This is a genomic window from bacterium, assembly GCA_041648665.1.
GTDB lineage: Bacteria > UBA10199 > UBA10199 > 2-02-FULL-44-16 > JAAZCA01 > JAFGMW01.
In genome coordinates this window covers 49230-102677 of record JBAZOP010000002.1, presented here as the reverse complement: position 1 = coordinate 102677, position 53448 = coordinate 49230, and the positions used below count along the sequence as shown (strand labels likewise).

66 protein-coding genes and 1 tRNA gene (2 of these 67 running past the window's edge) are annotated in these 53448 nt (G+C 66.0%); 64 read left to right on the top strand and 3 right to left on the bottom strand.

The window, feature by feature from the left end; translation table 11 throughout:
• The 7 genes from WC683_01625 to WC683_01595 all read left to right on the top strand — a co-directional run.
• Positions 1-665, top strand: partial view of a hypothetical protein gene (locus WC683_01625; protein ID MFA4971281.1) — the 3' portion only. 193 nt of this gene lie to the left of the window's left edge; 665 of the gene's 858 nt are visible here — the last part of the coding sequence; the start codon falls outside the window, past its left edge; its stop codon occupies positions 663-665.
• Positions 666-682: 17 nt separating this feature from the next.
• On the top strand, positions 683-853 hold the full coding sequence (locus WC683_01620) for a hypothetical protein (protein ID MFA4971280.1): 171 nt from the start codon (positions 683-685) through the stop codon (positions 851-853).
• A gap of 33 nt (positions 854-886) precedes the next feature.
• Positions 887-4849: a hypothetical protein gene (locus WC683_01615; GenBank protein ID MFA4971279.1), complete on the top strand. Its 3963-nt coding sequence runs from the start codon at positions 887-889 to the stop codon at positions 4847-4849.
• Between the two features lie 3 nt (positions 4850-4852).
• On the top strand, positions 4853-5218 hold the full coding sequence (locus WC683_01610; protein ID MFA4971278.1) for a hypothetical protein: 366 nt from the start codon (positions 4853-4855) through the stop codon (positions 5216-5218).
• A 3-nt stretch (positions 5219-5221) separates the two neighbouring features.
• Entirely contained in the window at positions 5222-6598 is a 1377-nt protein-coding gene (locus tag WC683_01605) for a hypothetical protein (protein MFA4971277.1), read from the top strand.
• Positions 6599-6601: 3 nt separating this feature from the next.
• Positions 6602-7582 carry a phage baseplate assembly protein V gene (locus WC683_01600; GenBank protein ID MFA4971276.1) on the top strand — a complete coding sequence of 327 codons (981 nt, stop codon included), beginning with the start codon at positions 6602-6604 and terminating at the stop codon, positions 7580-7582.
• Positions 7583-8005: 423 nt separating this feature from the next.
• Positions 8006-8434 carry a GPW/gp25 family protein gene (locus WC683_01595; GenBank protein ID MFA4971275.1) on the top strand — a complete coding sequence of 143 codons (429 nt, stop codon included), beginning with the start codon at positions 8006-8008 and terminating at the stop codon, positions 8432-8434.
• Positions 8435-8459: 25 nt separating this feature from the next.
• Here WC683_01595 and WC683_01590 read toward each other — a convergent pair whose 3' ends face one another.
• Together WC683_01590 and WC683_01585 are read right to left on the bottom strand one after the other, a co-directional pair.
• Positions 8460-9656, bottom strand: coding sequence for an RNA-guided endonuclease TnpB family protein (locus WC683_01590; protein MFA4971274.1), 1197 nt, complete (start codon positions 9654-9656; stop codon positions 8460-8462).
• A complete protein-coding gene (locus WC683_01585; protein MFA4971273.1) occupies positions 9653-9787 on the bottom strand; it encodes a hypothetical protein in 135 nt (44 codons plus the stop codon). Before WC683_01585 ends, WC683_01590 begins: the two co-directional genes overlap by 4 nt.
• Before the next feature lie 74 nt (positions 9788-9861).
• Here WC683_01585 and WC683_01580 point away from each other — a divergent pair, with 74 nt between their 5' ends.
• The 36 genes from WC683_01580 (at position 9862) to WC683_01405 (ending at position 42344) form a co-directional block, all read left to right on the top strand.
• A complete protein-coding gene (locus tag WC683_01580) occupies positions 9862-12081 on the top strand; it encodes a hypothetical protein (GenBank protein MFA4971272.1) in 2220 nt (739 codons plus the stop codon).
• Positions 12082-12091: 10 nt separating this feature from the next.
• Positions 12092-12712 carry a hypothetical protein gene (locus WC683_01575; protein MFA4971271.1) on the top strand — a complete coding sequence of 207 codons (621 nt, stop codon included), beginning with the start codon at positions 12092-12094 and terminating at the stop codon, positions 12710-12712.
• Positions 12713-12729: 17 nt separating this feature from the next.
• Positions 12730-15855: a hypothetical protein gene (locus WC683_01570; protein ID MFA4971270.1), complete on the top strand. Its 3126-nt coding sequence runs from the start codon at positions 12730-12732 to the stop codon at positions 15853-15855.
• Positions 15855-16187: a hypothetical protein gene (locus tag WC683_01565; GenBank protein MFA4971269.1), complete on the top strand. Its 333-nt coding sequence runs from the start codon at positions 15855-15857 to the stop codon at positions 16185-16187. The genes WC683_01570 and WC683_01565 overlap by 1 nt, the downstream gene beginning before the upstream one ends.
• A gap of 12 nt (positions 16188-16199) precedes the next feature.
• Positions 16200-16727 carry a hypothetical protein gene (locus WC683_01560; GenBank protein MFA4971268.1) on the top strand — a complete coding sequence of 176 codons (528 nt, stop codon included), beginning with the start codon at positions 16200-16202 and terminating at the stop codon, positions 16725-16727.
• Between the two features lie 33 nt (positions 16728-16760).
• Positions 16761-19208 carry a hypothetical protein gene (locus WC683_01555; GenBank protein MFA4971267.1) on the top strand — a complete coding sequence of 816 codons (2448 nt, stop codon included), beginning with the start codon at positions 16761-16763 and terminating at the stop codon, positions 19206-19208.
• Positions 19209-19218: 10 nt separating this feature from the next.
• Positions 19219-21456 carry a hypothetical protein gene (locus WC683_01550; GenBank protein MFA4971266.1) on the top strand — a complete coding sequence of 746 codons (2238 nt, stop codon included), beginning with the start codon at positions 19219-19221 and terminating at the stop codon, positions 21454-21456.
• A 353-nt stretch (positions 21457-21809) separates the two neighbouring features.
• A complete protein-coding gene (locus WC683_01545) occupies positions 21810-22643 on the top strand; it encodes a hypothetical protein (protein ID MFA4971265.1) in 834 nt (277 codons plus the stop codon).
• A complete protein-coding gene (locus tag WC683_01540; GenBank protein ID MFA4971264.1) occupies positions 22643-22888 on the top strand; it encodes a hypothetical protein in 246 nt (81 codons plus the stop codon). Before WC683_01545 ends, WC683_01540 begins: the two co-directional genes overlap by 1 nt.
• Positions 22878-23471, top strand: a complete 594-nt coding sequence (locus tag WC683_01535) for a hypothetical protein (GenBank protein ID MFA4971263.1) — start codon at positions 22878-22880, stop codon at positions 23469-23471. The genes WC683_01540 and WC683_01535 overlap by 11 nt, the downstream gene beginning before the upstream one ends.
• Positions 23468-23617: a hypothetical protein gene (locus WC683_01530; GenBank protein ID MFA4971262.1), complete on the top strand. Its 150-nt coding sequence runs from the start codon at positions 23468-23470 to the stop codon at positions 23615-23617. The genes WC683_01535 and WC683_01530 overlap by 4 nt, the downstream gene beginning before the upstream one ends.
• Positions 23614-26478: a hypothetical protein gene (locus WC683_01525; GenBank protein ID MFA4971261.1), complete on the top strand. Its 2865-nt coding sequence runs from the start codon at positions 23614-23616 to the stop codon at positions 26476-26478. Before WC683_01530 ends, WC683_01525 begins: the two co-directional genes overlap by 4 nt.
• A gap of 9 nt (positions 26479-26487) precedes the next feature.
• A complete protein-coding gene (locus tag WC683_01520) occupies positions 26488-27426 on the top strand; it encodes a glycosyltransferase (protein MFA4971260.1) in 939 nt (312 codons plus the stop codon).
• Positions 27427-27494: 68 nt separating this feature from the next.
• On the top strand, positions 27495-28652 hold the full coding sequence (locus WC683_01515) for a hypothetical protein (GenBank protein MFA4971259.1): 1158 nt from the start codon (positions 27495-27497) through the stop codon (positions 28650-28652).
• Positions 28653-28741: 89 nt separating this feature from the next.
• Positions 28742-29182, top strand: a complete 441-nt coding sequence (locus tag WC683_01510) for a hypothetical protein (GenBank protein ID MFA4971258.1) — start codon at positions 28742-28744, stop codon at positions 29180-29182.
• A gap of 138 nt (positions 29183-29320) precedes the next feature.
• Positions 29321-29752 (top strand): hypothetical protein, encoded by a 432-nt coding sequence (locus WC683_01505; GenBank protein ID MFA4971257.1) that lies wholly within the window; start codon positions 29321-29323, stop codon positions 29750-29752.
• A 21-nt stretch (positions 29753-29773) separates the two neighbouring features.
• Positions 29774-30370, top strand: coding sequence for a hypothetical protein (locus WC683_01500; GenBank protein MFA4971256.1), 597 nt, complete (start codon positions 29774-29776; stop codon positions 30368-30370).
• 2 nt (positions 30371-30372) lie between these two features.
• On the top strand, positions 30373-30657 hold the full coding sequence (locus WC683_01495; protein ID MFA4971255.1) for a hypothetical protein: 285 nt from the start codon (positions 30373-30375) through the stop codon (positions 30655-30657).
• 13 nt (positions 30658-30670) lie between these two features.
• Positions 30671-31159 carry a hypothetical protein gene (locus WC683_01490; GenBank protein MFA4971254.1) on the top strand — a complete coding sequence of 163 codons (489 nt, stop codon included), beginning with the start codon at positions 30671-30673 and terminating at the stop codon, positions 31157-31159.
• Between the two features lie 37 nt (positions 31160-31196).
• The gene (locus tag WC683_01485; GenBank protein ID MFA4971253.1) at positions 31197-31838 is read left to right on the top strand and encodes a hypothetical protein; all 642 of its coding nucleotides are present in this window, start codon (positions 31197-31199) and stop codon (positions 31836-31838) included.
• Between the two features lie 2 nt (positions 31839-31840).
• A complete protein-coding gene (locus WC683_01480; GenBank protein ID MFA4971252.1) occupies positions 31841-32476 on the top strand; it encodes a hypothetical protein in 636 nt (211 codons plus the stop codon).
• Positions 32477-32522: 46 nt separating this feature from the next.
• A complete protein-coding gene (locus tag WC683_01475; protein ID MFA4971251.1) occupies positions 32523-32888 on the top strand; it encodes a hypothetical protein in 366 nt (121 codons plus the stop codon).
• Positions 32885-33217: a hypothetical protein gene (locus tag WC683_01470; GenBank protein ID MFA4971250.1), complete on the top strand. Its 333-nt coding sequence runs from the start codon at positions 32885-32887 to the stop codon at positions 33215-33217. Before WC683_01475 ends, WC683_01470 begins: the two co-directional genes overlap by 4 nt.
• Positions 33218-33226: 9 nt before the next feature.
• A complete protein-coding gene (locus tag WC683_01465) occupies positions 33227-33535 on the top strand; it encodes a hypothetical protein (protein ID MFA4971249.1) in 309 nt (102 codons plus the stop codon).
• Between the two features lie 116 nt (positions 33536-33651).
• Entirely contained in the window at positions 33652-33876 is a 225-nt protein-coding gene (locus tag WC683_01460; protein ID MFA4971248.1) for a hypothetical protein, read from the top strand.
• Positions 33873-34136 carry a hypothetical protein gene (locus WC683_01455; GenBank protein MFA4971247.1) on the top strand — a complete coding sequence of 88 codons (264 nt, stop codon included), beginning with the start codon at positions 33873-33875 and terminating at the stop codon, positions 34134-34136. The genes WC683_01460 and WC683_01455 overlap by 4 nt, the downstream gene beginning before the upstream one ends.
• A gap of 96 nt (positions 34137-34232) precedes the next feature.
• Positions 34233-34421 (top strand): hypothetical protein, encoded by a 189-nt coding sequence (locus WC683_01450; GenBank protein ID MFA4971246.1) that lies wholly within the window; start codon positions 34233-34235, stop codon positions 34419-34421.
• Positions 34418-34888, top strand: a complete 471-nt coding sequence (locus WC683_01445; GenBank protein ID MFA4971245.1) for a hypothetical protein — start codon at positions 34418-34420, stop codon at positions 34886-34888. Before WC683_01450 ends, WC683_01445 begins: the two co-directional genes overlap by 4 nt.
• 25 nt (positions 34889-34913) lie before the next feature.
• Entirely contained in the window at positions 34914-35459 is a 546-nt protein-coding gene (locus WC683_01440) for a ribosomal protein L7/L12 (protein ID MFA4971244.1), read from the top strand.
• A gap of 41 nt (positions 35460-35500) precedes the next feature.
• Entirely contained in the window at positions 35501-36661 is a 1161-nt protein-coding gene (pncB, locus tag WC683_01435) for a nicotinate phosphoribosyltransferase (GenBank protein ID MFA4971243.1), read from the top strand.
• Entirely contained in the window at positions 36628-37413 is a 786-nt protein-coding gene (gene nadE, locus WC683_01430) for an NAD(+) synthase (protein MFA4971242.1), read from the top strand. Before pncB ends, nadE begins: the two co-directional genes overlap by 34 nt.
• 12 nt (positions 37414-37425) lie before the next feature.
• On the top strand, positions 37426-38229 hold the full coding sequence (locus WC683_01425) for a hypothetical protein (GenBank protein ID MFA4971241.1): 804 nt from the start codon (positions 37426-37428) through the stop codon (positions 38227-38229).
• A gap of 32 nt (positions 38230-38261) precedes the next feature.
• Entirely contained in the window at positions 38262-39014 is a 753-nt protein-coding gene (locus WC683_01420; protein ID MFA4971240.1) for a vWA domain-containing protein, read from the top strand.
• Positions 39014-39826, top strand: coding sequence for a protein phosphatase 2C domain-containing protein (locus tag WC683_01415; GenBank protein ID MFA4971239.1), 813 nt, complete (start codon positions 39014-39016; stop codon positions 39824-39826). The genes WC683_01420 and WC683_01415 overlap by 1 nt, the downstream gene beginning before the upstream one ends.
• The gene (locus tag WC683_01410; GenBank protein ID MFA4971238.1) at positions 39823-41520 is read left to right on the top strand and encodes a hypothetical protein; all 1698 of its coding nucleotides are present in this window, start codon (positions 39823-39825) and stop codon (positions 41518-41520) included. The genes WC683_01415 and WC683_01410 overlap by 4 nt, the downstream gene beginning before the upstream one ends.
• A gap of 86 nt (positions 41521-41606) precedes the next feature.
• Positions 41607-42344: a hypothetical protein gene (locus WC683_01405; GenBank protein ID MFA4971237.1), complete on the top strand. Its 738-nt coding sequence runs from the start codon at positions 41607-41609 to the stop codon at positions 42342-42344.
• On the opposite strand, the gene WC683_01400 is transcribed toward WC683_01405, so the two are convergent.
• Positions 42307-43497 carry a transposase gene (locus tag WC683_01400; GenBank protein ID MFA4971236.1) on the bottom strand — a complete coding sequence of 397 codons (1191 nt, stop codon included), beginning with the start codon at positions 43495-43497 and terminating at the stop codon, positions 42307-42309. The genes WC683_01405 and WC683_01400 overlap by 38 nt on opposite strands.
• A gap of 232 nt (positions 43498-43729) precedes the next feature.
• Between WC683_01400 and WC683_01395 the strand changes: the two genes are divergently transcribed.
• The 21 genes from WC683_01395 to WC683_01295 all read left to right on the top strand — a co-directional run.
• A complete protein-coding gene (locus WC683_01395) occupies positions 43730-43942 on the top strand; it encodes a hypothetical protein (protein MFA4971235.1) in 213 nt (70 codons plus the stop codon).
• Positions 43939-45018 carry a hypothetical protein gene (locus tag WC683_01390; GenBank protein MFA4971234.1) on the top strand — a complete coding sequence of 360 codons (1080 nt, stop codon included), beginning with the start codon at positions 43939-43941 and terminating at the stop codon, positions 45016-45018. Before WC683_01395 ends, WC683_01390 begins: the two co-directional genes overlap by 4 nt.
• A gap of 35 nt (positions 45019-45053) precedes the next feature.
• The gene (locus WC683_01385; protein ID MFA4971233.1) at positions 45054-45485 is read left to right on the top strand and encodes a hypothetical protein; all 432 of its coding nucleotides are present in this window, start codon (positions 45054-45056) and stop codon (positions 45483-45485) included.
• Positions 45486-45498: 13 nt separating this feature from the next.
• Complete coding sequence (locus tag WC683_01380; GenBank protein MFA4971232.1) at positions 45499-45750, top strand: hypothetical protein; 252 nt, start codon at positions 45499-45501, stop codon at positions 45748-45750.
• A gap of 133 nt (positions 45751-45883) precedes the next feature.
• Complete coding sequence (locus WC683_01375; protein ID MFA4971231.1) at positions 45884-46363, top strand: hypothetical protein; 480 nt, start codon at positions 45884-45886, stop codon at positions 46361-46363.
• Between the two features lie 3 nt (positions 46364-46366).
• Positions 46367-46440 (top strand) — tRNA-Pro (locus WC683_01370).
• Between the two features lie 36 nt (positions 46441-46476).
• Positions 46477-47025, top strand: coding sequence for a zinc ribbon domain-containing protein (locus WC683_01365; GenBank protein MFA4971230.1), 549 nt, complete (start codon positions 46477-46479; stop codon positions 47023-47025).
• Between the two features lie 8 nt (positions 47026-47033).
• Positions 47034-47312 carry a hypothetical protein gene (locus tag WC683_01360; protein MFA4971229.1) on the top strand — a complete coding sequence of 93 codons (279 nt, stop codon included), beginning with the start codon at positions 47034-47036 and terminating at the stop codon, positions 47310-47312.
• A 6-nt stretch (positions 47313-47318) separates the two neighbouring features.
• Positions 47319-47495 carry a hypothetical protein gene (locus WC683_01355; protein ID MFA4971228.1) on the top strand — a complete coding sequence of 59 codons (177 nt, stop codon included), beginning with the start codon at positions 47319-47321 and terminating at the stop codon, positions 47493-47495.
• Complete coding sequence (locus tag WC683_01350; protein MFA4971227.1) at positions 47495-47902, top strand: hypothetical protein; 408 nt, start codon at positions 47495-47497, stop codon at positions 47900-47902. The genes WC683_01355 and WC683_01350 overlap by 1 nt, the downstream gene beginning before the upstream one ends.
• A 482-nt stretch (positions 47903-48384) precedes the next feature.
• Positions 48385-48606, top strand: coding sequence for a hypothetical protein (locus WC683_01345; protein MFA4971226.1), 222 nt, complete (start codon positions 48385-48387; stop codon positions 48604-48606).
• Between the two features lie 32 nt (positions 48607-48638).
• A complete protein-coding gene (locus WC683_01340) occupies positions 48639-49382 on the top strand; it encodes a radical SAM protein (protein ID MFA4971225.1) in 744 nt (247 codons plus the stop codon).
• Between the two features lie 10 nt (positions 49383-49392).
• Positions 49393-49674: a hypothetical protein gene (locus WC683_01335; GenBank protein MFA4971224.1), complete on the top strand. Its 282-nt coding sequence runs from the start codon at positions 49393-49395 to the stop codon at positions 49672-49674.
• 56 nt (positions 49675-49730) lie between these two features.
• Positions 49731-50252 (top strand): DNA N-6-adenine-methyltransferase, encoded by a 522-nt coding sequence (locus WC683_01330; GenBank protein MFA4971223.1) that lies wholly within the window; start codon positions 49731-49733, stop codon positions 50250-50252.
• 1 nt (position 50253) lies between these two features.
• Entirely contained in the window at positions 50254-50994 is a 741-nt protein-coding gene (locus WC683_01325) for a metallophosphoesterase (protein ID MFA4971222.1), read from the top strand.
• On the top strand, positions 50991-51473 hold the full coding sequence (locus WC683_01320) for a hypothetical protein (protein MFA4971221.1): 483 nt from the start codon (positions 50991-50993) through the stop codon (positions 51471-51473). The genes WC683_01325 and WC683_01320 overlap by 4 nt, the downstream gene beginning before the upstream one ends.
• A gap of 86 nt (positions 51474-51559) precedes the next feature.
• Positions 51560-51988, top strand: a complete 429-nt coding sequence (locus tag WC683_01315) for a hypothetical protein (GenBank protein MFA4971220.1) — start codon at positions 51560-51562, stop codon at positions 51986-51988.
• Positions 51985-52311, top strand: coding sequence for a hypothetical protein (locus WC683_01310; GenBank protein ID MFA4971219.1), 327 nt, complete (start codon positions 51985-51987; stop codon positions 52309-52311). Before WC683_01315 ends, WC683_01310 begins: the two co-directional genes overlap by 4 nt.
• 11 nt (positions 52312-52322) lie before the next feature.
• Positions 52323-52760, top strand: coding sequence for a hypothetical protein (locus tag WC683_01305; protein ID MFA4971218.1), 438 nt, complete (start codon positions 52323-52325; stop codon positions 52758-52760).
• Between the two features lies 1 nt (position 52761).
• Entirely contained in the window at positions 52762-53079 is a 318-nt protein-coding gene (locus WC683_01300; GenBank protein MFA4971217.1) for a hypothetical protein, read from the top strand.
• 9 nt (positions 53080-53088) lie between these two features.
• Positions 53089-53448: the 5' portion of an HD domain-containing protein gene (locus tag WC683_01295; GenBank protein ID MFA4971216.1), read on the top strand. It continues 84 nt past the right edge of the window; only the first 360 of its 444 coding nucleotides appear in the window; it begins with the start codon at positions 53089-53091; its stop codon lies off the right edge, out of view.

Below are 53448 nucleotides of genomic sequence, written 5' to 3'. Positions count from 1 at the left end.
TGACGGGGTACGAGGAGGACCTGCTGACGGCGAAGGGCCCGGTGCTTCAGCGGCTCAACCAGATCATCCTGAACTGCACGCACCGGCTTGGCAACATCGATGATCGGGCGGCGCTCAACGCAGCGGTGGCGGCGCTGACGGCCAGCGATCGCATGGTGGCCCTCCTGGCCATCCGGCGCGTGTCACTGGGCGACCAGTACGAGGTCAAGGTGCAGTGCCCCAGCCCGGAATGCCGCGACGAGGTGCGCTACACGCTGGACCTCGCGCAGGTCGAGATCCGGCCGATGCAGGATCGGACGCAGCGGGTGTGGGAGCACACGCTGTCCTCCGGGCGCGTGGTGCGCTGGCACGTCATGACCGCGGCGGACGAGGAGTGGCTGAGCGCGAAGGGCAAGCGCAAGGAGGACACGCTGACGCTGGGGCTGCTGACGCGCGTGGAGGCCATCGACGGCGTGCCCGTCGAGCGCGATCGGAAGCACAAGGAGGCCATGGCGTGCCTGAAGGGGCTCCCCACGCGGGACCGCAACGAGATCCGGGCCCTCTTCGAGCAGTACGAAGGCCACGTGGACACGGTAGTAGACTTTGCGTGTCCGTCGTGTCAGCATGAGTGGCGGGACGACTTGAACCTGGGGCAGCCCAGTTTTTTCTTCCCCTCGGCGCCCTAGCGGCGCAGGAGAGCGAGGTGTTCTTCCTCATGGAGCTGCAAGGTGGCACCTACGACAGCATCATGGGCATGCCATACAGCCGCCGCAAGCGGTTCGTGGAGCAGAAGGGGCGCCTCGAAGAGTCGCGGCGCTCCCAGGCGGAGCAGCAGGCGGCATCCGCGCGGCGGCATGCGCGCAGGCGAAGGTAGGAGCGCACACGTGTTCGCTGGTAGGAGGCATCGGTGAACCTGCTGGGCATCTCATGGGGCATGGGGGCGCGGGACGTGGGGATGAAGGCCGCCATGTCGTCGGCGCAGTCCAGCATGGACAAGCTCAACGACACGATGGAGACCCAGTCCAAGATCGCCAAGAAGTCGGACGTCCCGGGGTTCTTCGAGAGCATCAAGCAGTTCAACATCGCCTCCATCGCGTCGGATGTGCGCTCCCTGACGGGCGACACGGGCAACCTGACCAACAGCCTGGAGGCGATGGCCGTGGCCAACGCCAAGGCGGCCAAGCCGTTTGTGGCATCCCTGAACCTGACGGGCAAGGAAGCCCGGCGGATGACGGGCCAGATCTCGTCGATGGCGATCTCGCTGAACGTCGGCGCGGAGACGGTGGCGAAGGTGTTCAAGGGGATGAACCAGGCGACGGGGCCTGCCAAGGAGGCGCTGGACGCGCTGGGGTACTCGGCCAAGGACTGGGTGAAGATCACGGAGACGACCGGGATCGAGATGGACCAGCTGACCGACGCCATGGGCGGCCTGGGGGCGTGGTGGCAGGCCAGCGCGGCGGACGAGGTCAAGTACATCAATCGCTTGACCGACTTGGGACGCAAGGCGGGCGTGGGCGTGGAACCGCTCAAGAAGCTCAAGGGCAACCTGGAGGGCCTGGCCAAGACGTTCGAGAAGGTGCCCCCGGAGATGCGGCGTAGCGGCGACGAGATGATGGCGCTCACCGAGTCCACCGTGCGCCTCTCGGGCGCGTTCCGGTCCATGGGCAGCAGCGAGGAGGAGGCGGTCCAGTTGGGCCAGCAGACGGCCCAGATGTTCGCGGATCAGGCGGTTGCGATTGAGCGGGCGATGAAGTACGGCATCGGGTCCCTTGATGACTCTCCGCTGTTCCAATGGATGACCAAGCTGGGCGTGGGGATGGACGAGGCGGTGAACATCATCGAGGTGGGGTCGCGCGACGCGGTGAAGGGCACGCAGTTGCTCCAGGGGGTGTTCGATCGCTTCGGCACGGGTGGTGCGCAGCAGCAGGCCATGCTGTCTGAACTCAGCGGGGCGCTGGGCGAGGCGGCGAACGGGCTGGGGTACCTCGCGCAGCGCGGGGATTCTGGCGCCAAGGCGCTGGAGCGGGTCAGCAAGATCACGTCGGATGGCAAGTTCTCGCTGAAGGACTACGCCAACCAGGCGTTCAGCACGGGCCGCACGCTCCAGGAGTCGATGGACCTCATGAAGTCCAGCTTCGAGACCAAGTTCCGGGCTATCGCCCGCAAGGACGTGGTGCGGTTCGTGGGAGACATGGGGCGGGCCTACAACGAGGTGGCAGCGCAGACCAAGCAGCTGGCGTCGGACGAGACATGGGGGCCGCTGATCAAGCGGCTGTCGGCGGCGAACCAGCTGGGGTTCAGAGGGTTGATCATGGACTTGGAGGGGTCCAACAAGGAGATGGCCAAGTTCTCGGCCATCGTTGAGCTGGCAGGATCGGCGTTGGGGTCGGTGGCAACGTCGGCGGGGCCAGTCATGTCGTTGTTCGGCCAGTTGTCCATCCTGACTGGGCCGGGTGGATTGCTCACACGGGGACTGGGTGGATTCATTGGAAAGCTAGGACTCATCGGGTTAGTGATTGGCGGCGTCGTGGTCGGCATAAAGATGCTTTCCAAGAGGGGGATGGACCTGGGTAAGGTCTTTTCCAAAGCACTCGATTGGGTGGGAGGACTTGCGGGAAAGATCCGCGATTTTCTGGCCAAGATCGATTGGGCGCAGGTGGGAAAGAGCATCGGTAGCTTCGTGTGGAATGCACTCACGTTCATCCCCAAGGCCATCTGGGGGTGGATCACTGGCAAGGAAGCAGAAGGGGAGCTTGGGAAGGCTGGGACCAAGTTCATCGAGAACCTGGGGGGCGCCATCTGGGAGGCGGCCAAGGGCCTGGGCAAGATGCTGTGGGGGCTGGGCAAGGAGGTCGTGGACAGCGTTTCGGAGTGGTGGGACTCATGGACGTGGGAGGACGTGAAGGACAGCTTCTCCGGGATGGGCGACAGCATCAAGGGGTGGTGGGATGGGTTGCAGAAGGACCCCGAGTTCAGCGAGTTCAAACTCAACGTGAAGGAGGGGTTGCAGGACGCAGGATGGGCCATCGAAGACTGGTGGTACAACTTCAAGAATAACTTCGATGATGGGATGGAGCATGCGGTAAAAAAGTCGAAGTCTTTGGTAAAAGACATAAACCTGGAGGGTGCCGGGGAGGACGCTGGATCATCGCTGGTGAGTGGCATCGCCAACGGTATCCGCGCGTCTACGGCGGTGTCGCAGCAGATCGCGCTTCAGAGCGTAGAGTACCGCAAAGCGGCTTTGAATGAACTGGCGACGTTCGATTCGGCTGAATTGGATACATCGTGGGCAACGACCACGGCCAAATGGATTGGACGTGCTCGTGATAGCATCATGACCGCTGGAGAGGGAGCAATCCGGATCGCCGGAGTGAGCACAGTAGGGTTGACACAGACCATTGCTGGTATGTTTGGAAGCGGAATGGATCAGGCATCCCAGGAAGGCGATGTCTCGATCTCGCGGTACTTCTCCAACATGCTGGAGTCGATGCGCAACTACATCCACGGGTTCGCGCTGAAGGTGCAGAAGTTCATCCAGGAAGTGTCTGTTGGGTTGCAGGATATTGTATTGCAGTTGGCATATCCAGAGTACGCAGAGAAGAAGGGAAAAGAATTAGAAGCGAAACTTGCATCAGAGCGGGCCAAGGATATGCAAGACCGTCTTGCGCAGGTGAAGGAAGGGTTTGAAAAGCACAAGAAGAATTGGACAGCGATGGTGGAAGGGCAGGGGGTGGCTGCAACGGGCGCGCTGGAGGCGTTTGGCATCGGCACTGGCGCGGACATCGCGGGCGAGAAGAAGGGTAAGAAACAGGTCGAGCGTGAACAGAAGTGGATGGCTGGGTGGCAGGCGCAGGCGGACAAGTTGTCAGTGGCTGCTCACCAGGAAGCGGAAGCCAAGAAGGCCCTGTCGGGGTTGCAGGGGAAGGACATTACTACACCAGAAGGGCTATCGGCGCTGACGCAAGCCGAGACGGAGGCAGCGAAGGCGTCTGCCGTCTTGAAGGGGGTACAGGCGCAGATCACGAAGTCAGCCGGTGCTGCTGGCATCAAGGACGATGCGCTGACGGTCGGTGTGAAGAAGGCCATGGACTTGATCATCCGCCAGGAAGAGGTCCGGGCCGAGGCGAAGATCCAGATGGAGGAGGCCCAGCAGCGGTTGACCAACGTGGAATCGCAGGCGCAGCTTGCAGCGCAGGCTGCCGCGCAGAAGGTGAGCGAGGCGTTCGGGCAGGCAGCGGTGGGCGCGATGAATGCCGGTGCAGAAGTCAGCCTGGGGTTCGCCGGTGGCATGACTGAACAGCCGAGCATTGATGCGATGGTAAAGGGAGCGGATATCGCTGCGCAGACGGTGGCGGATCGCCTGACGTCACATTCTCCGATTCTGGACGGACCATTGGCAAACGTTGGAGCTGGAGGACCGGCTGATCCGGCGTTCAACGCTGGCATGGCGCTGATGGAGTCTTTCGCTAGCGGGATCACGACGAGCGTGGATCTGGTGACCCAGGCGGTGAACGACACCCTGGACGCCTCGGTGTACGCGACGTTCGACGCCTACAAGGCCAAGATGGAGGAGTTGGCGCGGAAGAAGAGCTTGCTGGCAGACGTGGCGAACATGATGATGCGCGACTTCGGCGGGTCGCTCCAGAGCACGGTGACGGTGGAGGGAAAAACCGAGGACGTGAAGGCCCAGATGCGCGCCATGCTGAACATCCCCGGGATGGCCGGGGTGACCATGGCCATCATCAACGAGAGCGCGAAGCAGCGCGCGATCCTGGACAAGATCCGCGCGAACACGGAAACCATCGCGAAGAGCGACCTCATCACCCGCGGCAAGGTTGGGTCGGGTGGAGAGGTTGTACTGGGAGGCTGATCAATGCCTGCGCCGACCCCGACCATCCCCGCGCGCGTGCTCACGGCGGACGCTGGATCGCCGATGCGCTTCATGGCGGAGGCGGTGGTGTGGGACCTGGAGGTGGGATCCCCCGTGCGGTTCCGCGAGCCGTTCGTCATGCCTTCCTGGGAGGGGGTGACCGAGAACGAGGACGACTACGTCGTGGACAGCCCCAGCATGCGGCTGGACATCCTGTCGCTGCGCTACTACAGCCGCAGCGATCGCGGGTGGGTCATCGCGGCACGCAACGGCATGGACCTGCCGGACGTGCAGTTGTACGTGGGGCGCCTCCTGAAGATCCCTCGGCGGGAGTGGGTGGAGCGCAAGCTCCTCCCGCAGGGAAGCTGACGCATGTTCACCGATCCCGTGGCGCAGGTTCGGTTCAAGAGCCCAAAATCGGGCAGGGAGTGGATCTTTGCGCCCCCGAGCGCGCCGTTCCTGACGGGCGTCGCGATGCTGTACGAGTTTGGCCGGACGGCCACCTTGCAGCTCACGTTCGATGCGCCGTACGACGAGGCGATCGCGATGCTGGGGAGCGACACGCCGTTTGCCATTGGCATGCACGCGCAGGCGCGCATCGGGTACGCATCGCGGCCCGACTGGTGGACGCCGTGGTTCGGGGGATTCCTGAAGGCTGGGGGCGATGGCCTCACGTTGGACGCGAACGGCCTGTCGGGCCAGATCACCGTGCAGGTGACAGCGGAGGGGGCGCACTACACAATCTCGAAGGAGCTGGTCGTGCTGGACCAGTCGCCGAAGAGCATGCTGGAGAAGTGCATCGCGGCGATGGGTCTGCTGCCCGCGCTTTCTCCTGGGGCGCTGGATGCGTGTCAGATTGCTGCGTCATATGACCCGGACTCCTTCGCATCGTTCAAAACGATGTGGCACCCGCTGGCGTATGCGAGGCTGACGGCTTGGGAAGCGATCAAGCGGATCTGCGCTCTCATGAACCTGACCTACTGGATCGGGCCGGACGTAACAGATCCTAGCTCGCGGATCAACACGGTCTACGTTGCTACTGAGCTGGAGGTGTCGCTCGGGTTCATCAAGCAGGCTGCGACCGGATCTAAGGCGGATCCGTCTACGTTGCCGCGGCCGACATTTCGCTTGCGCGGGGTCGTGGACTTGTCTACGTCCACCTTCCCGTGCCTGAGTTGGGCCCCGGAAGGGGGAGGGGCGAGCGCGACGTGGCTGGTTGGTGGGGATGATCAAGCAGGCAAGGGTGTGCTGATCGCCTACATCGATCAGGACACGGGAAAGGTTGTGGAGAAGGTTGCGCTGCCAGAGGAGCAGCAGGTGGCGACGGCTGGGTCGTTGCCGGCGATCCAGCAGGATTTGTCCCTCGCAGATGAGGGAGGTGGAGAACTGATCGGAGACGGCGTCAAGCAGGATGGCACGCCAGCTGTTTACGCGAGTGAGCCCATGCCTCCTGGAGCAGCAGGAGCGAGCCGCGCTCAGAACGTTGCGGATTGGCGGCAAACGGCTGGGAACCCAGCGCAGCAGGGCGTCATCACGTCGCTGGGCTTGCCCTGGGTGATCCCGGGCATGTACGTCAACCTCGCGGGGGCCGGCGAGATCTACAACGGCCCCTACCTTGTGCAGAAGGCGACCCACACGTGGGGGCCGGGCAGCTACGAGATGAGCCTGACCGTCATGCGCCAGGGGGCTGGCGGCGTAGATCCAGAGGGCGAAAAGAAGACGACGCCCGCGGGACAGGTGCCGGAGTAGATCATGTTAGGGAACCGCCCAGATGCGAACAGGCGCCGGTTGGACCCGATCGGGTGGCTGTGTGATACGCTGGCGCGCATTGGAATCGAGGGGTTCGCCAAGCGCTACTACGGCATCTACCCCGGCACGGTGGTGAACAACGCCGACCCGGACAACCGGGGCCGCATTCAAGCGCTGTGCCCCGCCGTTGGCGTGCGGCGCCCCGATCAGGTGGGGAAGGGGTGGTGGGCCTGGCCATGCATGCCGGGGCTGGCGGTGGACCCGGAAACCAAGCAGGTGAGCGGACTGTTCCACCCGCCGGATGTCGGCGCGGCGGTATGGATGCAGTTCCAGCACGGCGACCCGGAATTTCCCGTCTACATGGGGGGCTACCTCATCGCGGAGAAAGCCAGCGACACCTTTGATGCGGAGGGTGCGTTGCGGAAGGGCATCCGCACGCGCGCGGGTCACTTCCTGCGCATGTCGGACGACCCCGAGGATCTCCACATCATGCTGTGCAAGGGCGACGGGGCGGGGGCGCCCAGCCCGGTCTTCCTGGCGATGGACAAGGACGGCGCGGTGCAGATCGAAAACCAGAACGGTAGCACGATCTTCATGAGCGCTACGAAGGCGGAGACCAGCATCATGACCGCCAACGACCAGCAGGAGGTCACGTCGCTGCTGATGCTGGGCGACGACAAGATCACGCTGGCCACGAAGAGCGGCGGGGCCATCGGCATCGACGGCAAGAACATCACGATCACGGGGGACAACGTGGTCGCCGACTGCTCGCAGCAGTTCGCGGCTAACGCGGGCACGGTCATGTTGGGCAAGGGGGCGAGCGAGCCCGCTGTGCTGGGGACTAAGCTCATGATCTGGGCCATCACCCATGGCGCAGCGGGCCACCTCATCGGGACGCCAACGCCGGGGAGCCCGGTGGCCCCCGGGGCGCAGCCACCGCCTACGATGGGCAAGGAGCTGTCGACCAAGGTGTACGTCGCATGACGAAGGAGCGCATCCATGTCGAACTGCCGGATCCCGACGCCGCCCACGCTGGCGCTGGCGATCCCCGTGCCCGGGCTACCGATCCCGGCGATCCCGGGGCTGCCAGGGCTGCCCAGCCTCCCGTCCTTTGGCGTGTCGCTGGGGCTGCCCTCCCTGACGCTGGCGATCCCGGTGCCGGGGCTGCCGTTCGCGCTCCCGTCCCCCCCGGGGCTGCCAGGGCTGCCAGGGCTCCCAAGTGTGGGGCTGTCGCTGGGGTTGCCGACGCTGAAGCTGGCGATTCCCATCCCCGGGTTGCCGATCCCGGCGATCCCGGGGCTGCCGGGCCTACCGGAGATGCCAGGATGCCCCCTCGACTGATCGGCGCACACGTGTTCGCTGGTCCAGCAGCGTGCCTTTCGCGCGCTGGCGTGATAGGGTAGGAAGATGCCGACGGTCAACGCGCCACCGCCCGTCTCCGATGCGCAGGTCGTCAAGACCTTCGCGTTCCCCTTCCAGTTGGGGAAGGAGGGGTTCCCGGCGCTGGCGGACCCGGATGCGGCGCTGTTCTGCTCGATCGTGGCGCTGATGCTGACGGGGACGAACGAGCGGCTGATGCATGCGGACATGGGGGTGAACATCCACCGGCTGATCTTCAACAACATGACTCCGCTGTTGCAAGCGCGCGTCGCCAGCGAGGTGACGCAGGCGATCGAGACCTTCGTGCCGCAGGCGGAGGTGCTGGCCGTGGACTCGCGCCTGAGCGAGAAGGCGGACGGGGTAGAGACAGCGATCATCGTGGACGTGCTGTACCGCAGGGTGGGACAGCCGCAGACCCAGCAGACGCAGGTGACGCTGCCGCTGGCAGGTGGATGACATCCCATTCGGGACTAAAACGATGCTAACCGAAGCTAACAGCGTGGCCCGATTCCTGCCCAAGCGAGAGTTGCGCGTCCCGAAGGGCGCCAGCGCTCTCGTGGCGGCAGGCTGTCACCGCCTGGGCGGCGGCCAATTGGTACAGGTTCTCGGCGGCGTTCTCGTCGCGGTCGTGCTCGGCCCCGCAGCTTTCGCAGGTCCACCGGCGCTCGTTCAGGGCGAGGTCGGCGTAGATGACGCCGCAGGTGGCGCACGTCTTGCTGCTCGGGTAGAAGCGGTCGGCGACGACCACGGTGCTCCCGGCGAGGGGCGCCTTGTAAGCGAGTTGACGGCGAACCTCGGCCATCGCGGCATCCTGGAGGGAGGTGGCGAGCCTTCCTCGCATCATCGCGGCGACGTGCAGGTCCTCGATGCCGATCCAGCGGAAGTGGTGGACGAGGGAGGCGGTCAGCGCGTGGGTGGCGGCGTGCCGCACGTGGGCAATGTGCTCGTGCAGGAGCCCGAGCTTCGCCTTCGTTTTCTGCCAGTTCTGGCCGCCGCGGGTGCGGCGGGACAGTTCCTTGTTCAACCTCCGGAGTTGGGCGGCGTGGTGCCGCAGGCTGCGGGGGGCCGGGACGTGTTCGCCGGTGGAGAGCACGGCGAGGTCGACCACGCCGAGGTCCACGCCGACCGCTGCTTGGGTTTCGCAGCGGTGGGGGTAGGTCCAGCGGGTTTCGTCGATCTCGACTTGGATAGCGAGGTCCCAGTGGCCGGCGTGTTTCGAGAAGCGTGCGCTCAGCACGCGGCCGGGGAAGCGGGGGGGCTGGCGGGTACGCACCCAGCCGAGCTTGGGGAGGTGCACGCGGCGGCCGTCGAAGTGGATCGCGCGGCCCTCGATGGCGAAGGCGGGGGTGCAGCGTTTCTTGGCCTTGAAGCGCGGGTAGCCGGGGCGCTGGCCGGCCTTCACCCGCCGGAAGAAGTGGCCGAAGGCGCGCCCGAGGTCGGCGAGGGCGGTGTTGGGGACGGCCCATGGAAGATCGCGGAGCCACCCCAGGTCGCGGTCCTTCCGGGCGTTGATCTCGGCGTTGAGGGTGCGCCAGGAGGGCGTGCCGCCGACGGCGTGGATTTCCTGCCAGCGGGCCAGGCCCCAGTTGTAGGTGAAGCGGGCCGCACCGGCGCAGCGCTCCAGGAAGCTCGCCTGGACGTTGTTGGGGGCGAGCCGGATGCGCTGGGCCAGGATCATTTTTGGGCCATGGCGGCGGCGATGAGTTCCCGCACGACCTGCGAGAAGGAGCAGCGGCGGCGGGCGGCCTCGGCGCGGAGCCAGGCGGCCAAGTCGGGATCCAGGTTGACCTTGAAGTTTTCGCGTCTCATAGGAGACAATATGGGTCACGTTGGGGCGAATGTCAAGCGGCATCTCGTCCTGTTTGTGAAATGGTAAGATCGCCATGGCAACCGATCCATACGAGCCGCTGGTAGCTGACCGGGCGCCGCTCAACACGGTGAAGTACGCGGCCCGCGACTACGCGTCGATCTTCGACGACTTGCTGCGGCGGCTGAAGGCGGTCTATACCACGGTGTACAACGACTACGCCACTACGACGCAGGGCATCATGCTCATCGAGATGATGGCCTACGCCACGGCGCAGCTCCAGTGGTACCTGGACCGGACGGCGTCGGACTGCTTCCTGGAGACAGCCCGCACGCCGAGCGCCGCGAACAGGATCGTGCGGCAGCTGGGCTACAAGATGCGTCCGGCCGCGGCGGCCAGCGTGGAACTCTCGCTGACCTTCCCCGATGGCACCACGGGGCCCTTCACGATGCCCGCGCGGTGGCGGTACCAGGGGCCGGCGGGGCTCGTCTACGAGTCCTACGCGGCGCTCGTTGAGCCCCTGGCGTTGGCTCCAGGAACCCAGCGGACAGTGAGCGTGCGCCAGGGCGACACGTTCCTGCTGACGTTCACGGCGAACGGGGCGGCCAACCAGACCTACCCGCTGTCGAGCGTGCCCGAGGATCGCTACCTGGCTGATCTGAGCGTGGAAGCCTGGGTGGACGGCTTGGAGTGGGAGGAGCGCACCTTCCTCACCTACGCCAACGACGAGCAGTTCGAGGTGGACTACACGGCGCAGCCGCCCCTCGTGCGGTTCGGCGATGGCATCGCGGGCGCCATCCCGCCTACGGGTGCGGAGGTCAAGCTCCGCTTCGTCGTGATCGACGGGATCAAGGGCAACGAGCCCAAGGCGCACAGCATCAGCAGCAGCATCGACGTGCTCTCCATTGGCGGGGCCGAGGTCACGTTCGAGGTGGACCACGAGGTGGCCCCTACGGGCGGCACGGACCCCGAGGAGACCGACCACGCCCGGCGCCTGGCCCCGCTGTCGTTCGCTGCGCGCGGCGCGGCCATCACGGCCCTGGACTACGACGCCCTGTCCAATAGCTTCGTGGACCCATTGTACGGGTCGGTGGCCAAGGCGTACGCGTTCAACCCCCGCGGCACCTACGCGGACCTGACCTTCAACAACCTGGTCGAGGATGTGGAGGCGTACTTGGTAGCGTACGTCGCGGCTGTGGCTGCCCTGGAGGCGGATCTGGCCACCGGGGCCACCACCATGAGCACGTACGTGGCCACGATCCAGGCGCAGATGGCTGCCCTGGAGAATCTGCGGGCTTTGGGGGCGGACAGCCTCGTGGGATGGGTTACGAGCGCCAAGGTCAACGTGCAGGCTGCCCGGGCGCAGGGAACGACGGCCGAGACAGCCATCGCCGTCGTCAACGATACGTCAGCGAACCAGAAGACGGCGTTGGAGGTTTTGTACGCGTACGTCAGTGATGATGCGAATTTCGCGCCGAGCGCGGCGCGCACGCACGTACTTGATGAGCTGACGTCGGCCATCGGCCAGGCGACTGGCATTACGGGGCAGGGGGCGACGGCCCTGGCCGCGGTCCAGGCGGCGGGGGGCATGCTGGACTTGACGGTCAGCACCCTGCTCAACCCCACGCTGGACGCCCTCACGAACGACGCGCCAGTGGCGCCGGACACCTCGATCCCGGCGATCAAGGTGGCCGTGGATGCGGCAGCCACGAGCTTGCAGACGCTGGTGATCACGCTGGGCGCTGAGGCAGCGGATATCGACGGCAAAGCGGAGGATCTGCAGGCCAACATCGTGGTCAAGACCGATGCGATGCGCGTCCGCATCGCCCAGATGTTCAGCGACGACTGCCTGAGCAACTACGTGCAGGTGCCCATCCTGTCGCTGGACGCCGATGGCAACTACGTGGCGCCATCGGTTGGGCTCATCATGGGACTCCAGGCGTACCTGGACGGCATCAAGGAGGTCACGCAGCAGGTGCAGGTGGTAAACGGTGCCGCTGCGCTGGTGCCGGCCCAGATCGAGGTCGAGCTGCTCGTTGGGCCAGCCTACGTGTACGAGGAGGAGGCGGCCAAGGCGCGGGCGGCCATCGTGGAGCTGCTGAAGGGCCGCGACTTCAACGAGCCGCTGTACCTGTCGGACCTGCACCGAGTGGTGGAGGAGGCCGCGGTCGGCATGGTCTACACGAACATCGCCATCACGGGGCCCTCGGATATCGATCCGGAGGGCAACCTCGTGCCGGCCGCCAACCGGATCATCACGCTGGGGTCGCTGGCGATCAGCAACCTGGCGGCGTAGGAGGACGAGGATGGCCAACGAGTACACAGGACGCTTCCAGTGGCCGATCCCGCCGTGGAACGCGGACTGGCAGAAGTGGCAGCAGCTGTTCGGCACCTTCGCCCAGGGGGCGGATGCGACGGCGTTTGCGCTGCTGGAGCACCTCACACTGATCCATCGGCAGCTTCCGACCGTCGAGGTCACGAACGCGCCGGGAGCTTGGACGTTCACCCAGGTGGACTCTGCCATCTTCATCTCGCGCACGCTGCAGGTCGAGATCTCAGTTGGGCCCAACGACCTCACGCTGGTGCGGGGTGGTCTCATCTGCGCCGACCTGCAGCCCGGTGCCGTGGGTCCCCAGGCCGTCCAGTGGGAGCTGGACGTGAGCCAGACGGAAATCTCTTCCTCGCGCATGGTCTTCGGCGTGGTCAACGACGACTACACCATCCAGTGGTTCAACGGTGCGCGGCTGGACTTGCTGACGCCTACAACCCTGTTCGCCTTCCCGGCGACGGGTGGATCAGGCTGGATGACGGGCGCGGGGAACCCGAACGGGGTGGTGACGGCCCTGGCGGGCACGCCCTACCGTGATACATTGACCGGGGTCATCTACATGAACATCGACGGCGCGATGACCTGGAGCGTGATCTGATTTAGGAGGACGACGCTATGGCGTTTCAAGATCCCTACGGCAACAAGAACTTCCTCGGCAACCTCGTGGATGACGCTGCGGCGACGGCGTTCGTGTTGGCCAACCGCTGGGACTCGACGCAGGACGGCCTCGGCGTGCCCGTCGATGGGACATGGTACTACAGCACCACGACGAACGAGTTCGTGGGGCGGATGAACGGTGCGTGGGTGCCGATCACAGGCAGCGTGGCCATCACCGGCAACGGCGAGATCTACGTGGACGCTGTGGACGGGAATGATGTGACGGGGGACGGGTCCATCGGGAAGCCGTACCAGACGTTCAAAGCGGCGTGTGATGCGCAACCGATTCCTGGGCCGTTGGATGTTGCAGTGTTCTTGCAGCCCCTCACGTTCCACCTTGCTCCCGGAGTGTACGCCGAGGGGATGGCAACGTATCTTCCGCAGAGGATGCACATCACGATAACGGGGGACAACTGTCGGCTGTCCACGCCAAATGCCATCATGTGGACGATTGATCCTCAGCTGTGGAATACCTACGGGCTGGCTACGGACAAGGATGCGCCAACGGTCAGATTTGTGCGCAAGCCATCTGTGGGATGGGAACCGGGGTTGAAGATTCATGATGACAATTACCCGCAAGGGTTCAGGCTGGTTGATGGCAGTATACAGGTTCAGAACGCGAACGCAGGCTGCGGTTTCCCGATGCCGGATTTTCATGTCGTGGAGATCAATGGCGCTGTCCGTGAGAGCTTCTATGTTTTCAACGACGCCAGCGGAACTGCCGATGAGTTGGACGCCACCAGGGTCATGAAACTCTATTTGAAGGACAGCCCAGCGCAAGATGACGGTGGGAACCATTCGTGGATCTGTGCGCACGTTGACACCAGTGACGTTCCTGGTGGGTGGTTTCAGGATAACCGTATCGATATCTATGCCGCGAGGTCGTCAGTGTTCATGTGTGGGGTGTGCAGGATCAACTGGATGGAGGACTGCGAGTACTTCGCAAACTTTGACAGGGACATCTTTGGGAATCCGTACGCTTACGGTAGGGTTGATGGCGGGTACGGAAACGTCAGGGGCGCGGTGATCCATCGGTCGAAGGCTCTGATCGACAGTTACTTTGGGATGGGTCCGGATCCTAGTGTCAATGCACAGTACCACACGACTTGCAACGCGATCGTCTTCGATGAGTCGTCACTCGTAACCATGGCGATGGCGTGTCCCGATCTCGGTGGGCTGTCTTTCGTCGGTTTCACGTTGGATAATCTTGGAGCCTACGGTCGCGGCTGGTGGAATGGGGAAAGCGAATACCGTTCAGCGCACGATTGCGTCAGGATTCCTGCGTCGTTGGATTTGTCCTCCGATCCGACAGCAGGGTGGAGGCTGTTCGAGCACACGTATGATTGTGCTCCAAACTGGGTTTCGTTAGGCGTCGCACTTAGCGCGTCGAACATGCTCACCATTGAGTTGCAGAGCGGAACCTATGTTATGGGTGCCAGCAAGGATCTGGATCAGGAGTATGTGTCGGTTGTCGGCGCGGGGAGTTCTCCTGTGCTGGAGGCGTCCGGGGATGCTCGCACACCTTCGACCAGGATCTTGGTGCCTGATGGGATAGATCTGGGGTGGGATGCTGATAGCGGTCGCATGGAGCGGATCGGCATTTTGAAAATAGCTACTACTCCTGGACAGGCTTGTTTGTTGATGCGGAAGGATAGTCCTAGTAGTGTGTTCAAGGAGTTGTTCTTCCGTGGGACCGGTGTATCGCCGCCTTATGCGGTGATGCTTATGGGGGTGTCGTGTTCATCTGCATGGTACGATTGCCACACGGACTTGAACGGGTTCATTTATGGTGGTTCTGCTACTGGGCTTTACAAGAATTGTACAGCGGGTTCATTGAGCTTTGGCGCGTCTTCAGGTCCAGATGTGGGGGCAACGTTTGATGGTACAGCAATGGACTGTGTTGCTGGCACATGTAGTTTTGGTGTTGCGAGCAATGGTGGAAATGTGTTGTGTGCTGGGACGCTGACTCGATGTGTTGTTCCAGGCAACTATGCGTTTGGTGTTTCTGTGTTGACCGGCGCTCCTCCTGGAACTGGTGGAAACGCGGAGTGCTCCGCGACAATGGTAGATTGTGAGGCCCGTGGCTACAGTTACGGATATGCGGAACATGGGCATAGCACTTTCAGCGGAGAGGCGTCTGACTGCATCGGAACGGAGCGTTGCTTTGGGTGCGGTGCTGATGATTCTACGATGTATGATATGCTTTGTAGCGGCGATTTGGATCATTGTGTTGCTGGGATTTATTCCTTTGGTGCTGCTACTGTGCAACCCGCATCAGCGTCGTTTACTGGAACTGCCAAGCATTGCGAGTCTGGGGATTATTCCTTTGGATATGGTGCAAGTAGCCCTGGAACTTGCAGCGGGACGATAGAGGACACCATTGGAGGGGACGGATGTTTCGGTACGTCGGTTGATAACAACGCGCTATGTGACGCTATTCTGAATAGGGTTACAGGGGGTGACGGGTGCTTTGGTGTGACTAATAACCCCCCTGCTGGTGTTACGGCTGCGTTCCAGGGGGTCGCCACTGATTGTCACGCCGGGGTTAGGTCGTTTGGATCGTGCATCGTTACCGCTGATTCTGTTGCGTGTTGTACGGTCAAAGGCAGCGTTACTCGGTGTACTGCGGGTGAACGTTCCTTCGGTTCTGGCGGTGCGGCTGTCCCAGGTTCATGCAACGGGGTGTACACTGATTGTGTTGGCGGGGAGGATTGCTGGGGTTCGCGGGTTGGAGGGGTTGGTGGCGCTGAAAAGTGTACCTTTATCAGATGTTACCGTTCAACTCGTACTGGTACAGATGTCTGGCACCTTGGTAGTTCCAATAAGCTATCTGGGTGTACACTTATCATGCTGGGTGATTTTCCAGTGATTGATTTGTACGACGACACCGCACCCGCCGTGCTATACGATTGCACGATTCGGAAAACTACCCCTGGTGCTAACCCATCTATAACCGATTCCGGTGGTGGTGGGATGGACATCAAGATGGCGCATTGCCGGTTGGGCATCGACATTGGTGCTACGGTGACGAATCTGATTGTGGACGGATATAACGTGATTGACCCAGAAGTGGAGGCGTTCTAATGGAGCGAGGTGGACAGCGATATATCCGCAACGAGCACTACGATGTTGCAGCGGTTTCCTATGACGTGTTGGCGGATGACCGCATGGCCACGCTGTTGGTTAGCCATACGGCAACGGCTCCGGTGACGATCAACCTGAAGTCCGCGTGGATTGCTAAGGGCGGGAACACGATCACCGTTAAGGACAGCGGGATGAATGCGTCGTTGAACAACATTACAGTAGCGACCGAGGCTGGGGAATTGATAGAGGGGTCCGCCTTGGATTTGGTCATCAACGTGGACGGAGCGTCGGTGACATTGCAGACCGACGGGTCAGATGTATTCATCATCTAGCGAGGTAGAGCCATGACGTACTATCCAGAAGCGGATCCTGTCTACAAGTCAACGAAAACGGTTGCGGTAGGGGATGCTATCGGCGGGGCGCTCATTTATGAGTGCTTTGATATAGTCGGGTCTGTGGAAATCGTTGGGTTGTGGGGAGTGTTTACGAATACTTCGCAGGTTGTTACCGTTTCTGGGTGTGGATGGGATATCGGTGGTCTTGGCGGTACGGCGGATCTGACAGATACGGCAGTTGGCACGGATTGTAGCGGCGTGCTGGCGGGGTCTATTCTTGCCAAGACGGACCTGACCGGCGTAGCAGCATCGTTGGCGGACAAGGCTGGGTATGACGTGATAGACGTGACGGTTCCTGCGTCTGTCCTTTGTCCTGTTTTGGCTTCTCCGAAGAAGGAGGCGAGTGCGACCATTGGGTTCCACGTGACAGTGGACGCGGATACGGATTGCGAGATCGAGTTTTTCTGTCTGTGGAAGAAGAGATCATCGGATGCCAGTGTGACGCCTGGGTCAGGGAACACCCGTGGCGGAGTGTAGCAGCGAACACGTGTTCGCTGTGTGAGGTGACTATTGAGCTGGAGCGAGCCAGGGTTCGGGTTCTTCGGGAAGGGGTTCTGGGGCCGCCGGGTGCTCTGGGACAACGTGCCCATCCAGCAGCGGGAGCTGGACGCGCATGGCTACCTGGAGCAGCTCCTGGGCATCTACGGCGACGAGCTGGAGGCGTTCCTGGGGGCCATCGGGCAGCTGCCGATCCAGCGGGACCCCTACGAGGCCCGGGCGGACAGCACGGAGTCCGAGTGGTTCTACGTGGGGGAGGCGCGGGCCTGGGCGTCGGACGTGTGGGGCAGCGTGACGAGGCTGATCGGGGAGGCGGACTTTTCCCAGATGCCCAACACGGGCGACCCGCTGGCTGCGCCGGTCGGGCCTGCTGACCGCTACCCATGGTACCCCTACGCTCCGATCAGCAGCACGGCGCGCTGGTGGCGCACTACGATCCCAGCGGTTGACGATGTGACGGGGGCGGAGGATCCGACCGAGTACAAGGTCGCTCTGGTGCGGACGCGGAGCTTCGATCAGGCGGCCATCTACGCGGCGGGGCGCTCGCTGGCGAACGAGGTGTGGGTGCAGGGGGGCGAGCTGGCGCTGCCATTCCAGCGGCCGGCGGGGTGGGTTGTGACTGGCAACGCGGCCACGGACGCTGGTGTCTTCGGATCTGGCGTCCCGGTGGGGCGTGGGGACGGGACGGCAGTGCCCCCGGTGACGCTGCCAGGGCCGCTGGTGCGGCTGCGGTCGAACACCACGGGCACCGCTCTGGGTGCTGCCATCGTGCTCGATATCCTCACGGATGCAGGCCCGCTGCGGCTCTACGACGTTCCCGATCCGACGCCTGATACTGGGACGCTTTACCGCGCGGTGGATCCAATGAACCCAGTTGCTCTTGATCTGGTCAATCCGCTGGGGACCGTGGACTACCTGGGGGGGACCCTGGTGCCCGATCTGGGCCTGCTTGGCGTCTACTCGATCTACGACGTGCCGATGACCGCGCACTGGCTGGCGCGGGGGTATTACCTCCAGTTCATGCCTCCGCGGGTGCTGGATCACCTAGCCAAGGACTACGGCTTCGACAACGACCGCAACGACCCGGAGGATAGGCAGCGGGCGGCCATCGCGCACTTGTGGCAGTACTTCGGATGCAAGGGGGCGCAGGACGCCTATCGCATCCGTGGAGAGATCAGCCTGTTCGACGTGGTCGTGCAGGGGCTCTGGCACATCTGCGACGCGGACCTGGCCGCCATGCTGCCCGCGGCGCACGTGTTCGAGTACGGGGGCACGTGGTACACCGACCTGGAGCCACGGTCGCTGCGGTTTGACGACATCCGTGGCGACGAGCAGTACTACGACACGTTCGACCACGACCCCATCCTCTTCCCCTCTCCGGCGTGGCTGACGCTGGCGGACCGGGCCTACCTGTACGAGGACGCGGCGATGACCGACGGCATGTCGGTGGGGCTGGCCTTCGCGCTGGACGTGACGCAGGGATACTACGGCCAGGTGTCGGAGGTGGACCCGCTGCCGCGCACGCCCGCGATCATCATCGCGGCGGATGCGCTCTCCGCGACCGAGGCAGCGTCGATGAACCTGGCAGCGGGCTACCGCGTGACCGTGGAGATGATGCGCTGCCAGGCGGATGCGTTCAGCTTCCGCCGGGGCAACTTCGGCCTGACGGTCTACGAGCACGGGGTGACGCCGCCCGCCTTGGACGATCAGGTGTACTGGATCGACTACGAGGATGCGGCGTGGACCGTGACGGCGCCTGTGCCGGGATTCCCGGACCAGGACGTGGGGCGCTGGACGGTCATCGTGGGCACGGGCGTGGGCGCGACGGTGCCGGGGCCTGGGGCGCACGTGGCGGTGCGGTACTGGCCCGAGGTGGACAAGGGGGATTGCTGCTACTGCCGGTCGTACCGCGTGCGCGTGCTCATCGAGCCCAAGGCCCAGGCGTATGACCACTACGGGACCGATGCGGAGATGCAGGTGGCCATTGCCCGGCTGCAGGCCAAGATCGAGGACAAGCTGCTGCCCATCCATGCGCGCGTGGCCGAGTGGGTGGTCACCACAGAGTGGGACCTGACCATGCTGGACATGCTGGCGGGGCGGCTCTCCGAGAAGGTGCTCACGGGCGGGGAGTTCCTGGATCTTGGGATCTCTGGGCGCGTGCTGCTGACCATGGAGCAGCGCGGCGAGCTGGCTGCGCCCGGGAACGGCCATCGGCTGCGCATCCTCCAGATCGGGGGCGGGGCCGTCTTCCCGACGGTGGACACGGGCGCGCTGCCGGTGCAGAGCGGGGTGAACGATCCCGTGACGTGGTATCCAGTCGCGGGGTGGGTTGATCGCGACATCACGGATTCCGTGGACGACGAGGTGGACGGGGTGCGCGTGCGCGCCGAGGGGTTTGGGGCTATCACCTACGGCGACGTGCGCTGGACGTTCCGCGTGACGCGCAGTACGCTAGGCTAGGAGCAGAACCATGGCTGGAATTATCCCCGTGCTGATCGACGAGGGCAAGATCAAGTTGGCGTGGCGCGAGAAGTACGTCACGGATGGCGCCAACGAGCGCGCGCTGGCGCACCCGCGCGGGGCTTACCGCGGATACTGGGTCTTTCCTCGGCTGGTGGCGGACACCGTGCTGCGGTTGCAGATCGACCCATACACGCCCCCCCACCACGTGGACGAGGACCAGTTCGCGGTCTACGCCAATCGGGATCGGGGCTTCGCTGTGTCGGTGCGCGAGACCATGGACGTGGAGATCGACTGCGCGGCGCTGTTCCCTCCGATGGGGCTGCCCGCCGATGAGACGTGGTACGTCTACATCGTGGCGGACTACTCTGCCTACAACACGACCACGGCCCACTACCGCGTGGAGAACACGGACCCTCACGATATTGCTCAGCTGAACTACGATCCCTACGCGGTTATCCTGTGCGCGATCCCGATGCCCATGGGATCGACGATCTTCCCGGACTTCGCGTTGTGGCCGCTGGCGGGCATGTATGAGCGGCGGTCGCTGCCATCGCCGACGGCGCGGCAGACGCCAGGTGATCTGGTGGAAGGCGACGAGTTCTGGGGTCTGCTCGACAGCGTGTCCAAGTGGTGCCTGGGAACTGGGGCAGCCAGCGGTGAAGATGTGCGGTCGTTCGCAGAGCCCACGGTGGAGACCTATGCGGGGCTGGTAGGCGTGACTCAGTTCCAGCTCAGCGGGCTGTACTTCGTGGGGACCGGGGCGGTGGGCACGGCGGCGAAGCACTTCCGCCTGCTGCACAGCACGGCGACGCAGAACGCTCCGCTGCTGGGATCTGATGCGGGGCTGCTACGCGTGGGGGACGTGTACCAGACGGACGGCATCACGCTGCTGACGCCGTCGGCCGACGCGGACGCGGAGGGGTTCTACGAGGATCCGTGGGTCGAGATCAGCTTCGCGGCGACTGTGGACGTGGCGTTCACGGGGACGCTGCGCTTGCTCTGCTACAAGAAGCAGACGCTGCTCACGCTGGACAACGCGCCAGCGGGGGCGTTCCCGGTGGGCGATATCGAGGTGGTGGGGCATGCGGTGCAGGTAGCGGCGCGCGCAGCGGCGGGGACGCCGTCGGCGCTGGCTGGGGGGGTGTTGGAGACCCAGCTGGCGGCGCTCCTCGGGTTCATCAATGATCGCATTCGCACGATCCACCCGACGGCGGCCCCAGCGGACTGGGTGCTGCTGTGGCGGTCGCACAATGTCACGCTGGACGCCAACGTGACCAAGGGCACATGCTCCATCTATTGGCACAACACGCAGGGGCTCGCCATCCTGGTCGGCGGCTACATCGAGGCGGGGGGCTTGACGGTGCGGGCTGGGACTGGAGCAGCTGCGTTCACGACGCTGGCCTTCTTCCTGCGGGGAGGAACGTCCAGCGGGGCGATCATCTGCGCTAGCAAGATCGCGGCGTCACCGACCACGTGGGATATCGTGACGGGGTGGGATTCGACCTTTGGCGTGGGGAACAACTATTCTGTTCTTGGTGGTACCCCGTTGCGATGGAACCTTGACACAGGCGATGATGTTCATCACCAGATCCAGCCGATGGCGGCGGATGCGAGCGAGATGGGGCTATACGAACAGGCAACGCCACTCGGCGCTGGCATTCCTCGCTTTCGTCGGTATATGTCACAATACGGAACGTACTTTGCTTCCAATTGCTCCTGGGACCCGAGTGTAGGGGTCAGCGGACTGTGGACCAGGGATCTTGCTGGGTTCGATGCCATCAAGGTTAAAATTTATCCGTTTGGGATGATCGTGTGCAAGAAGCACTTGGACGAAACGGCAGTGCCGTGGGCAGATGATGATTGGACGACTGAGTGGAAGATTGGGCAAACCAGTGGTGCTGGCCCGGAGTCGTTCTCTTGCATGGAGGTGGATGGGGACACATACGAGGAGGTGAAATTCGGGTGGGCTCTTTTAGCTCCTTTTACCATGGGAGCACCTGGAGTCCAGACTGCTTGCCAGGGTGTGACGTGGCATTCTCACTATGCTACCACTCCGAGCACAATCAACGTGTTCATTGACTCGGAGTCAGAAAATCCTCCGGGTAATCCGGATTGGTCAACCGGAAGTGTTTTGGCTACATTGCCAGATGAATGGGGATGCCATGTGCAGGCAGTCTCGAAAATTCGGACATGGACACAAGGAGATGTTCTGTGGTGCCACGGGCACTTGACAGTGGAGGATTAGGAACTATGGGCCTATATAGAGTTACAAGAGATACGGCAAGTGTCGTGTTTGGGTGTGGGCACGATCACTCGTTTCCATTATCCGACTTGCGTGTGCGCGGTCGCGTTGTGGAGTTTCCAATATGCCCGACATGCCGCAGTGTCTACTTATTTGTGCAATGCGTGACATGTGTTGATGTTCCACCTCGACTGCTGGCGCGCTATCGGGCTATCCAGACACTACACAAGCGTTTGCACGATCTTGGGTTGCACGCAGATGGGAGCACCGCAACCGATATGGATGCATCAATGCACGTGTTGGCGTGCGATGAAGATGTAGTGGAGGATCATTCTAGGAAGAGACGGGAGTAGGAGATGGCTGGCGGGTTCATTGGGCAGCTGGTCGAGGCCATCATGAACGGCCCGGAGGGCATGGAGAGCGCCTCCATGTCCATCGTGGGCATCGACCCGACGGACCCGGCGGGCAGCGCGGTGCTGCTACCGGAGCGCGCGTTCCAGTTCTGGCCGGAGAGCATCCAGGACAGCATCGAGGTGGGGTGGAACTTCAAGGAGATCCCGGGGGCGTCGCACGCGCTGGCGCAGTGGAACAGCAACGGGGGGCGCACGATCAGCTTCGAAGTGCGCCTGCACCGGTTCATGAAGCCGGTGGAGGACCGCACGGTCTTCGAGAAGATCCTGGACCCGTTCGGGCTCACGGCGCCCGGCAACGAGTACCTGAAGGACATGCGGCCCCACAACGTGGACGTGGATGCGGAGATCCGCTACCTGCGGGCCTACTGCTACCCCAGCTACGGCTACGACGTGGCGGATGGCAGCACGGTGTCGTACCCGCCGCCGGTGGCATGCCTGTGCGTGCCTGGGGTGGGGTTGAACGAAACCGGTGGCGACGTGATCTACGCCGTGATGACGGGCTGCGACGTGACCTACAACCTGCTGTTCCCCAACGGCGTGCCGCGGAACGCCACGGTGGCGCTGACCTTCCGGCAGATCGTGCAGACCAAGGATAGGGGGGTGTTGTATCGCGGGCTGAGCATCGGGTCGCCATCCATGTATGCGCTGCGCACGCCGGACACCTCGTACGTTCAGCCATCCAACTATGAGAGTGCTGGGCGCGCTGCTGGCTCCAAGGTTCCCGCCCCGGGCGCTGGTCGTAAACCAAGAGGCGTGAATCCTGGAGAAGTGTCCTAGTGGCGATGCGCGCACAGATCGTCCACGGGAAAGCGCACACGTGTTCGCTGGGATCAGGCCGGGCGGCCCGCACATCAGATCCGGCGCAAGACGATGGCCTGGTCATGGTCCTGTTCCCCCGGGACGCCTGGGACGCCGTGCTGGCGCTGGCGCGTGACCTGGGGGTGGCGCCGCCGGAGGCCCTGGGGGCGGCCCTGAAGCTGCTGCGCGCGCGCGTGGACGAGGAGCAGGCCCGTGGCGATTGATGAGGGTGATGCGGTCCGAGGGACCGGACTAGCCGGCCTGATCGCGCGCTACCGCCGCGAGGCGTACGGGCCGGCTTACAACCTGGCGCGTGACGCGGCTGGGGTGGATGAGCTGGCACGGGCCATCGCCGAGGCCCACAACAACGACCCAGCTGCTGTTGGTCCCACCGGTCCAACAGGTCCAACGGGCCCTCCAGGACCAGCAGGTCCGATTGGTCCTACCGGTCCAACAGGCCCGACCGGCGCGACTGGTCCGACTGGCCCAGTGGCGGGCATCGACACCCAGATCGTCTTCAACGATGGTGGAGCCGCGGCGGGAGACGCGGGCCTGACCTACGACAAGGTGGCCCAGGATTTGGCCGTGGGTGGCGCAGTCTTCGCCCGCGAGCTGGTGGCGGTGAACGCAGGGGCGGTGACGCGGGACGGGGACGGGTACATCGAGGAGGTGGCGGTGACGGCGGGGCGGACGGTGACGCTGACGCGCAACGCGGCCCACTACCTGATCGAGGCCGACGATGGGACGCGGGTGTGGACCTTCACGCGGGACGCGAACAACCGCATCACGAGCTGGAGCGTGGCATGACGCACATCGAGCGCACGGTGGAGATCGGCGGGCGGCGGTACACGATCTGGTGCCGGACTGAGGACGAGTTCGCGGCGCGGGTGAAGCTGCTGGAACTGGCGGCGCTGGAGCGGGAGCAGGAAGCGCCCGTTGAGGAAGAGCCATGAGCGTGATCATCAGCAACGGACCGACCAGCCTATCTACAGTCAACGGTTTCTACCGGGTGGAAGCCCACAACCTGTCGTGGTTCGGCACAACTAACCTCGCGCTGACGACCACGCGGACCATCGCCGTGACGTTCGCCAACGCGGGCAACTGCCAGGGCGTGGTGCTCGGCCTGCTGACCAATTCGATGACCGACCGCGAGGTCGTGGTGAAGCTCCAGGAGCTGGTGGGGGCGGTGTGGACGGACCGCGCCTCGGTCACGATGTCCACAACCGACATCGCAGGCACGTGCACGAGCGGCACCTACCAGTATAGGGGCGAGTACGTCACGCCGTGCGTGTTCGGCGCACCCTACGCGGTGGACGTCGCGGCGGGCAAGTGGCGGTTCGAGATCAGCCACGGTGCGGGCGTGGGCACGTGGAACCTCGCTACGAGCAACGGCACGGCGCCGTTCTACGCGACGTGGTGCGACAACGCGCTGTCCTGGAACGCCGACGATGTACTGGTTTGCAAGGACAAGGTAACGGTGGACGCCACCACGTCGTTCGGGGCCGTCCTGGGGACGGGCGACGCGGTGAACGGTATAGCATGCGTCGTGTGCTCGAACGTGGCGGCCCCGGAGATCGCCACGGTAGCGCTGCTGGAGTGGGAGAATCCCCCGGCGGCGGCGTACACGCTGACGGTCAAGGGCAAGCTGGTGCTGGGTGGGCTCACCGGGATACGGATCGGGTCCGAGGAGACGTCTACGTGTACCATCTCGCACGCGAGCCCCGGCGTGGTGACGAAGGTTGGCCACGGGCTGGCGGTCGGGCAACTGATCGCGTTCCGGACGACGGGCACGCTACCGGCGCCGCTTGATGACACGCGGGGGGTCTACTACTACGTGGAGAGCACGCCCACGGCGGACACGTTCACGGTGTCGGCGACCTCGGGCGGCGCAGCCATCGACACGACCTCGGACGGCGACGGCACGCACACGCTGGTCTGGGGGAACATCCCCTACGCCGAGCGCGCTATCCTGGACTTCGTCGCGGCGGCGGCCGGGACGGCGGCCCCCAGCATTACGCAGCGCACGAGTAACGCCTACGACTGGGCGGGGCGGAACAGCCTGTTCGCCTACGGCCAGATCCCGCGCTACATGGCGACGCAGCTGACCAACGATGCGGTGGTCGGACAGGCGCATTTGCTCGTTGCCGACGCGGTGGACTGGGTCAACGGCGACACCGTGGTGATGACCAAGCAGGACGTGCAGGGACAGGGCTCCTACGCGTCGTACACGGTCCAGGGCGTTGCCGGGGCGGACATCACGCTCACGGGCAACGTGGCGAACTACGACCGGATCGCGGGCGGCTGGGTCATCCGCCTGGACCGCTGCGGGGTGAAGATCAAGAACGCAGTGGCGACGGTCGATAACAACCTGTGGACTGCCGCGAACTACCAGTTGCAGGGGGTGGACGTGGATACCGCTGTATTCCGGGCAGCTGGGAGCCTCTCGTATCAGCCACATCTGGCCGCGCTGGACGCCGCCTGTCGAAGCCAGTACCTCATCCGGGACGTGGTGTCGTGGGTCACGGGCGCGGCGAACGGCTACTTTTTGGTCACCCCGCGCGTACCGCCGGACGGCCTGCTGGTGGAGCGCTACTACGGCTGGAACCGGCACGCGACACATAGCACCACCGCCTTCAACAAGCTGGGGCACGTCTCGGGGCGCTTCACGCTGCGCGACAGCGTAGAAGCGGCGATCTACGGCTACCACCCCGGGACGGACGGTGCGCTGCGGAAGACCTTTACCGGCAACTACTCCCACAACATGCGGGCCCATGCGACCGCGGCCTACGGGGCGTTCTGCATCTGCGGCACGGAGTCGCAGTTCACCGATAACTACGTCTGGGGGAGCGCCCAGGACGAGAACGTGGACAGTCCGAGCACGGGCGGGGCGGTCGGCGTGGGGCAGCTGATCAACCCCATCGAGGTCGCCCGGAACCACTACGACAACTGCCTCTGCGCCGTCGTGTTCTACCCCAACACGCAGCGGAACGCGGTAGACGTGGACAGCGAGTTCGGCGCGGAGGCGGCCAACACGGTGGACATCGGGTTCGACAGCGGGTGCATGCCCTCCTACACGTTCGACTCGCCCACCGGGGCGCTCACGCTCTCGGAGGGGAACGTGCCCGACATGGTCGAGGGGTTCAGCGTCGGGTTCGCGGACTACGACGACACGGCCACGGACGACCGGCGGATCTACACGCTGGGCAAGACGCAGCGGACGAACGCCGCGCTGGCCGACACCACGGTGCACACGGCGGGGGGCAGCGCGATGCGGTTCGAGCCGACAACTGCTGGGGAGACGTTCGAGTGGGCGTTCGATGTGCCCACCGGAAATATCCAGACCAAGACGATGGTGATCGCCATCTGGTGCAAGCTGAACAACGCTGCGTACTGGGCGGGGACGCATGAGATGCCCCGGCTGACGGTGGAGTACGACGGGGGGACGGAGGTGTACGCGGCGGCGGCGCAGACGACGGCTTGGCAGTTGCTTTCGGTGACGTTCACGCCTGCGACGGCCACGGGCAAGATCACGGTCACGTTGAGCGGGCAGACGGACGCGACGGGAACGGACCGGTACTTCTACTGGGACGACGCTTCGGTGTTCTACCCGGCGGGCGTGGCGCTCAACCTGGGAGGCTTGGATATCTGGGACGCGGCTCTCCCGGTGACGCCCCCGATTGCCACGCTGGCGTCGGCGCTGGACGTGTGGACGGCGTCGGCGGCGGTGGACTACGGGGCCAACACGATGGGTGAGAAGTTGAAGGCGGCGGAGAGCAAGGCGGATGACGCCTGTGCGCTGGTGTTGTCGAAGTAGGAGGGGATGATGCGGCTGAGCGTGAGCATGATCGTCCGGGGCGAGGAGTCCTGTCTCTCTGCGTGCCTGGCCTCGGTGGCTGGGGCGGACGAGCTGGTGGTCGTGGACACGAGCCTACCGGGGGATCCGCCAGACCGAACGCGGGAGATTGCGCTGGACGCAGGCGCACGGGTGTTCTCCTTCCCATGGCGTGACGATTTCGCGGCGGCGCGGAACTACGCGCTGGCCCAGTGCACAGGGGACTGGGTGCTCGTGATCGACGCAGACGAGGTGCTAGAACCGGGTGGTATAGATAAGTTAAGAGGTGTAATTGCAGACGTCAGTGCTCGTCCGGTCTTCTTCGCTAGCGACGTGCGTAGAACCATCAGTTTCCGAACCGTGGCGAAATCGTCGGGGCAGGAACATCGATCCGTCCGAGCCTTCCGGCGTTGCCCCGAGGTGTACTGGCAGGGGGCGATTCACAACCACCTGAGCGCGCTGGCTGAATACGAGAGCGATGTCGTGGTCACCTACGGCTACAGCGAGGCGCACAAGAACGACCCGGATAGGGCGTTGCGGATCTTGGAGAAGGAGATGGCGCGCGATCCGACTCTCGTGCGCGAGGCGTACTACCTGGCCAGGGAGTACTGGTACAGGCGGAAGTACGAGACGGCCGTGCGCTGGTACGACGACTACCTGTCTAGGGCCAAGTGGGCGCCGGAGATCGCGGACGCGTGTCTGATGAAAGCCCGGTGCCTGTGGATGCTCCGACGCGGGCAGGAGGCGCGGCAGAGTTGCCTCCAGGCCATTGGGATCAACCCAAACTTCGGTGAGGCGCTGCGGTTCATGGGCGAGATGTCGTGGGAGAAGAACCGGAAGCGGTGGAACGAGATCGCTGAGACGGCGTCCAACGAGGGCGTGCTGTTCGTGCGCGCACCCCAGGTTCTTGACGCAGGCATAAGTGGGTGATAGCGTGGGGGTGTCAGTGTGGGATCCACGTGGGATCCTGATGGCCGTGAGCAACAAGGAGTAGAACGATGACCGACGAAGACAAGACCATCCGCTTGAACCAGTCCGTGATCAGCGACACCGAGGCGCAGTTCGCGGGCGACGTGGAGACGCCGTTCGTGGAGCTGGTCCACCAGGCTGCGGCCCCGACGTCCACCACGGACAAGCCGTCCAGCCTGCTGTACGCGATGGCGGCCGACGACTCGATCCGGATGAAGAGCCAGGCGGGCGTCGAGCTGAACCTGACGGATCGGCTGCTGAACCCGGTGGGCGCGTTCCCCTACCAGGGGGACATCGCGGCCGCGGCCGACTTCCCGACCCCAGCGGCTGTCGTGAACGGCTGGACGTACTTCGTCACGGCGGACGTGACCGACAACGATCCGACACGCACGAACACCGGGCAGGCGTTCCTGGCGGGCGCGGTCATCTCCTGGAACGGCGTCAACTACACGCAGACCGACAAGGGCGTGTACCGGCAGTACGCGGTCGCGACCCCCGTGGCCGTGGGCGGTGGTGATCTGGCCATCGTCGAGGTGGCCACCACGACCATCGGTGCTCCGTCCGTCGTGAACCTGCCCGCGCTGTCCGCGGCCATCCTCGGCAAGCAGGTGCTGGTCGTCGATTCGCAGGGTGCTGGTGGGACGAACCCGATCACGATCACGCCGAACGGCGCGAACACGATCAACGGCGCCGCGACGCTCGTGCTCAACACGAACTACGGCGGGGCGCTGCTGGAGGCTGCGCAGACCGGTGCCGGGACATGGGTGTGGGTGATCGTGGCCAACCGGACCGAGATGCAGACCGCGACGGCGCGGCTCGCGGCTATCGACGCCGGGCGCAGCCAGGCCGACTCGCGGCAGCTGGCGGCGGCCACGGAGACCATGCGGGTGTTCCGGGCCCTGGCGGCTGGGACCATCGTGGCCTGCTCGGCGGAGACCGGCACAGCAGCTGCGGCTGGCGAGTCGATGACCTTCGACGTGCAGATCGCGGGCGTGTCGGCCCTGACGGGCGTCATCACGGTCGATGACACCACGGTCATCGACACTCCGGTGGCGGGCGTCGTGGACGCGGCCGCGAACGCCTTCGCGGCTGGCGAGCTGATCACGGTTGTGCGGACCTACGTCGCTGGCGGTGGCCCGACTCCGATGCGCGACACGGTGTGCGACATCGAAGTTCAGTTCGACTAGCGGATCGTGATCTGGGGCGGCTGCGGTCGCCCCTAGTGCAACAACTGGATCGATCGTGGCGCACGTAGCGACCACGGATGGAGGAAGAAATGATTGGACAACTTGTTTCCCACGATGTGCGTGATGCGATCGTCGATGCTGCTGCAGCGGTTGCGGACATCGCCGCTGGCCGTGGACCTGGCGCCAAGTCGGACATCGTGGCGGGCGCTCTCGTCGGTGGCCCGACTACCGTCAACAGCTTCATCGCCCCCGCGGCCGGGACCATCCTGTCTGCGGCTGCGGCGCTCGGAACCGGGTGTGCGGCTGGCGAGACGGTCACGATCGACGTGCAGATCGGCGGCGTGAGCTGCCTGACGGCGCCGTACGTGATCAACGCGGCTTCTGGCACTGGCGTGGAGCAGGGCGCCGTGGACCCGGCGGCGGACGACTTCGTGGCGGGCGACCTGATCACGGTGATCTGGACGCAGGCCGACGCTGGTGGTCCGACCTCGGCCGACCTGTTCCACTCCATCGGCTGGCGCCTGACGTAGGCTGTAGCCATTTGTTCCGTGCCTTGCATGAGCCTACTGACGGCATCTGCATAGGAGTCACAAGTGGGAAACGGATCCAGCTACGCTCCGGCCCCAGATCTTTCAATTCCAGATGATATTCGCCCCGGGTGCTCGCGGATGTTCGCCATGCTGACCCAGCAGAACGCGACGTTGCTGGGGGAGGTGCGCGAGCTGCGAAAGGACGTGAAGACGTTCATCCGCGAGCAGGGCGAGCACGGGTCTAGCATCAAGAGCTTGTGGCACACGATCCGCGCCGATGTGCAGCCGGACATCAAGACGGTGCATGAGGAGATCGGCAAGGCTATCGAGGCCCACGTCGAGTCGTGTCCTGCGCACTGGCGGGCCAAGAAGAAAGCGGAGTCGGACAGCGGTGACATCGACGTGGGTCGAGAGATCAGCAAGGTGGTGGACCTGCGAGCGGAGCGCGAGCGGGCTTCGGGTGAGTTGGCGCCGCGTGGGGTGCCGTGGGTGGCGTGGGTGGTAGGGTCAGTGATCGCTGTCGCGGTGGTGGTCGGGCTGTTCCTTGTGAAAATCTTCGGGTTGCTGTAACCTCCTCGGAGGAGGTCGCCCATGCCCGGTCCCCGCAAGCAATCACGGTTCATGCAGCGGTGCGTGGCGGACGTCAGCGGTCAGGGGAAGGACCTGGGCGCGGCCTTCGCCATCTGCACGGCGCAGAGCCAGAAGAGCGGGTACAGCCAGCCGGGGGCGCGCACGCAGACGCCCCGGGGGGCCGCTCGCGAGAAGCACTTCAAGGGCCAGGATGACATGGGGGCGAAGGCGGGCGCCTTCGAGCGGGCCGTGCAGCGCGGCCGGAAGGGGAAAGAAGAGAGCATGGATCAGTTACTGCGGCGGCTGGAGGAGGGAACGCTGGAGCGTTTCCTGACTCTGCCGCGCGGGTGGGGCGCCGCGGACGGCTTGCGCTTTAAGAAGGACCAGGAGGCGTGGAAGCAGAAGCAGTTCGCGTTGATCCGCAAGGCGCAGGCGGCTGCGACCCGCGAGCTGCGCGACCTGGAAGATGACGAGGAAGCCAACGCGACGCAGATCGCGGAGAACGTCGCGCACGATCTGGGGCATGACGAGTGGCTGGATGACGATACGCACTGGATCTGGGACGTTGCCATGGACGCAGCCACCAAATGGAACAAAGCTCACGGATGGGAGGAGTAGCGATGCGACACCTGGTCGATCAACTCAACGAGGCCGTGACCGGGCGCCCCGGGGCGCTGGCGGAGGGGCGCGACAACTTCCGCACGCTGGCCAAGGCGGTCCGCGACCTGCGGGCCGAGATCGAGGGGCAGGTGCGGGACCTGATCGACCGGATCGTGGAGGCCGATCTGCCGGAGAAGGAGCTGGACGCGCTCCAGGAGCACCTGATGTTTGCCTGCAAGGCGCTCCCAGTCTTCGCGGAGAAGGTGTGGTCCAAGGAATTCGACCATGGGGCGCCCTTCGAATGAGGTAGGTTGTACCATGCGATCACTGCTACGCCAGTTGGAAGAGGCGGCATTCAAGCGGCTGGGCCCGCGCGACGTGCGCAAGGCGCAGGTGTACGACTTCGGGAGCCGGGTGCGCAACTTCGCGGGGGATCTGGCCATGCGGGCCATCGCCAAGGGGGAGCCGGAGGAGGAGGTGGCCTCCGCCAGCCCGCAGGTGAAGCGGGCGCTCCGGGTCGCCCTGGACGCCCTGGACCGGCTGGCCAAGGCCATCTTCGACACCGAGCTGGCCGTGGTGGACATCACGCCCCCGGTGCGGGGGCGGCTGGCGGCCGAGGGACTGGACGAGGCGATCACGGCGGCGGGCATCCGGGCCACGCTGGAGCGGGCCATCGAGAAGGCGCGGGCCTACGCCGACAACGTGGGCAGATCGCGGTTCACGCGGGACATGGCAGCGTCGTTCGCGCGGGACCTGGAGCAGGCGGCGGGCGAGCTGAAGGATATCGCGGGCGAGGTGAGGGCGTAGCGAACACGTGTTCGCCAGCACGGAGGCGAGATCGGACATGCGGGACTTGCTACAGCGGATGACGGAAGCGCGGCAGGTACACCTGCCCCTGCGTGATCTGCCAGCGAGCCTGCGGGCGGCGCTGAAGCGCGTGGAGTACCGCGCGGCGGACATCGCGGTGGTGCCGCAGGAGAGCGTGGTGCCCAACCCCTACGCGGGGGAGGGCCAGAAGGGGTTCGTGCTGGTGGTGGACCTCGCCAGCGGGCGCGCGCGCGACCTCGGGGGCGGATGGGGGGGCGCGCGGCCGGACGACCCGCAGGAGATCGACTTCGCCAACAAGCCGGTGCGCATCCCGCCTGGGGGCGCCATCGTCGTCGGCACGCAGGGCCACCCGCGGACCATGGCCACGGTCTACGTGCACCCGGACGCCCTGGCGCCGCTGCTGCCGGCCGGCGCTGAGGTGACGCCCCGGGAGCAGATGATCCTGCGCACGATCCGGAGCCTCATCTCGTCGGCGCGCAAGGAGGTGTTCGATCACGAGCGCGTGCAGCCTGCGGAGGTGGACGCGCTGGTGCGGCGTGGGTTGCTGAAGCGATCCAAGAGCGGCGCGCTGAGCATCAGCACGGCGGGCAAGAACGTGGCGGAGAGCAACGCGGGATCTATGGGACGCCTGCTGGCCATGCTGGAAGGGGAGGCGTAGCCGTGGGACGACTTCGGCGGTTGGGCGAGGCAGCGCTCCGGGTGGTCGGCACGCCCGACCTCGTGGAGACGCCGGCCTACCGCGCGGCGCTCCGGCTGCTGCGCGAGGGCGTGCTGCCCAATGGGGAGCGCTGGGCGGACGGGCCGCCGCCGCTGCGGGTGACCCTGGGGGACGCCGAGGCGTGCGTGCTCCAGCGCATCAGCCAGGCGCCCCAGGCGGACGGCAGCGTGCGCTGCGAGGCGCGGTTCGACGTGCACCCCAGCCGGGCCGGGGGCGCGGGCGTGAGCGTGGACGGCGCGGTGACGGAGATGTTCATGGCGCAGGCGGCCCCGAGCCCCTGCGACGACGGCGCGCGGTTCGCCCTGGGGGCCGCGCTGCGGGCCGTTGGCGAGGAGCGGGCGGAGCGGGTGCGGAGCGCGTTCACGCGGCTGCTGACCCCCGAGGACTTCCTGTGGCGGCTGGTGGGCTGGGGCCACCGCGGCGCGTGGCGGCTGGGGGGCGCGGAGGTGGCGCGGATGGCCCTGGGGGCGCCCTGGGTCGAGGAGGCCCGCGGCACCACCTGGGCGAGCGCCCGCTGGGAGGTCTGGGTCCCCGCCACCCTGGACGTCGAGGCCGTCATGTGGCGCCAGGATGGTTGACAAACGCAAACCCATATGATAATGTGGGTGCGAGAAGGATTGAAAAATGGCACTTTCGGTTTCGACTCAGGTCTCCCCGGTGGGGAGCAAGCTGATCGTGGAGACGGGCGCGGGCGTCACGCCGGACACGGACGTGACCGGCGGCGCGGGCACCCTCTACATGATCGACGTGGACAACACGGGCAACCCGGCTGATCAGGCGTGCCTGAAGGTGTACGACAGCGCGGCGCCCACCGTGGGCACGACGGCGCCCGAGCTGGTCGTGCGCGTGCCGGCCAACCAGCGCCGCAGCGTGGTGGTCCCCGAGGGGTGGGGCTTCGCGCACCTGTCGTTCGCCTGCGTGACCAGCCCGGGCACCGCGGGCGTCGTGGCCCCGGCCAACCCCGTGATCGTGCGCATGGTGGCGTCGTGAGACGGCTGATCGAGCAGATCGACTTCGTGATGCGCGACGGTAGCGCCTCCGTGGTCGAGGGGATGGCGAGCAGCACCGTGTTGGCCAAGGACCTGGTGGGGCTGGTGGGCCCCTTCGCGGACAAGCTGGTGGCGGCCATCGAGAACGCGATGGAGGAGTTCGAGGGCGACATGGAGGGAGAGATCTTTTCTCTTGTTCCTGGAGGCATAGACAGCCCGCGGTCCGACGCCGTCCTGGACCTGGCCTGGAAGGTGCTCTGGAGACAGGTGGGGAAGAGGCTGCGCGCCCCCGGGACCGACGCAGCGAAGATGGCGCTTGGACGCTCGTAGGAGGACCACATGCGACATCTGATCGAGCAGTTGATGGAAGCGACGTCCGTCGATCCGGATGCGCCGGACCCGCAGGACGAGGCGCGTCGCATGATCGAGCATCCGAAGCAGCTGTACGATACCCTGGAGAGCAAGGCGGAGCGGATCCTGCAGCCGGCGTTCGCGAATGCAAAGCGGAAGCTGGACGGCTACTCGCGCATTGGCTTGCCCACCCGCGCGGCCCCGGACCTGTTCAACAGCATCCTCGTGCCCGCCCTCCGCAAGTACGCCGACGAGGTCAACCGCATGGCCGAGGCCGTGGCCAAGAAGTTCGCCTGATCCGCGCGCGAACACGTGTGCGCTTTTTTCTTTTTTCTCTGTTGACAAACGCATAACAACGGGTTAAGCTATCCTCACGGTGGCAGGGTCGAAGATGCCCTGCCCGGGAGGAAGCGATGAAGAACACCGATGGCGCCAATGTGCAGCAGCATTCGCAGGCGGCAGCTCTGGAGCGCGCGCAGGATCTGCGTGTGCGCCTCCGCCGCGTGTCTTCCGACATGGAGGAGTACGCGGCCCACGTGACGGCCGAGGAGGTACTGGGGGCGCCCCCGGAGGTGCGGGAGAGAATGATCGCGGTGATCGCGGCCGCCCAGTACCTCCTGCGGGCGGTGGTCCGGTGAACCGGCAGGTGAGGGAGCGGGTGGTGGCCACGGCCCGGGCCGTGGCGGAGGAGCGCGGACTGGAGAACGCCTTCGCGGTGGCGGAGGAGCACGTCGATGCAGTGTACGCGCGCCTGTGGGCGTGGGACAAGCTGGCTGTGGAGATGCAGGCGTGCTACGCGGACGTGCGCCACGCCCTGGAGATCGCGGTGGCGGATCTGGCGCGCGCGGTGTCGCTGCCCAGGTCTCCATGCGACCAGGGCGCGTGCGTGGCGTTCTAGGAGTCGACCATGAGCAAGACCGTCAGGTGGACCGAGGATAGCGAGATCGCTGAGCGGCAGCACGGATCCGAGCGGGATCTCTGCCTGGCGCGCCTGGTGCCAGAGACTCGCGGGCGCTGGCCGGAGGATGCCCGGGGGGCGCTGGTTCGGGCGGCCTGGGAGAGCGGCTGGGACAGCGGCGTGACGGCCGTGCAGGGCGAGGTGTGCGCCGCGCTGGAGCGTGCGGGCTGGCACGCGGCGGCGTCCATGCTGCTCGCCAAGTTGTTCGGCAAGGAGGACGCATGAGCCGAGAATACCGTGTGTGGGTGGACGTGGAGGTGGCATCCCAGCGGGAGCAGCGGATGGCGCAGGAGGCGCTGGAGGAGGAGTGGAACCTGTCCCTGGAGTGCGACATGTGGGCGCCACCGGGCCAGCCGGTCCGCTTCAGCGTCCACGGCCACGGGGACGGCTACCTCACCGGGGGGTGCGCGCCGGAGACGCGAGCGACGGACCTGCAGCGCGCGGTCTGGCGCGCGCTCCAGCGCTACGTGCCGGTGAAGGTGATGATGATGCGGATCGACGACCCGGACCTGGTCTTCCCGCCCACCGAGGGCGCCTTCGATGCGGCGCGGGAGGCCGGGCAGCTCGACCGGGAGTGCTACGACTGCGGGGAGCCGATCCCGTTCGGCGCAGTAGGCGATATCTGCGAGGACTGCCTGCGCGCGTCCGAGGACCGCGACGGGGAGCTGGCGGACGACGGGGCGCGTGGGTAGCAAAACAACGAAACAGGAGGATGCCATGGCCGAGAAGAAGAAGAAGCAGCAGACGGCGGACGAGATGGAAGCGGAGATCGCGACCCTCCGGGAGCATCTCCCGCAACTCCGGGCGGAGAACGATGCGTTCCGCGAGAAAATCTACGATTTGGAGGAACAGAGAAGCATCCTCGCCAAGGAGGCGATGGAGGATGACGAGCAGAGGGAGCGTGTCGCCGACATCCTCGACAGGTTGCGAATGCCGGATCCGATCGATCACCTGCGCCTCCTCGCGGCCATCGCCGACCTGCGTGGCAGCGTTGTCGATGTGCCTGCGTTCCTGAAAGAGGTGGACGCGGGGTTGCACCCGGGATCTGCCGAGCAGAAGTACGACGTGATCTTGCAGATGGTGGGCGAAAGGAAGATCAACGTCATCAAGGAGATCCGGGAGTTGACCGGCCTGGGGCTGAAGGACTCCAAAGACCTCACCGACTGCGCCCCTTCGACGGTGATGATGGGCGTGTCGAAGGAGGAGGCGGATCGGGCGGTGAGGCTCCTGGCCGAGGCCGGGGCCACGGCGTCCATCAGGTGAATCAGGCGTAGAGGCATGAACGAACGGGAATGGAGCGTGTGATGCACTTGCTCGATACCGACCTCTACAAGTTTTCGATGCAGCAAGCCATCGGGCAGCACTACCCCCAGGCGGAGGCGGAGTACGAGCTGATCGTGCGGACGCCTGTGGCGTGGCCTGCCGCCTTTGCCCAGCTGCGCAGCTGGATCGATGAGGAGCTGGTCGCGGCTCCAGCGCTCACCGAGTCCGAGGTTGACGGCCTGGGGCGCGTCCTGCCGGTGCAGCCGTGGTACCGCTCCTTCTTGGCGCGCTACCGCTTCGACCCGTCCGAGATCGTGGAGTGCAGCTTGGACGAGGAGCGCCGTCTGCGTCTGATCGTGCGCGGTCCATGGCTGCGCACCGTGCTCTGGGAGGTTCCGCTGATGGCGCTGATCTCCGAGCGCTACCACCTGCTGTCGCACGGGGGCAGCCTGCCCGCCCGCGACGCGGACGTAGTGAACCGGGCGGCGGCCAAGGGCTTGCTCATCCGCCGGGATCAACTGCCGGTGGTCGAGGGCGGCACGCGGCGCCGCTTCTCGCGGGAGATACACCAGCGGGTCCTCGCGGCCCTGAACATCCCCACCAGCAACGTGGGCATGGCACTGGAGATGGGGCTCCCCTGCGTGGGCACCGTGGCGCACGAGTGGACCATGTACCATGGCGCAATCCTCGGCTACGAGGAGGCGACGGCGATCGCGCTCGACCGCTGGGTGGAGACCTACCGGGGAGCGCTCGGGATCGGGCTCCTGGACACCTACACGACGCCGGTGTTCTTGCGGGCCTTCAACGGGCTCCGGGCGCGGATCTACGACGGCGTGCGGCAGGACTCTGGGGATCCGCTCCTGTGCGCGCAGCAGGTGATCGCCCACTACGAGCGGCTCGGCATCGACCCACGGTCGAAGGTCATGGTCTTCTCCGACGGCCTGGGCCTGGACGACGTCCAGGCGATTCGGTCAGCGATGGAGGGACGCATCGGGGCGCGGTTCCTCCTTGGCACGTCGCTGACCTGCGACGTCCCGGGGGTGCGGCCCCTCAACATGGTTATCAAGATGACGCGGGCGCGGGCGTGGCCGACCAATCCGTGGCGCCCCGCGGTCAAGCTGTCCGATGTGCCCACGAAGCACTCGGGAGATCCAGAGGAGGTGGAGCGATGCAAGCAGGCGCTGGGACTCGTGGGTGCGTGACGATGGGCGACGTGGATGCCCTGTGCGGCTGGCTGCGGGAGCATCTGCTAAGCGGCCTACACCGCGCCGTGGTGGGCATCAGCGGGGGGGTGGACTCCTCCGTGGTGGCTGCGTTGTGTGTGCGCGCGGTAGGCCGCGATCACACGGTCCTGGTCCGGATGCCGTGTGGGGCCGACCCGGATGTGCGGTGGACGAACACGCTGGTGAAGCACCTGGGGTGCACCGCGGACGCGCTCCCGGTGAACATCCGCAGCGCATACGAGGCGATGGAGAAGGAGCTGCGCTTCGCAACAGGTGATCCCCTGCTGAACGCGTTGACCTGCGGCAACATGCAGGCGCGCCTGCGCATGGTGGCCCTCTACGCGGTGGCGAACCACCGTGGTGGCCTCGTGGTGGGCACGACCAACGCGGCCGAGGCGTACATTGGGTACGCCACGAAGTACGGCGATCACGGGGTGGACCTGGAGCCGCTCCTCGCGTTCGACAAGGGCGAGGTGCGCCAGCTGGGGCGGCTGCTTGGGCTGCCGGAGGCGCTGGTAGATCGTCCCCCGACGGCTGGCCTCTGGATCGGCCAGACCGACCAAGAAGAGTTGGGGGGCATCCTGGGAACGTCCAACGTGTACGGCGCCATCGACGCCTACCTGCGCGGGGAGGCCATCGAGGTGGAGGTGGCGCGGAAGATCGACGAGTTGCACACGGTGAGCGCGCACAAGCGTTGCGTGCCGCCGCATTTCCGGCGGGAGCCGGCCTGAGAGGAGGATCCGATGACGAAGAAGGTGGACCTGTTCCTGATCGACGCGCAGCACGACTTCTGCGACCCTACTGGGGCGCTGTTCGTGCCTGGCGCCGCGGAGGACATGCAGCGCGTGGCCGCCATGGTCCAGCGGTTGGGGGCGCGGCTGCACGACATCCACGCGACGCTCGACCAGCATCACCTGCTGGACGTGGCGCACCCGGCCATGTGGCGCGGGCCCGACGGCCAGCCGCCGACGCCGTTCACGATCATCACGCCACAGGACGTGGAGAGCGGCGCCTGGACGCCGTGCATCCCCAGCCTCACGCGCCGCATGCTCGACTACGTGCGCGCGCTGGAGGCCGGACACCGGTACCCGCTGTGCATCTGGCCCCCGCACTGCCTGATCGGTAGCCCGGGCGCCACCCTGGTGCCGGCCGTGCTGGAGGCGCTCAACGCTTGGGCGGCCGCGGGCCCGGGCGTGATCGACTTCGTGAGCAAGGGCAGCAACCTGTTCACGGAGCACTACTCCGGGGTGAAGGCCGAGGTGCCGGACCCGGCAGATCCGTCGACCCAGATCAACCTGCGCCTCATCCAGGCGCTGGAGGAGGCGGACCTGATCCTGATCGCGGGCGAGGCGGGCAGCCACTGCGTCGCCAACACGATCCGGGACGTGGCGGCCGGGTTCAGCAGCGCGGACTACGTCCAGAAGTTCGTGCTGCTCACCGACGCTCTCAGCCCGGTGCCCGGGTTCGAGAAGCTCCAAGAGGACTTCGTCGCCGAAATGACGGCGAAGGGGATGCAGACGTCGACCACGGTGGACGTGCTGCGCTAGCGCGGTGCGCTAGCAGGAAGGCGAGGGAACCGATGCCGAAGATCAACGACCTGTCCATGGAGGAGCGCGCGCTCCCGACCACCGCGTTCGGGTACAGCGCCACGCGCCTGGACGCCCTGGGGGCGGCCGAGTACACCCTGGTCACGCTGGCCGTGGACGTGAGCGGGTCCGTGGGGCCCTACGCTGCGGATATGGAGCAGGCCATCCGCGAGGTGGTCAACGCCTGCAAGCTGTCTCCCCGGGCCGACAACCTGATGCTGCGGATGATCACCTTCAACGACCACATGCGGGAGGTGCACGGCTTCAAGCTGCTCGCCAACTGCAACCTCGACGACTACCGCGGCTGCCTGTCGTGCGGCGGCATGACGGCGCTGTTCGACGCGGCGGAGCACGCCGTGCACGCGCAGGCCGACTACGCGCGTACCCTGGTCGGCAGCGACTACGCCGTGAACGGGGTGGCCGTGATCATCTCCGACGGCTGCGACAACGCCTCCGCGGGGGGCCCGGGGCAGGTGCGGGCGCAGCTGGAGCGCGCCATCCAGTCCGAGGCGCTGGAGAGCCAGGTGTCCATCCTGGTGGGCGTCGGGGTGGGCAACGACCCGCAGGTGAGCGGCGCCCTGGTCGCCTTCCAGCAGGAGGCTGGGATCGGACAGTACGTCGAGACCAAGGACGCGAGCGCGCGGACGCTGGCCAAGTTGGCGGCCTTCGTGAGCAAGAGCATCAGCGCCCAGTCCCAGGCGCTCGGAACCGGCGGCCCCTCGCAGCCGATGTCCTTCAGCCTCTGATGGAGATGCGGGCGAACGCGGACAGCGCCTACGTCATCGGGGCGGCCCACCGGGTCTGCCAGGACTACGCCCGGTGCGGACGGACGCAAGAGGGCCGCCCCTACGCCATCGTCTCGGACGGCTGCTCGGGCAGCCCCGACACGGACGTTGGCGCGCGGCTGCTCACCCTGAGCTGCGAGGTTGGAATAGGCCGCATTTCTTCCATGGCAGATCCCGCGTGGTGGTGTTGGGGCGCCATGGAGGTGATCGACCTCCGGCGCCGTCTGTTCCAGAAAACGTGCTGGAATCTGGACCCATTGGCGATGGACGCCACGTTGGTCTTCGCCCTGGGCCAAAGATCCTCGGCCTTCGTCTCGTGCACCGGGGACGGCGTGATCGCCGCCCGGGACCCGGGGGGCGCCCTGCGGATCTGGGAAGTTGAGGCTCCCGACGGATACCCTCGCTACGCCAACTACCTCGTGGACGACCAGCGCATGGCGGCCGTGCTGCAGCGTGAGGAGTGGGTGGCGCGTGGCCCGGATGGCGAGGAGCTGCGATGCCGGGGCGTGCAGCCCTTCCAGCGGACCATCGAGGACGCCGCCGTCGTGGCTGTGTTCAGCGATGGTGTGCGCTCCTTCCTGGATGCGGACCACCAGCCCATCCCCTCTGAGGTGATCGTGGGCGAGTTGATGGCGTTCAAGGGGCTCCAGGGCGTGTTTGTGCAGCGGCGCCTCCAGGCGTTCCTGCGGAAGGCCGCTCAGCGGGGATGGCGCCACGATGACGACCTCAGCATGGGCGCGGTGGTCCTGGAGCGCGCGGAGGGCAGCGCATGACGAAGTACCGAATGCGGGGGGGCGGCGAGGTCGTGCTGACCCAGGCCAACTTCCTGGGCGCGGGCGGCGAGGGGCAGGTCTACGCTCACGGGGACGAGGCGTTCAAGGTCTACCTGAAGCCCGAGCGCATGGTCCCCGAGGCTAAGATCGACGAGTTGAGCGCGATCGCTGACGACAGCGTGATCCGGCCGCAGCGCGTGCTGCTGGACGGCCGGGGGCGCCCGGTCGGCTACAGCATGCGCCGTGTTCCGGATGCCTTCCCGCTCTGCCAGCTCTTCACCCGGGCATTCCAGGCGCGGCACGGCCTGGATGGCTCCACGGTGCTGCGCCTCGTGCAGCGCATGCGCGCCAGCATGGAGGCAGTGCACGCCGCCCGCGTGCTGGTGGTGGACGCCAACGAGATGAACTTCCTGGCCACCGCCACCTTCGAGGAGGTGTGCTTCATCGATGTGGACTCCTACCAGACGCCTCGCTTCCCGGCCACCGCCCTGATGGAGAGCGTGCGGGATTGGCACGCCCAGGGCTGCTGGACCACAGGATCCGACTGGTTTTCCTGGGGCATCGTGACCTTCCAGCTGTTCGTTGGCATCCACCCCTACAAGGGGCGCCACCCCACGGTGCGTGGTCTGCCCGATCGCATGCGCGCCAACCTCTCGGTGTTCAACGCCGCCGTGTCGGTGCCCCCGCTGGTGCCGCCCCTAGACGTGATCCCGAGCGCCTATCGCGACTGGTACCGCGCTGTGTTCGAGGCCGGCCGCCGCGATCCCCCGCCCGCCAGCGCCCAAGCCAGCGCGCCCATGCGTGGGCTGCGGCCTGCTTCGAGCGCCGGGCACGTGGACCTGCGCGTGCTCCATGTCGTGGATGGGGATGTGCTGGAGTACGTGGCGATCCCCGGCGGCGCGGAGGCAGCTTTGGTCCGGGGACCAGCGGGGTGCGCGGTGACGCTATGGGACGGCACCCGGCCTCCTCGGCAGGTCCCCGTGGATGGCGCGGGATCCCTGGCATGGGCCCCCGACGGCACGCCGCTCTACGCCTGGATCGACCGCCAGCGCCTCCGGATGCGCGCCCTGGATGGCGGGGCGGAGGTGCCCCTCGTCGTGCAGGCTGCGGCGCTGACCACCGCCGAGGGTCGCCTGTACGCCCACGATGGCGAGCACGTGGTCGAGGTGCAGCTGGCGCGCCTGGGGGGGCAGCTCGTTGCCGCCCCGCGCGTGGTGGCCAACGTGGCGCCCCTGGCGACGCAGCTGTACCCCGGCGTGGCCCTCCAGAGCGTGCTGGGCGCGTGGTACGCGAACGTGTTCCCGGCCCCGGGCCGCAGCGACCAGGTGCGGCTGGCGGATCTGGACGGCGCCCGCGTGGTGGACGCCTGGGCCGGGGGGCGCGCCCTGCTGGTCCTGGCCGAGCGCGGGGGCAGCGTCGACCGCTACGTGTACGCGGTGGGCAGTGCGGGCGCCCAGCTGCGCTGGGCCGATCGTAACGTGGGTCATGGCGCGCTGAACGTCGCCCGACTTGCCCGGGGCGTGGTGGCCCTGATCGACGAGGGCGGCGAGCTGTCCCTCTTCCCCGAGCGCGGGGCGCAGGTCGGCCGTCGCATTGCCGATCCCGCGGTCGCCGGGTTGCGGCTGGTCGCGGCCGGGGACACCGTGGTCGGCCTCCGCAGCGGTGAAATTCTGCGCGTCACGACGCGATCCTAATATGTTGACAAACGCATACCGACTGGTTATAATTGAAAGGAAATGGCCAGTGAGGATGCTGGCGGCGAACCTGCTGCGGAGGCGCGATGAGCAACTTGGACAAGGTGTGCGCGCCTACAAAAACACGCGAGCGGCCGGAAGACCTGCCACTGGTGGGCGAGTGGTACTGGGTAATGGATCCGGACGATGGGCAGCGCTGGCTCGGTTGCGTCGTCCGCTTAGGCAGCAACTACGTCCTGCTGCGTGGTGTCATCGAGGATGGCGCCGGTGAGTATGTGACGCGCATTAGTTACGATGCCTTGGCGGCATCGTGCACGCTGTGCCCCGACGGTCCAGCGGTCCTCCGGGCCGCGGGCGCCCGGCAGAAGGAGCAGTTGCGGGCGCTGACTGGCGACCTGGAGGCGCTCATGCTGCGGCTTGGCGTGGCCCCCGGGCGGGCGCTCCCCGAGGAGGGTGGCGGCGGGGAGGCCGCGGCGCTGGCCCTGCGCGGCGACGAGCCGATCCCCGCCTACCGGCAGGCCCTGGAGCGCGCCAAGGCGGAGGAGATCCCCGCCCTGTACAAGCAAATCCGGGACACCTCGGAGCGGCTCGGGCGGCTGATGCATGCCGAGACGATCCCGGTGGAGGCCGTCATCGCCGACCAGCGGGAGGTCCGCGCTGGCATCGACCAGCGGCTGCTGTCTCTGGACCTCTACGCTGGGCTCAGCGAGGAGGCCGTGCAGGCCCGGGCGGGGGAGCCGGCGGCACTTGGGGAGCCCATCCACCTGCTCCAGCGCCGCTGCTACGTCAACGACCGCCAGCTAAAGCGGGCGGCTTGCAGGTAGCTGAATGAACGAGTTCACCCACTCCCGCGATAGGCACGTTGACAGGGTGCCCACCCATATCGGGCATGCCGACGTGGGTCTGGTACTTGGCCGCGATGTTGCGAGCTGCGTTCAAGTCGGCGTGGAGGGAAAATCCACACTTCCGACACTTGAACACGGCGCGGGAGCGGCGGTTGTTCTTCGCCGTGTGTCCACAGCGAGAGCATCGTTGCGAGGTATGCCGGGGATCGACCCCGGCCACCGTACAACCCCGTTCCTCGGCTTTGTACGCGATGAAGATCTTGATCTGCGCGAAGGACCACCCGTGAAGGCGGCGCTTGGCTTCGGTGTTGCTCTTGGCCCGTGCCCGCTTGCGGATGTCGGTCAGGTTTTCCAAGACGATCGTGCCGCCAGCGGGGCAAGCCTGGACAACTTTCTTGGAGAGCACGTGGTCGCAATCTCTGCGGAACCTGGCTTGCGACTTGTGGATCTTTTTGAGATGGCGCTTGGCGCTCTTGGTTCCTCGTTCTTGCAGCCTGCGCTTCAGCTTGAAGAGCCGGTTCTCGATAGAGCGCCATGCCTTTTTGCCCAGGAACTGGTTGTTGGACGTGACGGCTGGCTGGGCCAGCCCGAGGTCCACGCCCACCACGTCATTGACGGGATCGACGGCGGGCGCAGGCACGGTGACGGAGACGTGCATGGCCCAACGACCTTCGCAGCAGACGAGATCGGCAGTGTCCACTGGATGCTCGGCGTACCGCTCCGCGTGAACGGGGACGGCGAACCGGATGGTCTGGCGCCCCGCCGTAGTGGACAGGCGCACGGTGCGGGAAGCCCAGTCGATCTTGAAGGTGTGCAGGTTGTAGCGCGGGGGGCAAGAGGTGGAGTGCGGGCAGGAGACTTTCTTGCCTTTGCGTTTGAGGGCCAACGCGCTTCGGATAGCCTCCGTAGCTTTGACGCGGGCCTGGACATGCAGGTCGCTCACGAGGGTCGGGTGCTGGGCCTTGAGGGGCCGGTAGAAGGCGTGGTGGAGGCGGACCCCGTTCTTTTCGGCGTGTTGCCACCCGCCTGTGCAGACGGCGTTGAAGACCTCGGTGAACAGGTCGCAGGTCTCCGTGAGTGCAGCAAGCTGCTCGTTGGCTGGCTCAAGCGCGATGATGATTGTCCGTCTCACAATGCAAGAGTCCCATATGAACAGATGAAAGTCAACAGAAAAGCAAGCGGAGAGGGGCCGCGATTCTCCCGTCGCCTAAAGACGACGGTCCCCTCGCGGAGGCATTGATGTCCGGCAACCGATCCCACAACAGCGAGCAGGAAGAGTAGGCCGCGTCACTTTCCCACGGAAAGTACTTGCCTGCCGTGATCTGGGTATGGTACCGTCTGCCTCCACAATCCGGAGGGACAGAATGCCGAGCGATGATCGGAAGGCGGTGCACCTGGGCGCGGAAGCCCGGATGCGCCTGAAGCTGCTCGCCGCCGTGCGCGGCGTCAACATGCAGGACCTGATGTCGGCCCTGGTCAATGAGGCGTTCGAGCGCGAGGCGCAGGCGGGCACCCTGCGGGACCTGGATCCCGGGCAACCGAGCGAACACGTGTGCACGCCGGGGGGTGGAGCATGAGCCGGTACCGCACGGTGCACTGCCTGCTCTGGAACGACGACAAGTTCCCCTTTGCCTCGGATGATTGCCAGCTGGTCTTCCTGCACCTGCTAACCACGCCGCTCTCGTCGCCGTTCGGCCTGTACAAGGCCAGCCTGGAGGCGCTGGCGGCGGAGAAGCGCTGGCCCTTCGATCGCTACATCGCCGCGTTCCGGGAGGCCGAAGCGCAGGGGTTCGCCCTGTACGACGAGCACGCCCAGGTCGTGCTGCTGCCGCACTTCCTGCGGTACAACACGCCCAATAGTCTGAACGCGCTGAAATCGTGGGCGCGGGCGTTCGATGAGCTGCCCAGTAGCCCGCTAAAGGGCAGTTTTTTCCACCTGTTGGAAGCCTTGTGCGAGGGGCTCTCCCCTGCCTTCCTGAAAGCCTTCAGGAAGGCGTTCCGGATGCCTTCCGGATGCCATGCGCGATGCCTTCTCGATGGCATACCGGATGGCATACCGGATGGCATCGGGACGCCATCCCCGATCCAGGAACAGGAACAGGAACAGGAACAGGAACAGATCCCCCCCCCGCGCGTAGCGCGCGCGATCGATCTCGAAACGGAGATCGAAGAAGGCAGCAGCGAGGGAGGGGAGGGGGATCCGGGGGCGGTGGATCGGATCCGGGCGGTGTACGTGGCTGCGCTGGAGGCCCGCTACGGCCCCGCTGTGGCGGCGGAGCCGGCGTGGGCACCCCGGACCCGGGCGCGCGTGGCGGCGCTGGTGGGGGCGCACGGGGAGGCGCTGGTGGCGCGGACGGTGGGGGCCGCGGTGGGGCGGTGGGAGGCGGTGGCGGCCACCACGCAGGGCCGGCTGGCCCCGGCGCCCAGCATCGAGGCCCTCGTGGGGGGGTTCTGGCGGCTGTTCCTGGCCCCGGGCCCCGGGGGGGCTAAGCGGGGGCGCGCGGCCGGGCGGGACGCGGGCGAGTACCGGCCACCTGCGGAGCCGCTGGACGTGGGGTGGGGGCCCGCTGGGGAGGGGGCGCACACGTGTGCGCTGGAACCAGGCGTTTTACCTGTTGACAAACGCGCCAGCGGCGGTTATACTCCTGGGTGAGCATGCCGCGTAGGATGCGCGGCGGGAGGGCTACCATGCAGGACGGGATCTTTTACAAGCACTACCGGACGGCGTACGGGGCGATGACGTTCGCCATCGAGCGGGAGCAGCGGCCGGCCCCCCGGCCCATCACCCTGTACCGGGTGGGCTGCGCGTTCTGCTCGCCGCCGGACCTGGGTCGGTTCTCGCGGACGCGGGGCCGGCAGATCGCGCGGAGCCGACTGCGGTCGGCGCCGATCGAGCGGGGGATCATCCTGGAGAGGGCCGGGGGGGGGCCCGCGTTCTACGAGGTGATGGACATCGTCATCGATGGCCTGGACGCGCTCCGCGAGCAGTACGACCAGGAGGAACGCGCGGGCCGCCGCTGGCGGGACGAGCCGGGGGCGCCGCGGTGGTTCCCGGCGTTCGCGGTGGAGCTGCGGGAACAGCGTGCTGCGGCGGTGCGCGCGCGGGCGGTCAAGGCGTAGGAGGGGCAGGACGATGCTACGTTCCCCGCTGCTCCGGACGGTGCGTGCGGCCCTGGGATGGGGCCGGCCCGTGCGGCAGTGGGCGGTTCGGACGCAGGGCGAGATCCGGGCGTCGCTCTCGCCACGTGGCGGCGCGCACCCCCCGCGTGCGGGGGGGCCGGGCTCGCTGGGCTGGGGCCACCGGAGGGCCGCGCTGGCGCACGGGATGGCGCGGCGGCTCCGCGTGCGGGATAGGGCCGGGCAGGCCACCGACGGGTACGATTAGCACCGCGGCCCACGTGGAGAGACGGGGCGCCGAGCGAGCGGCGCCCCGTGGTTGCTTACAGGTTGTGTGGGATCCCGGGGTGGCCCCCGCAGGTGGGGGCGCCCCGGGGCCCTTGAGCGCGAAAGGGAGCGGCATGGCGCGGAGGGCAGGCGGCGGATGGTACCAGATCCCGGCGCGAAGCTTCTTCGATCGGTGCGTGGCGCCGATCCTGGGGGAGTTGGCGACGGCGGTCGGGTTCTTCTTCCTGGGGGTCATCTTCGTGGAGGACTTCGCCGAGGATCCGGCGCGCGATCCCTGCGGGTGCGCGGCGTGTGCGGACGCGGGGCCCGCCGCGGGGGCGGATCCCTCCCCGGGGGCCGACCCAGGGCCGGCGCTGCGCGCCAAGCTGGACGATGCCCGGGCGATCGCCAGCCGGTACGCGCGGGAGCTGGCGCGCTGCAAGGCCCTCGTCGCGCAGGGGTGCCCCGGCACCCGGTGTGGGGGGGGTGCCCGCCAGCTCTGCGGCTACATGGACGCGGAGCCGCCCGAGGAGATCTGGCGCGTCGTCGGGGCCGCGCGCTCCTTCTGCGATTGCGCCGCCGAAAGGGAGGGTGGAGGCCAAGGATTGAGGTGACGACGGGGCGTAGCGCAGCCTGGTAGCGCGCCAGCTTTGGGAGCTGGATGTCGGAGGTTCGAATCCTCTCGCCCCGATCGAGGAGTAGGCGCGCAACCGAAGGGAGAGCAATCATGTCCGAAGCGAACGACCTGATCCCGTGCCCGATTTGTGGGGAGCCCATCCGGGCGGTGGCGAAGAAGTGCCGGTTCTGCGGCGAGGACCTCGTGGCGAACGCGAAGCGCCAGGAGGTTTCCGAGGAGAAGCTGGTCTACAAGGGGGAAATCCCGGTGTTCTACAGCGTCGGGCAGATCATCCTGCTGATCTTCCTGCTGCTGCTGTTCGTCATCCCCGGGCTGGTCTACCTGATCTGCCGCTGGTACGAGTCGGCGTCGAACCGGTTCACGATCACGACGCAGCGGCTGGGCATCGAGACGGGCTGGCTCAGCAAGGGCGGTGAGAACATCGAGCTGTTCCGGATCGACGACTTCGGCATCAATTCGCCCATCGGGATGAAGCTGATGGGGTGGTCGTTGCTCATCTTCCGGTCCAGCGACCGGACCGGTGGCGCGGTGCAGGTCCTTGTCCCGGTCGAGCGTCAGACGGAGATCGCGACGACGGTGCGGCAGGCGATCTTCGACCAGCGTGAGTTCCGCAAGATCCTGACGCACGCGAGGTCGTAGGAGCGTTCATGTTGAAGTCCAAGCAGAAGGAGTTTCTCGATGCGAATGCGAGACTGGAAGCGGTTTTGGCGCAACGAGAAGCTGGGCTGGCGACGGATGCCGATGTCGAGGAAGCGTGGGAGCAGGTGGTTCGGATGAAGGTGGCAAAACAGCTTCTTCCGTTGGGCGAAATGATGACGTCGTGTACTTCAGTTCATGACAATGGGAAGCATCGTGGGCATCGCGGACCGAAGATCGGGACGAACCTGGGCGATCTGCTGCGAGATTCCACATCGAAGAATGGATGAGATGAGATGAGTGAGGAGAGAACATTGGTCGATGCGTTCCGTAAGCGACTGGCAGAGTCCGACGACGATTGGAGCGAGGTGGAGGTGGACGCTGACCAGCTACGCGATCTGCTGGAGTTGGCCGAGTGTGAGGTTCGGAGGCGCGAGGATCGAACGGTGAAGATCCGCAATAGAGGCCAGTGATGACAGATACATTCAAAAAGGTTGGGCCGTATGCGTTTGTGTACAAAAAGGAAGATGGAGACGATCCTCGGATGTGGTGTGATGGGATCGCGGCCATGGTGGCCGAATGTCACCAGATCGCGCGTGAGCACGGCTGGTGGGACGCCCCGAGGAGCGACGGGGATCTGATCGCACTGATGCACTCGGAGCTGTCCGAGGCGTTAGAGTACCTGCGGAGTCCGGAGGGGCTTGCTGCTCCATCGGATCACCTACCTGGGGTTCCCGGGGTAGCCGAGGAGATGGCGGATGTGCTGATCCGAGTCTTCGACTTCTGCGGGGAGCGCGGGATCGACCTGTCCAGGGCGCTGCGGGACAAGATCGAGTTCAACCGTGGCCGACCATACAGGCACGGCGGGAAAAGGATGTGAGCTATGGTGCGTTGGAGTACTGTGCGTGCGCTGATGCAAGGGGGTCCATTCCAAGCTCGCCTCGTGCGTCCCAACCTGTCTGTGCGTGTGCTGCGCGTGGATCCACGTGGCGTGGTGGTGGAGGCCCAGTTGCCAGGGGAGGACGCGCCCCGGGAGGTACTGGTTAAGGTTGGCGGCCTGCGCTGTCAGAAGCCCCCGGCACTTGCGCGCTCGCTGGCGCCATGGGTGGCGGGGGCCCTCCAGGGTGAGGCGCAGACCTGCGCAGCGCTGGTAGATCGGGCCCTGGCCGAAGGGGTTGCCGTTGCTCCCGATGCGGCCTTGCGGGTGGCGGCCGCCCTGGGGCGCCTGTCGCGTCAGGGGCGACTGGCGTCGGCTGGGTTTGAGTCTGGGCCTCGTGGAGGAAAGGGGCGCCCGATGTGGCGCCTGCGCGGTTGATCGGCATGCCAACGGAGAGGTATGCTGGAAAAGCGATGAGGTTACCCATGGGCGAAGCGAAGTGGCGAAGGGCGCACGGCATCGGGTCGCGCACAGAGGAACGGCGGGAGCGGGAGCAGGCAGAGGTGAAGCGCAAGGCGCAGGAATGGTGGGATAGCCTAACGCCAGAGGAACAGGAAGCAGAGCGAGTGCGGCGGAAGCGTGGCAGAAAACTGTTCAACATATTGCAGCAGGTATCATTCGCGGCTGCCGGCCCACTTCCTCGTTGACAAACGCCCACCGCTGTCGTATGCATGACCGCATGGCCGCGCGCGACGATCTCATCTACACGCCCCGGGGGCGCGCCCTGGAGTACGCCCCGCTGGCGTGCAACCTCGCCATCTGCTGTGCCCACGCTTGTCGCTATTGCTATGCGTCTGCCGCTCTTCGCGTGCGCCCCGAGGACTGGCCCACGGTGCGACCGAAGCTAAACTGGCGGGCGCGGTTCGAGGCATCGGCTGCGGCGCACCGCGGCGATCCCCGGGAGATCCTGTTTAGCTTCGCGACCGACCCGCTCGGCACGGCGGAGCAGGCGGAGGCCCTCGGGGTCGCGCTAGAGATCGCCGAGCGTGAGCTGCTCCAGGTCACGGTGCTGACCAAGAACCCGCTGGCTGTGGTACCGCTGTTTCCGCAGCTCCATCGGTGCGGCTGGAGCTTGGGCACCACGATCTGCTTCCTGGACGAGGCGATGCGGCAGCACTGGGAGCCGCATGCGCCGCCCATCGCGGAGCGCCTCCGTGCCCTCGATCTGGCTCGGGACGCGGGCGTGCGGACCTGGGTCAGCGTCGAGCCGGTGCTGGACGCCGCGGAGGGGCTGCGGGCGATCGACGCGGTGCGGGACCGGACCGACCTTGTCAAGGTCGGGAAGTGGAACCACGACGCGCGGGCCCGGGCCATCAGCTGGCCGGAGTTCCTCGCTGCGGCCACGCGGCTCCTGGAGGGGCGCGCGCACCTGTTCAAGCACGACCTGCTGGAGGCGGGACGCCCCGCGCCCCGAGGAAAGTAGGTGGCATGTCATGCCGAGACGCGGCGGATACCAGATCGCGAAGATGTCTGATGCAACGCGTCGCGAGCGAGATCGCCTGATAGGCGAGATCCTCGCTGCTGCGCGTGCGCTCTATGACCAGCGCCTAGTTCAGCATTCTGATCTCATTGTGGCGCAAGATGTGGTTCTCGAAGAGATGGGGCATCCAGTTGCAAGCACAAAAAAGATCTCCAACGAGAGCTTCTATGCGCTGCATCCGGAGGTAGATTACCGACTAGAGATCACCTTGGTCGTGCGAGGAGCTGACCGATGATGGAAAACGCGCAAGTAGAGTCTGAACATAGTATCCGGTAGGAGTGGCGCACGCCGATCGATCTGCTGCGGGCTCTACAGCCCGAGTTCTTGTTCGACCTGGATGTGGCTGCGAGCGCGGACAACGCTGTGGTTCCGTACTACCTCGACGCGGATTTGGATGGCCTGGCGCGGCCGTGGTTCGGCGTGGGCCAGGCGCGGGTGGTCCCGGTCCATCGGGAGGGCTACGGGGCGGACCAGGACTGCTGCACGCCCCTGTGTTCCCAGACGGTGTGGTGCAACCCGGGCTTTAGCGGGATGGAGCGGTGGGTGCAGAAGGCCATTGCGGAGGTGGGTCGGGAACCACGGTCCACGGCGGTGCTGGTGGGCCTCGTGGCTCCCTCGACGGCGTGGTGGCGGGCGGCGGTGGCGGCCGGCGCCGAGATTCGGCTGCTGTCGCCGCGCGTGCAGTTCGTGGCGCCCCCCGGTATCAAGCAGACGAGCAACCCGCGCGAGAGCGCGCTGTTCATCTTCCGATCGCCCCCGATCGGGAGCCTGCGGCCGGCCCACATCTGGACCTGGCGTTGGAAGGAAGACTGAAATGCGCATCATCCACATCAGCGACCTGCACATCCGCGGCAATAACAAGGACAACGCCGTGGTGCGCGAGAAGCTCGCTGGCATCCTGGATATGTTCACGGCGGGCGACGTGGTGGTGGCGACCGGCGACATCACGGACGACGGCAAGGAGGATCAGTACGCCAAGGCGGAAGTGCTCCTCGCGCCGTTCACGGGGCGCCTGATGCTGGTTCCCGGGAACCACGACTTCGGGCGGCTGGGCAACTTCTACAGCGCGGACTGCGTGCGGCGGTTCGCCACGCTGCGGGTGGCGCTGGCTGCCGAGACGAACTGGATGTTCCGCGTGGATGGCTTCCCTGTGGGGCAGATCATTGGCCTCGACACCTGTCTGCGGACCGGCAGCATCGTGGACTTCGCGCAGGGCCGCGTGGGGTTCTGGCAGCGCACCAGGCTGAGGTGGAAGCTGGATGAGATGAAGAAGCACCGGGCGGTGAGCGTGGTGGCCCTGCACCACAACCCGTACTACACCGACTGGTTCTGCCGGTTGAAGGACGCGAAGGAGTTCTTCGAGGTGGTCCTGGGGCGGGCCGACATCGTGCTGATGGGCCACGAGCACAAGGAGCGCTACACGTGGTACCCCAGTGGGTTGCCGGAGGCGCAGGCGCAGACGCGGCTGTACGCGGCTGGGGCCTTGTTCCGCGAGAAGACGGAGCCGCTTGTGATCCAGGTCGTCCCGCCAGATCGGCGAGGAGGATCGAGGTGAATCGATCTCAGCTGCTGCAGCGGCTCCAGTCCCTGGCGGCGCATAGCGGCACGCCAGAGCACGAGCGGGCGTCTGCGCTGGCCCGCATTCGAGAGATCGAAGCGGTTGCTCGCGAGGAAGCTGCTGCAGCTCGCAAATCTTCGTTCGTTGCCATTCCCAAGAAGGCTGGCCGCGCTCGCTTGGGCAAGATGCGTGTTCACGCGAAGCGGCCGCTCCCGGAGCAGTGGCCATTCGGTTGGACGGGGACCCGTGGGCCGGTCGAGTATGAGGCGGAAGTCCAACGGGACGGATCGATCGTTGTCGGGTGGAAGTGCCCTGGGTGCGGGGCGCAGGTGGAGCGCCGGTTGTCAGGATCCACGTGCGCCTATCTGCGGCGCACGGCACCTCCGGATATCTTGGAGGCGCGCGTTCGTGCCTGGGCTTCGGGCGCGACCAACCTCCTCTGCCTCGCCTGCTGGCAGCGCTGGGATGCTGCATAACTTTTCCTGTTGACAAACCTGTTTCAGTGGTTAATATAGGGGTGTGAGCGGAGGCCCGGCGCGGATGCTGGGCGAAGGAGGTGGCCATGTACTTGCACGCGTGCACGCCAGGTAGACACCTGCGGCGCCTGTGCGACTCCGATGGCCACCCGAACGTGGTGGCCCTGTACCGGCGCACGCGCCGGGGCCAGCGCCAGGAGGTCTGCGGGCGCCCTCTGGGGGGGGCGGGCGTTCACGGGGGCGGCTACTACGTCCTGCGGCTGGGCAGCGATGGCGTCCTGTACTGCTCCTGCGCCGACTACTTCCATCGGGGGCACGCGTGGAACCGTGCGCACCCTGGCGCGCAGCCATACGCCTGCAAGCACGTCATCGCGGCCATGGCGCACTACGCGGGGATGATCGAGCGTGGTGTGAGCCGGGATCGGGAGATGATCGTGTACCGCCCGGAAGTCCTGGTGGCAGAGGCGGGGCGGCGCGCGGCGGTGTCCGCAGCAGCAGCGAGGAGGACCGCATGACGATGCGAATGGAACACTGCAATGTCGTGGACATCGACTGCCTCGCTCCGGCGAACAGCAGCGCCCTGGTGCGCTCGCGGTGCTTCCGGTGCGGCATGCCTGTGTGCCTGAACTGCTCGCAGGTCCAGCCGTACCTGCACTACGGGCGCAAGCGGATCTGCAACGACTGCCGGGACGAGATGGCGCGTGATGCCCCCCCGCAGCCGCACCGCTGCGGCACGGTGGTCTACCAGCGGGGGGCCGAGGTCGGGACGTGCGTGGACTGCGGGAAGCGGTGGAGGCGCGTCGAGGTGACGGCCCGCGGCAACCGCCGGAAGGCGTGACGGAGGCGACGATGGCTGACGAGAAGAAGTGCGTGGCGATGGTCGGGGCTGGTGAGGTATGGAGCCGCCATAGCGCTCCGTGTGGGAAACCAGCGAAGGGCGAGCACGATGGAGCGCCGCTGTGTGGGACCCACCTGCGGAAGCTCAAGATGGACCGCCGCCTGACAGTTGCGAAGCAGTACAGCGGAGGGGAGCTTCGCATTGGGAAGCCTTCCGATGCGAAGACGCGGTACAGCGTTGGAATTTGGCGCGAAGGATCCCCGCATTTGGATGCTCACGATTGGTCAAATGGGAACTCTTGGGAGAAGGCCAACCCGGACGAACTCGCCGTGCGACGCGAGTACGTCGAGGCGCTGCGCAAGTACCACGCGAAGCTGTCCGAGAAGGTCAACCGGATCTCCGGGGAGATCGACGCGGAGATGGAGAAGATCCGCGTACTGGAGGTGTGAGATGGCGAAGAAGTGGATGGTCCAGTGCGAGGTGTGCGGTGGGAAGGGGGAGGTTGCGAAGGAGTGCCCGAGTTGCGGGATGGAGCTGGACGAAGGCCAGTCGTACTGCGACGAGTGCGACACCTGCCGAGAGTGCTGCTCTTGTCCGCAGTGTGACGTCTGCAAGGAGCGCGGGGAGGCGTGCCGGGACTACGAGCTGATCGACGGGGCGCGCGTCTGCGCGGACTGCTACGACGACGACGTGCCCACGCAGCGGCAGGTGGACCGCGAGGCGTACGAGGAAGACCTCGCCTGTTGGCGCGAGGGGATCGACCGGTAGGAGGGTGTTGTGACGCAGATCGAGCGGGCAATCCGGTTTGCCACGTGGAAGCACGCGGGGCAGGTGGACAAGGTCGGGAAGCCGTACATCCTGCACCCGCTGCGGGTCATGGCCCGCGTCTACCCGGCCGGGGAGGCGGCGATGTGCGCGGCGGTGCTCCACGACGTGGTGGAGGACTGCGGCGTGACGCGCGCGCAGCTGGAGGCGCGCTTTTCGGAAGAGGTGGTCGAGGCGGTGATGTTGCTGTCTCGGCCTGCCGCTGGAACTCCGGATCGGCCGACGCATGCGGACTACGTGCGAGCAATTGCGCAGAGCGGATCGTGGATCGCAGTGTGCGTGAAGCGAGCCGACTTAGAGGATAACCTCATG

Excerpts from the sequence above, each read along its gene's own strand:
- WC683_01610 (MFA4971278.1), top strand. The coding sequence starts at position 4,853 with ATGCCTGCGCCGACCCCGACCATCCCCGCGCGCGTGCTCACGGCGGAC.
- WC683_01605 (MFA4971277.1), top strand. The coding sequence starts at position 5,222 with ATGTTCACCGATCCCGTGGCGCAGGTTCGGTTCAAGAGCCCAAAATCG.
- WC683_01600 (MFA4971276.1), top strand. The coding sequence starts at position 6,602 with ATGTTAGGGAACCGCCCAGATGCGAACAGGCGCCGGTTGGACCCGATC.
- WC683_01595 (MFA4971275.1), top strand. The coding sequence starts at position 8,006 with ATGCCGACGGTCAACGCGCCACCGCCCGTCTCCGATGCGCAGGTCGTC.
- WC683_01590 (MFA4971274.1), bottom strand. The coding sequence starts at position 9,656 with ATGATCCTGGCCCAGCGCATCCGGCTCGCCCCCAACAACGTCCAGGCG.
- WC683_01585 (MFA4971273.1), bottom strand. The coding sequence starts at position 9,787 with ATGAGACGCGAAAACTTCAAGGTCAACCTGGATCCCGACTTGGCCGCC.
- WC683_01580 (MFA4971272.1), top strand. The coding sequence starts at position 9,862 with ATGGCAACCGATCCATACGAGCCGCTGGTAGCTGACCGGGCGCCGCTC.
- WC683_01575 (MFA4971271.1), top strand. The coding sequence starts at position 12,092 with ATGGCCAACGAGTACACAGGACGCTTCCAGTGGCCGATCCCGCCGTGG.
- WC683_01570 (MFA4971270.1), top strand. The coding sequence starts at position 12,730 with ATGGCGTTTCAAGATCCCTACGGCAACAAGAACTTCCTCGGCAACCTC.
- WC683_01565 (MFA4971269.1), top strand. The coding sequence starts at position 15,855 with ATGGAGCGAGGTGGACAGCGATATATCCGCAACGAGCACTACGATGTT.
- WC683_01560 (MFA4971268.1), top strand. The coding sequence starts at position 16,200 with ATGACGTACTATCCAGAAGCGGATCCTGTCTACAAGTCAACGAAAACG.
- WC683_01550 (MFA4971266.1), top strand. The coding sequence starts at position 19,219 with ATGGCTGGAATTATCCCCGTGCTGATCGACGAGGGCAAGATCAAGTTG.
- WC683_01545 (MFA4971265.1), top strand. The coding sequence starts at position 21,810 with ATGGCTGGCGGGTTCATTGGGCAGCTGGTCGAGGCCATCATGAACGGC.
- WC683_01530 (MFA4971262.1), top strand. The coding sequence starts at position 23,468 with ATGACGCACATCGAGCGCACGGTGGAGATCGGCGGGCGGCGGTACACG.
- WC683_01525 (MFA4971261.1), top strand. The coding sequence starts at position 23,614 with ATGAGCGTGATCATCAGCAACGGACCGACCAGCCTATCTACAGTCAAC.
- WC683_01520 (MFA4971260.1), top strand. The coding sequence starts at position 26,488 with ATGCGGCTGAGCGTGAGCATGATCGTCCGGGGCGAGGAGTCCTGTCTC.
- WC683_01515 (MFA4971259.1), top strand. The coding sequence starts at position 27,495 with ATGACCGACGAAGACAAGACCATCCGCTTGAACCAGTCCGTGATCAGC.
- WC683_01510 (MFA4971258.1), top strand. The coding sequence starts at position 28,742 with ATGATTGGACAACTTGTTTCCCACGATGTGCGTGATGCGATCGTCGAT.
- WC683_01505 (MFA4971257.1), top strand. The coding sequence starts at position 29,321 with ATGTTCGCCATGCTGACCCAGCAGAACGCGACGTTGCTGGGGGAGGTG.
- WC683_01500 (MFA4971256.1), top strand. The coding sequence starts at position 29,774 with ATGCCCGGTCCCCGCAAGCAATCACGGTTCATGCAGCGGTGCGTGGCG.
- WC683_01495 (MFA4971255.1), top strand. The coding sequence starts at position 30,373 with ATGCGACACCTGGTCGATCAACTCAACGAGGCCGTGACCGGGCGCCCC.
- WC683_01490 (MFA4971254.1), top strand. The coding sequence starts at position 30,671 with ATGCGATCACTGCTACGCCAGTTGGAAGAGGCGGCATTCAAGCGGCTG.
- WC683_01485 (MFA4971253.1), top strand. The coding sequence starts at position 31,197 with ATGCGGGACTTGCTACAGCGGATGACGGAAGCGCGGCAGGTACACCTG.
- WC683_01475 (MFA4971251.1), top strand. The coding sequence starts at position 32,523 with ATGGCACTTTCGGTTTCGACTCAGGTCTCCCCGGTGGGGAGCAAGCTG.
- WC683_01465 (MFA4971249.1), top strand. The coding sequence starts at position 33,227 with ATGCGACATCTGATCGAGCAGTTGATGGAAGCGACGTCCGTCGATCCG.
- WC683_01460 (MFA4971248.1), top strand. The coding sequence starts at position 33,652 with ATGAAGAACACCGATGGCGCCAATGTGCAGCAGCATTCGCAGGCGGCA.
- WC683_01445 (MFA4971245.1), top strand. The coding sequence starts at position 34,418 with ATGAGCCGAGAATACCGTGTGTGGGTGGACGTGGAGGTGGCATCCCAG.
- WC683_01440 (MFA4971244.1), top strand. The coding sequence starts at position 34,914 with ATGGCCGAGAAGAAGAAGAAGCAGCAGACGGCGGACGAGATGGAAGCG.
- pncB (MFA4971243.1), top strand. The coding sequence starts at position 35,501 with ATGCACTTGCTCGATACCGACCTCTACAAGTTTTCGATGCAGCAAGCC.
- nadE (MFA4971242.1), top strand. The coding sequence starts at position 36,628 with ATGCAAGCAGGCGCTGGGACTCGTGGGTGCGTGACGATGGGCGACGTG.
- WC683_01425 (MFA4971241.1), top strand. The coding sequence starts at position 37,426 with ATGACGAAGAAGGTGGACCTGTTCCTGATCGACGCGCAGCACGACTTC.
- WC683_01420 (MFA4971240.1), top strand. The coding sequence starts at position 38,262 with ATGCCGAAGATCAACGACCTGTCCATGGAGGAGCGCGCGCTCCCGACC.
- WC683_01415 (MFA4971239.1), top strand. The coding sequence starts at position 39,014 with ATGGAGATGCGGGCGAACGCGGACAGCGCCTACGTCATCGGGGCGGCC.
- WC683_01410 (MFA4971238.1), top strand. The coding sequence starts at position 39,823 with ATGACGAAGTACCGAATGCGGGGGGGCGGCGAGGTCGTGCTGACCCAG.
- WC683_01405 (MFA4971237.1), top strand. The coding sequence starts at position 41,607 with ATGAGCAACTTGGACAAGGTGTGCGCGCCTACAAAAACACGCGAGCGG.
- WC683_01395 (MFA4971235.1), top strand. The coding sequence starts at position 43,730 with ATGCCGAGCGATGATCGGAAGGCGGTGCACCTGGGCGCGGAAGCCCGG.
- WC683_01390 (MFA4971234.1), top strand. The coding sequence starts at position 43,939 with ATGAGCCGGTACCGCACGGTGCACTGCCTGCTCTGGAACGACGACAAG.
- WC683_01385 (MFA4971233.1), top strand. The coding sequence starts at position 45,054 with ATGCAGGACGGGATCTTTTACAAGCACTACCGGACGGCGTACGGGGCG.
- WC683_01380 (MFA4971232.1), top strand. The coding sequence starts at position 45,499 with ATGCTACGTTCCCCGCTGCTCCGGACGGTGCGTGCGGCCCTGGGATGG.
- WC683_01375 (MFA4971231.1), top strand. The coding sequence starts at position 45,884 with ATGGCGCGGAGGGCAGGCGGCGGATGGTACCAGATCCCGGCGCGAAGC.
- WC683_01365 (MFA4971230.1), top strand. The coding sequence starts at position 46,477 with ATGTCCGAAGCGAACGACCTGATCCCGTGCCCGATTTGTGGGGAGCCC.
- WC683_01360 (MFA4971229.1), top strand. The coding sequence starts at position 47,034 with ATGTTGAAGTCCAAGCAGAAGGAGTTTCTCGATGCGAATGCGAGACTG.
- WC683_01355 (MFA4971228.1), top strand. The coding sequence starts at position 47,319 with ATGAGTGAGGAGAGAACATTGGTCGATGCGTTCCGTAAGCGACTGGCA.
- WC683_01350 (MFA4971227.1), top strand. The coding sequence starts at position 47,495 with ATGACAGATACATTCAAAAAGGTTGGGCCGTATGCGTTTGTGTACAAA.
- WC683_01345 (MFA4971226.1), top strand. The coding sequence starts at position 48,385 with ATGGGCGAAGCGAAGTGGCGAAGGGCGCACGGCATCGGGTCGCGCACA.
- WC683_01340 (MFA4971225.1), top strand. The coding sequence starts at position 48,639 with ATGGCCGCGCGCGACGATCTCATCTACACGCCCCGGGGGCGCGCCCTG.
- WC683_01335 (MFA4971224.1), top strand. The coding sequence starts at position 49,393 with ATGCCGAGACGCGGCGGATACCAGATCGCGAAGATGTCTGATGCAACG.
- WC683_01325 (MFA4971222.1), top strand. The coding sequence starts at position 50,254 with ATGCGCATCATCCACATCAGCGACCTGCACATCCGCGGCAATAACAAG.
- WC683_01315 (MFA4971220.1), top strand. The coding sequence starts at position 51,560 with ATGTACTTGCACGCGTGCACGCCAGGTAGACACCTGCGGCGCCTGTGC.
- WC683_01310 (MFA4971219.1), top strand. The coding sequence starts at position 51,985 with ATGACGATGCGAATGGAACACTGCAATGTCGTGGACATCGACTGCCTC.
- WC683_01305 (MFA4971218.1), top strand. The coding sequence starts at position 52,323 with ATGGCTGACGAGAAGAAGTGCGTGGCGATGGTCGGGGCTGGTGAGGTA.
- WC683_01300 (MFA4971217.1), top strand. The coding sequence starts at position 52,762 with ATGGCGAAGAAGTGGATGGTCCAGTGCGAGGTGTGCGGTGGGAAGGGG.